Consider the following 42,741-nt stretch of genomic DNA (forward strand, 5'->3'; position numbering starts at 1 on the left):
GAAGGCCGTCTGGCACCGCGGCGCCGTCGATGCCGACGGCAAGACTGGCGACGGGGCGGGCATCCATATCGAGATTCCGCAGGATTTCTTTGCCGAGGTGGTGCAGCGCGGCGGCGACCGGCTGCGCCCGGGGCGCATCGGCGTCGGCATGGCCTTCCTGCCGAAGAGCGACCTGGGCGCGCAGGAGCGCTGCCGCCAGATCGTCGAGACGGAGATCCTTTCGGCCGGCTACGCCATCTATTCCTGGCGCCAGGTGCCGATCCACATCGGCTGCATCGGCGAAAAGGCGAACGCCACCCGGCCCGAAATCGAGCAGATCCTGATCTACGACCCGGAGCTGCGCGACGAGGCGGAGTTCGAGCGCGACCTCTACGTCATCCGTCGGCGGATCGAGAAGCAGGCCATTGCGGCGCAGATCGCCGAGCTGTACCTGTGCTCGCTCTCCTGCCGTTCGCTGATCTACAAGGGGATGTTCCTCGCCGAGCACCTGACGGAGTTCTATCCGGACCTGCTCGATGCGCGCTTCGTCTCGCGCTTCGCCATCTATCACCAGCGCTACAGCACCAACACCTTCCCGACCTGGAAGCTGGCCCAGCCCTTCCGCATGCTCGCCCATAACGGCGAGATCAACACGCTGCACGGCAATGCCAACTGGATGAAGAGCCACGAGACGCGGCTCTCCCACCCGTTGCTGGACGCCTATCTCGAGGACATCAAGCCGATCGTCCAGGCCGGCGGCTCCGACACGGCGACGCTCGACAATGTCTTCGAGTTGCTGGTGCGCGGCGGCCGCGATGCACCGATGGCGAAGTCGATGCTGATCCCGGAGAGCATCACCAACAATGCGACGATGCCGCAGGCGCATCGCGAGTTCTTCCTCTACTGCAACGCGGTGATGGAACCCTGGGACGGCCCCGCCGCCATCGCCGCGACGGATGGCCGTTGGGTCATCGCCGGGCTCGACCGCAACGGGCTTCGCCCGCTGCGCTACACCCAGACGTCGGACGGGCTGCTGATCGTCGGCTCCGAGACCGGGATGGTGAAGGTCTCCGAGGATGCCATCGTCGCTAAGGGCCGTGTCGGCCCCGGCCAGTGCATCGGCGTCGATCTTGAGGCCGGCCGCTTCTACCGCGATGCCGAGCTGAAGGACGAGCTCTCGGCCCGCCACCCCTTTGGCAAGTGGACCGAGCGCACCACGCGCATCGACGGCATCGTCCGTACTGGCACCGGCGAACCCGTCGCCTTCCAGGGCGAGGAGCTGCGTCGCCGCCAGCTCGCCGTCGGCTACACGCTGGAGGAGTTGGAGACCATCCTCCACCCGATGGTCGAGGACAGCGCCGAAGCCGTCGGCAGCATGGGCGACGACACGCCGATCGCCGTGCTCTCCGGCCAGTACCGCGGCCTGCACCATTACTTCCGCCAGACCTTCAGCCAAGTCACCAACCCGCCGATCGACAGCCTGCGCGAGACGCGGGTGATGACGCTGAAGACGCGCCTCGGCAATCTCGGGAACATCCTCGACGAGGACCCGACCCAGTGCGACATGCTGATGCTCGACAGCCCGGTGCTGTCGAACGCCGAGTTCGCCGCGATGCGCGGCTATATGGGCAGCACGGCCTGCGAGGTGGACTGCACCTTCGCCGCCGATGAGGGCGAAGCCGGCTTGCGCCGCGCCATCGACCGCATCCGGCGCGAGGCGGAGGAGGGCGTCCGCTCCGGCTGCGCTCATGTCATCCTGACCGATGAGCACCAGTCCGCGGGCCGCGCGCCGATCCCGATGATCCTCGCGGTCGGCGGCGTCCACACGCATCTGGTGAAGCACTCGCTCCGCACCTTCACCAGCCTCAATGTCCGCAGCTCCGAATGCGTGGACGTCCACTACTTCGCCGTGCTGATCGGCGCCGGCGCCACGACGGTGAACGCCTACTTGGCGCAGGAAAGCGTCGCCGACCGCTACCGCCGCGGCCTCTTCGGCAACAGTTCGCTCGAGGATTGCGTCGCCCATTACAAGAAGGCGGTGGACAAAGGCCTGCTGAAGATCATGTCCAAGATGGGTATCTCGGTCATCAGCAGCTACCGGGGCGGCATGAATTTCGAGGCGATCGGCCTCTCCCGCGCCCTCGTCGCGGACTTCTTCCCGGGCGTGCCGAGCCGCATCTCCGGCATCGGCCTCCAGGGCATCGCCCGCCGCGTGCTGGCGCTGCACCGCAAGGCCTGGGATGCGGACGTCATCACGCTGCCCGTCGGTGGTCTTTACAAGCGGCGCCTGCGCGGCGAGAGCCATGCCTTCGACGGCGGCCTGATCCACACCCTGCAGGAGGCGGTGGAGACCGACAGCTACACCAAGTTCAAGCGCTATTCGGAGGCGGTGCGTCGCCAGCCCCCGGTCGCGCTCCGCGACCTGCTCGATTTCCGCAGCGAGGGCCACACGGCCATCCCGCTCGAGGAGATCGAGAGCATCACCGAGATCCGCAAGCGCCTGGTCGCGCCCGGCATCTCGCTCGGTGCCCTCAGCCCGGAGGCGCATGAGACGCTCTCCATCGCCATGAACCGCATCGGTGCCAAGTCCGACAGCGGCGAAGGCGGCGAGGATCCGGAGCGCGCCCGGCCGCGCGCCAATGGCGACAATGCCAACAGTGCCATCAAGCAGATCGCCTCCGGCCGCTTCGGCGTGACGGCGGAATATCTCAACAACTGCCGCGAGATCGAGATCAAGGTCGCCCAGGGTGCCAAGCCCGGCGAGGGCGGCCAGTTGCCCGGCTTCAAGGTCAGCGGCATCATCGCCCGGCTACGCCACGCGACGCCGGGCGTCACGCTGATCTCGCCGCCGCCGCATCACGACATCTACTCGATCGAGGATCTGGCGCAGCTCATCTATGATCTCAAGCAGATCAATCCGGAAGCGACGGTCTGCGTGAAGCTGGTCAGCCGCTCCGGCATCGGCACCATCGCGGCGGGCGTGGCCAAGGCGAAGGCGGATGCGATCCTGGTCTCCGGCCATTCCGGCGGCACCGGGGCCTCGCCCGTCTCCTCGATCAAGTATGCCGGCCTGCCCTGGGAGATGGGGCTGTCCGAGACGCATCAGGTGCTGCAGCTCAACCGGCTGCGCCACCGGGTGAAGCTCCGGACCGATGGCGGCATCAAGACCGGGCGCGACGTCGTCATCGCCGCCATGCTCGGGGCGGAGGAATTCGGCATCGGCACCGCCTCGCTGGTGGCGATGGGCTGCATCATGGTCCGGCAGTGCCACAGCAACACCTGCCCGGTCGGCGTCTGCACCCAGGACGAGACGCTGCGGAAGAAGTTCACCGGCTCGCCGGAGAAGGTCATCAACCTCTTCTCCTTCGTGGCGGAGGAGGTGCGGGAGATCCTCGCCTCGCTCGGCGTCCGCAAGCTGACCGACGTCATCGGCCGGACCGACCTGCTGAAGCAGGTCAGCCGTGGTTCCGAGGATCTTGACGACCTCGACCTGAACCCGCTGCTGGTTCAGGCTGATGCCGGCGGGCTGCCGAGCTACTGCACCCTGAACGGCCGCAACGAGGTGCCGGAGACGCTGGACGCGGACATGATCCGCGACGCCGCCTCGCTCTTCGAGCGCGGCGAGAAGATGCAGCTGCAGTACAACATCCGGAACACGCACCGCGCGATCGGCACCAAGATCAGCAGCAAGATCGTGCGGAAGTTCGGAATGACCGGCCTGCAGCCCGGCCACCTGACGGTGCGGCTGCGCGGCACCGCCGGCCAGTCCCTCGGCGCCTTCGCCGTGCGCGGGCTGAAGCTGGAAGTCCTCGGCGACGCCAACGACTATGTCGGCAAGGGCCTCTCCGGCGCCGCCATCGTCGTCCGCCCGGCGCCCTCCTCCAGCCTCGTCTGGAACGAGAACACCATCATCGGCAATACCTGCCTCTACGGGGCGACGGCGGGCGAGCTTTTCGCCGCGGGCCAGGCGGGCGAGCGCTTCGCCGTCCGCAACAGCGGGGCAACGACGGTGGTCGAGGGCTGCGGCGCCAATGGCTGCGAGTACATGACCGGCGGCACGGTCGTGATCCTCGGCGCCGTGGGCGATAATTTTGGTGCCGGCTTCACCGGCGGCATGGCCTTCATCTACGATCCGGAGGAAAGCTTCGAGCGGCGCGTGAACCCGGATACGCTGTTCTGGTCCCGCCTCGCCTCCAACCATTGGGAGGCGCATCTCCAGGTGCTCATCGGCCGGCATGTGGCGGAGACGGGCAGCCGCCTCGCCGCCCGGCTGCTGAACGACTGGGAGACGGAGCGCGGCCGCTTCTGGCACGTCGTACCGAAGGAGTATGCGAAGTACCTGCCCGTGCCGATGCGGGACGAGGCGGCGGTGGCGGCCGAATAGGCTGCCCCGCCCTAGGGACGCATCGCCTTGGTGAACTGGCCCTCGCCGTTATAGGGCCAGTAAAGCCCCCATTGGCCGTAATAGGCCTTGCAGGCCGCCATGTCGGCTAGATAGCGCGCTTCGCCCTCGCGGAAGGCAGCGAAGCGCGTGTCCGGCTTAACCCCCGGGTGCTGATGGCCGTGCGGCGGGGTGAAGTCGTCCTGAGCGCCGTGCTGCAGCCGGCTTTGCAGCCCGGCATTCAGCAGCCGCACCGCCTCCATCGCCTCCCTGTCCCACTTGCCACGCTCGGCGCCCGAGATCAGGGCGGAGGCGAAGAGCTTGCGGTAGCCGCCCGCCGGCTTCCGCGCCCAGAGGCTCATCATGTCGTAGTCCGAGACGAAGATGTTGCCGCGCTCGGGATGCACGCCGAGGCCGTTCTCGCCCGACTTCACCGTATTCCCGGCGCTGTCGTGCCCATCCGCCCATCGCTTCGGCGGCACCGCCCCCTGGAAGGCGACGGCGCCCCGCTTCGGGCAGCGCATGACGATCAACAGCCCGAGCCGTCGTGTCGCCTCCCGGAAGGTCGCCACATCCTCCGGACCGATATCGCTCTGCCCTGCGAAGCGGATGTCCTCCGGCCCGACTTGGCCGCCGGCCCGGCTCAGGCGCTGGAACACCGCCAGTTCGCCGATCGACACCGTGAGCGTCATCTGGATTGTCCTCCCGACCGGGCCTCCTGACCGGGGATATTGCTACACCGAATCCACACCGCTTCCCAGCGGATGGTGGGGAACGCCTTCCGCTGCCGTGGCGCGGGTGCCATAAGGCGCTGCCGTGCGAACCCTGTATCACATCCCGCTCTCGCCCTACTCCCGTAAGGTCCGCCTCGCTTTGGCCGAGAAGCGGATTCCTTTCGAGCTGCGCATCGAGCGTTTCTGGGAGAGGCGGCCGGATTTCCTGGCGATGAACCCCGCCTGCACCGTGCCCGTGTTGCAGGAAGAGAACGGCTTCACCATCGCCGACAGCTACGCCATCTGCGAGTATCTGGACGAAGCCTATCCCGACATGCCGCTCTTCGGCCGCACCCTCGGTGAGCGGGCGGAGGTGCGCCGACTGATCGCCTGGTTCGACCACAAATTCCATGCGGAGGTCACCCGCAACCTGCTCTACGAGAAGCAGCTGAAGCGCCTTCTCGGCCGCGGCAACCCGGATGCCGCCGCCATGCGCGCCGGCTACCAGAACATGAAGATGCACATGGAGTATATCGGCGATCTGGCCGAGAACCGCGCCTGGCTGGCCGGGTCCCAGATCAGCCTCGCCGATTTCGCGGCCGCGGCGCAGCTCTCCTCGCTCGACTACATCGGCGACGTGAAATGGGAGCTGAGCGAGCCGGCGCGGGACTGGTATGCGCGGATGAAGTCCCGTCCCTGCTTCCGCGGCCTGCTTGCCGACCGGATCAGCGGCCTTGCCCCCCCCGACCACTATTCCGACCCGGATTTCTGACCGACCGGCCGCGGCTCAGCCGCCATTGTCGTTGCTTGCGTCCTGGCGGCCAATCGGCAACGGCTGAAACAGCCCGGCCACCAGCATCCGGCGCAAGCTGAGCAGGCGTTGCGGGGCGACGAAGAAACGGAGGTCACGGACCTCCGCTCCGCTCATTCGGGCGAAGCCGGGCAGGGCGCAGGAGGTGCCCCGCACCTGGCCAGGGCCGCTCCGTTGCTGATGGTCGTCCATCACGCACTGCTCCGGACTTTCGGGTGTCGGATCGAGACGGATGCGATTTTGGTGCGGAATCGAGAGGACCGCGAAAGCTTTCAGGAGAGGGTGGTGGAGCTGGCGTGAATCTCTGCATCGAGGGACCGGCCATTGCTGCGCGAAGGGCATCGGCAGCCCGCTGCTTTCCAGCAATGCTGCCGATCGCGCTACCGGTGAGGTTGGGCGCTCAGGTCAGCGCCTCCGCTGCATCCACCTCCCGCCCACGCCCCGCCTTCCGCATCACCTCCGCCAAATGCGGCCGGATTGCGAGTTGATGGCGGTAGATCGCCGCCGCCGCCCGTGGCAGCGTCCCGCCGCGCCCGAGCATCGCATCGCCTAGCTCCAGCATCCGGAGGTTCGGCCAGGTCTTCTCGCGGATGGCGAGGATGCCTTGCAGGACCTCCTCCGCCGGCAGCTCCGGCCGCGCCTGGGCGAGGATCAGGCTCATCGCCGCCGTCGAGCGGGAGATGCCGACATGGCAATGCACCAGGAGCCGTGCCGTCCGCTCCGCCGCCAGCCCGCGGCCGAAATCGAGGATCGCCGCGACATGCTCCCCTTCCGGCACCACATGATCCGCCTGAGACTGGATGATGTCGTGGAAGCGCAGCTCCAGCCGGGCATGCTCGCCGAAGCTGCCGAAGGCTTCCGGTTCCGCCCGATCCGGGTCGAGGATCGAGAGCACGTGGCTGACGCCGGTGGCGCAATGACCCTCCAGCTCCTCGATGCCGCAGACATGGATGGGGAAGGGCAGGGGGCTCGCGCTCATGGACGCAGCCTGCGCCGGCCCGGCGTCGCGGTCCAGGCTTGCAACGCGGGCGACGCTGCCTCATGTTCCTGTTTCGTGCCGATCAGGGGAGGCCGCTTGGCCAAGGACCGCGCCCGTTATGTCTGCCAGGCCTGTGGCGCCGTCCACCCGAAATGGCAGGGCCGCTGCGACGCCTGCGGCGAGTGGAACACCCTGCAGGAGGAAGCCCCGGCCTCCGCCCGCGGTCCTGGCCCAGCAGCCAAGGTCGCAGGCGGGCGGCGCGTCGAATTCGTCGGCCTCCAGGGTAGCTCCGCCCCGCCGCCGCGCATCCCGACCGGCCTGCCGGAGCTCGATCGCGTGCTCGGCGGCGGCATCGTGCCCGCCTCCGCCGTGCTGGTCGGCGGCGACCCCGGCATCGGCAAGTCCACCATCCTGCTCCAGGCTGCGGCCCGCATCGCCGCCGCGGGCCATCGCGCCCTCTACGTCAGCGGGGAGGAAGCGGTGGAGCAGGTCCGGCTCCGTGCGCTCCGCCTCGGGCTTGAGAAGGCGCCGCTGGCGCTCGCCGCCGCGACCGCGCTGCGGGACATCGTCGCCAGCCTAGAGCAGGAGCAGGAAGCCGCGCTCGTCGTCATCGACTCAATCCAGACCCTTTGGCTCGACGCGCTCGATTCCGCCCCCGGCACCGTCGCCCAGGTCCGCGCCTGCGCCGCGGAGCTGATCCGCCTCGCCAAGACCCGCGGCTTCGCCCTGATCCTTGTTGGGCATGTGACCAAGGAGGGCACGCTGGCCGGCCCGCGCGTGCTGGAGCACATGGTCGATGCCACCCTCTATTTCGAAGGCGATCGCGGCCACCAGTTCCGCATCCTGCGGGCGGTCAAGAACCGCTTCGGCGCCACCGACGAGATCGGCGTGTTCGAGATGACCGAGCGCGGCCTGGTCGAGGTGCCGAACCCCTCCGCCCTCTTTCTCGCCGAGCGCCGCGGCAATGTCTCTGGCTCGGCGGTCTTCGCCGGGATCGAGGGGACGCGGCCGGTGCTGGTCGAGGTGCAGGCGCTGCTCGCCCCCTCGGCCGGCGGCAGCCCGCGGCGGCAGGTGGTGGGCTGGGATTCCGGGCGGCTCGCCATGCTGATGGCGGTGCTGGAGGCCCGCTGCGGCCTTACCCTCGGCATGAACGATGTCTATCTCAACATCGCCGGTGGCTTGCGCATTGCCGAGCCCGCTGCCGACCTTGCCGTGGCCGCCGCCCTGGTATCGGCCGCGACCGACCGGCCGACCGACCCGGAGACCGTCTATTTCGGCGAGGTCGGCCTTTCCGGCGAGGTGCGGCAGGTGGCGCAGGCCGAGGCGCGGCTGCGCGAGGCGCAGAAGCTCGGCTTCGCCGCCTCCGTCCTGCCCCGCCGGGTCGCTCGGGGCGGGCGGACGCCGAGCGCGCCGGACGGCCTTCGCCTCACCGAGGTCGGCCACCTCGCCGACCTGGTCGCCCCCTTCGCCGGGCGGACGGTGCGGAAGGAGCCGGCGAAGGCTGGGTAATTCCGCCACACCTGTGCCCTGCGCTGCCCAGCCCTACTGCTGGCGCGCGTGGACACCCCCAACCCCCATCGCTATACCCCGCGCACGATGACCTGGGTCGATGCTGTGGTCCTGGCGGTGCTGGCCGTCTCGGCGGTGCTCGCTTTCCTGCGCGGACTGGTGCAGGAGGTGCTGGGGGTGGGGGCCTGGATCGGCGCCGCCGCCCTTGCCCTCGTCCTGCGCCCCTCCGTTGCGCCCCTGCTCCAGGGTACGGTTGATCCGCCCTGGCTCGCCGATGCGCTGGCCGCCGGCGGCGTCTTCCTCCTGGTGCTGATCGTGCTGAAAGTCATCATCGCGCAGATCGCCCGGCTGGTGCAGAACTCCATGCTCGGTGGCACCGACCGGGCGCTTGGGATGCTTTTCGGCATCGCCCGGGGTGCCTTCCTCGTGGTGCTTGCCTATATCCTCGGCGGCATGGTGCTGCCGGCGACCGAGCGCTGGCCGGAACCGGTGCGGGAGGCGCGCTCCCTGCCGTTAGTGATCGAAGGCGCGCAACGGCTCGTCGCGCAGCTCCCCGCTGAATACCGCCCCCGCGTGGCCTCTCCCCCGGCCCGCCCCATTCCGACGCAGGAAGACTTCGAGCGGCCGCCTGCCCGCAACCGGACGTGAGGACCATCCCATGACCGAAGAGGCCCTGCGGCTCGCCGCCCCCGACGATGACAAATTCCATGAGGAATGCGGCGTCTTCGGCATCTGGAACACCAATGACGCGGCGGCGCTGACGGCGCTCGGCCTGCATGCCCTGCAGCATCGCGGGCAGGAGGCGGCCGGCATCGTCAGCCTCGACGAGGGCGGCATCTTCCACGCTCATCGCGGCCGCGGCCTGGTTGGCGACACCTTCTCGGACGCCAAGATCATGGCCTCGCTCCGCGGCCGCGCCTCCCTTGGCCACAACCGCTACGCCACCACCGGCGAAACGGCGCTGCGCAACGTCCAGCCGCTCTATGCCGATTTCGCCTTCGGCGGCTTCGCCGTGGCGCATAACGGCAACCTCACCAATGCGATGGCGCTGCGCCGCAGCCTCGTCAACCGCGGCTGCCTGTTCCAGAGCACGACGGACAGCGAGGTCTTCATCCACCTCATCGCCATCAGCCTCTACTCGACGGTGGTGGACCGGCTGATCGACGCGCTGCGCCAGGTCCAGGGCGCCTACAGCCTGGTCGCGCTGCATGACGGCGCGCTGATCGGCGCACGCGACCCGCTCGGCGTCCGCCCCCTCGTCCTCGGCCGCTTGGGCGGCACCAACGGCGTGCCGACCTCCTGGGTGCTGTGCAGCGAGACCTGCGCGCTCGACATCGTCGGCGCGGAATTCGTCCGCGACATCGATGCCGGCGAGATCATCATCATCGACGACAAGGGCGTGCACAGCATCAAGCCCTTCGGCAAGCAGCCGGACCGCTTCTGCATCTTCGAGTACATCTACTTCGCCCGCCCGGATTCGGTGGTCGAGGGCACGCCGGTCTACGAGACCCGCAAGCGCATCGGCGCCGAGCTGGCCCGCGAGAGCGGCGTCTCTGCCGACGTCGTCGTTCCGGTGCCTGACAGCGGCGTGCCGGCAGCGATGGGCTATGCGCTCGAGAGCGGCATCCCCTTTGAGCTCGGCATTATCCGCAACCACTATGTCGGCCGCACCTTCATCGAGCCGACCGACCAGATCCGCAATCTCGGGGTGAAGCTGAAGCACAGCGCCAATCGCCCGATGCTGGAGGGCAAGCGCGTCATCCTGGTCGATGACAGCATTGTCCGCGGCACGACCAGCAAGAAGATCGTCGAGATGGTCCGCGCCGCCGGGGCGAGCGAGGTGCATATGCGCATCTCCTCCCCGCCGACGACCCATAGCTGCTACTACGGCATCGACACGCCGGAGCGCGGCAAGCTGCTCGCCGCGACGCATGACCTCGAGGAGATGGCGAAGATCATCGGCGTCGACAGCCTAGCCTATATCTCGCTCGACGGGCTGTACCGCGCCCTCGGCAAGCCCGGTCGCGATACCGCGCAGCCGGCCTATTGCGACGCTTGCTTTACCGGCGACTACGCCATCCCGCTAAGCGACGCCCAGGCGAACAGCGACCGCCAACTCTCCCTGTTGCAGGTTGGCTGATGGCGATGCCGCTGGAAGGCTCCGTTGCCCTGATTACAGGCGCCTCCCGCGGCATCGGCGCGGCGGTGGCGCTGGAACTCGCGCGGATGGGCGCCCATTGCGTGCTTACCGCCCGTACCCAGGGCGCGCTGGAGGAGTTGGACGACGCCATCCGCACCGCGGGCGGGCAAGCGACGCTCTTCCCGCTCGACCTCGCCAAGGATGCCGAGAAGATGGACATGCTCGGCCCCTCGATCGTGCATCGCTTCGGCCGGCTCGACATCCTGGTCCATGCCGCGGGCCTGCTGCCCAAGCTGACGCCGGTCGCCCACATCATGCCGCCCGACTGGCAGGCGAGCATCGCCGTCAACCTCACCGCCACCTGGCGCCTGATCCGCACCTGCGACCCGCCGCTGCGCGCGGCGCCGGCCGGCCGCGCTGTCTTCCTCACCGATTCGCTGGCCGAGGCGCCGCGTGCCTATTGGGGCCTCTACGGCTTCGGCAAGGCTGGGCAGGCGCATCTTGCCCGCTCCTGGGCGGCCGAGGTCGAGAGCACCCCGCTTCGCGTGAACCTCGTCGATCCAGGCCCCGTCGCCACCCGCCTCCGCGCCGTCGCCATGCCCGGCGAGAATCCGGCCAGCCTCCGCCAGCCGGCCGATGTGGCGCCCGCCATCGCTGGCCTCTGCCGACCGGAGGAAACTCGGCACGGGGCGAGTGTCGCGCTCGGCGCGTGAACTATCGCCACGCCTTCCATGCCGGCAATTTCGCCGATTGTATGAAGCACGCCTTGCTGGTCGCGCTGCTGCGGGCGCTCGCCGTCAAGGCGACGCCCTTCCGCGTGCTCGACACCCATGCCGGGCTTGGCGCCTATGATCTCGCCGCGCCCGAGACCGGCCGCACCGGCGAGGCCGAGCGCGGCATTCTCCGCCTGCTCGACATTGAGGATGGCCCGCTCGCCGACTACCTCGCCCTGGTCCGCGCCGCCGGCGCCCCGGCCTGGTATCCCGGCTCCCCCGTCCTGGTCCGCGCGCTGCTGCGCCCGCAGGACCATCTGTTGGCCTGCGAGCTGCATCCGGAGGACCACGCCATCCTCCGTGCCCGGTTCCGCCGCGACCCGCAGGTCGCCGTCCATCTCCGCGACGGCTGGGAAGCCCTCCGCGCCCTGACACCCTTCCCGGAGCGCCGCGGCCTCGTGCTCGTCGACCCGCCTTTCGAGCAGGAGGGCGAGTTTGAGCGCATGGCCGCCGGCATCGCCCTCGTCGCCCATCGCTTCCGCGCCGCCGTCCAGGCCTGCTGGTACCCGATCAAGCACCGCGCCCCGGTCCGCGCTTTCCACACCGCCTTGCAGGAGTCGGGCGTCCGCGACCTCCTCGCCGCCGAGCTTTGGCTGCGCGAGCCGACCGACCCGCAGCGGCTCAACGGCTGCGGCCTGCTCATCTCCAACCCGCCCTGGCATTTCGAGGAGCAGGCGGCCAGCATCCTCCGAGCCCTCCTCGACCGCCTCGGCAGCCGCGAGCCGGGCGAGGGCTGGACCGTCACCCGCATCGCTGCGGAGTAGGGAAGGGGAGAAGCGATGCCCCGCATTGCCGTCATCGGCGCCGGCGCCTGGGGCACGGCGCTCGCGGTGCAGGCCGACCGCGCCGGGCATGAGGTAGTGCTCTGGGCGCGTGACCCGGGCCGTGCCGCCATCATGCAGGCGACGCGCGGGAACAGTCTCCACCTTCCCGGCACGCCGCTCCCGCCTGCCATCACCGTCACCGCCGAGCCGACCATGCTCGATGGCGTCGCCTTCGCCCTGCTCGCCGTCCCCACCCAGCACATCCGCCCGCTGCTCGGTCGCCTGCCGGAGCGCCTGCCGCCCCTCGTCATCGCCGCGAAGGGCGTCGAGCAGGGCAGCCTTCTCCTCCCCCTCGAGCTCCTCGACGCACTCCGCCCCAGACACCCCGCCGCCGTTCTGTCGGGGCCGAATTTCGCCCATGAGGTCGCCGCCGGCCTCCCGACCGCCGCCGTGCTCGCCAGCCAGGACGCGGCCCTCCGCGCGATGGCCGCTGACCACCTCGCCACCCCCGGCTTCCGCCTCTATGGCAGCGACGACCCGCTCGGCGTGCAGGTCGGCGGAGCGGCGAAGAACGTCATCGCCATCGCCGCCGGCGCGGTGATCGGCGCCGGGCTTGGCGAGAATGCCCGCGCCGCCCTCATCACCCGCGGCCTTGCCGAACTCTCCCGCCTGGTCGTCGCGCTCGGTGGCCGCGCCGAGACCGCCGCCGGCCTCTCCGGCCTCGGGGACCTGCTCCTGACCGCAACCGGCCCCTCCAGCCGCAACACCGCGCTCGGCCTCGCCCTCGGCCGCGGCCTCTCCCTGGCGGAGGCGCTGGCCGGCAAGTCGAGCGTCGCCGAAGGCGCCGCCACCGCCCCCGCCCTGCTTGCGCGCGCCACGGCCGCCGGTGTCGAGCTGCCGGTCTGCGCTGCCGTCACGGCATTGCTGGCCGGCGAGGCGACCGTCGCCGAGGCGATGGCGCAGCTCCTGGCCCGTCCGCGCCGGGACGAGTAGGCGCAATGCCCACCTGCCGGCATTGCTGGATCAGGAGGCAGCCGCCGCAGCGCGGCCGCTCGCCGGTGCAGATCGCCTTGCCGAAGGGCACCAGCCGCTCGTTGATCTCGATCCAGTAGCGCTCCGGCAGGACCGCAACCAACGCCTGCATCGTCCGCTCCGGCGTCGTCGCCGCCACATAGCCCCAGCGGTTGACGATGCGGTGAACATGGATGTCGACCGAGATCGCTGGCCTCCCGAAGCCGACGCCGAGGGTCAGCGCTGCGATCTTCGGCCCGACGCCGCGCAGTGCCATCAGCCCCTCGAGCGTGTCAGGCACCGCCCCGGCCGCCGCGATCTGCCGCGAGAGCGCCAGGATGTCCCGTGCCTTCGGCTCCGGAAAGGTCGCGCCGTGCAGCAGCCCGATCAGCCGCGCCTCATCCAGCCCGGCCATCGTCTCCGGCGTCCGCGCCACGGCGAAGAGCCGCTCGGAGACGGGCAGGCTCACCTCGTCCCGCGTCCGCGCCGAGATCAGCGCCGCGACAAGCTGTTCGAAGGGCGAGCCGAAGCCTCGGTCCCGCAACTCGAACATCGCCGCCTTGGGCAGCCGCGCCACGGACTCCCGCAACAGGCGGAAGACGAGGTCGATATCGAAGGGGTCCTTGGCCGGTGCATCATCCATCCCGCCGCAACGCAGCAGGGCAGGCTTGGTCACGGCCGGCCGAGCGCCATCCGCGTCGCCGCCGCCAGCTCCTCCAGCCGGTAGGGCTTGGGCAGCACCGCGATGCCCTCCGCCTCGGCGTCGCGCTTCGCCGCCTCGGCATAGGCGGTGGTCAGCATCACGGGCAGGCCGGGCCGCCGCCGCTTCACCTCGCGCGCGAGATCCACACCGTTCATGCCGCCCGGCATCATCACGTCGGAGAAAACGAGGTCGACCGGCCGTCCGTCCGCCAGTGCGCCGAGCGCAGCCGCGGCGCTCGCCGCCCGCGTCGCTTCGAAGCCGAGCGTCGTCAGCATCTCGCCGACCAGCGCCGCCACCTCATCGTCGTCCTCGACCAGCAGCACATGGGCGAGCGGCGCATCGGCCCGCCGCTCGACCCGCAGATCGATCAGGTGCCGCTCCGCGACAGCCGGGGTGCGATGGGAGCGCGGCAGCAGCAGCGAGATCGTCGTGCCCCCCCCGAGCTCCGTGTCGATCCGCACCGTGCCGCCCGATTGCTGCGCGAAGCCATAGACCTGCGCCAGGCCAAGGCCGGAGCCCTTGCCGATGTCCTTGGTCGTGAAGAAAGGCTCGAAGACCCGCTCCAGCACCTCGGGCGGTATGCCGGTCCCGGTATCGACGACGGAGAAGGCGACGAAATCCCCGTGCAGCCCGTCCATATCGAGGCCCGGCCGGTTCTCGCCACGGATGACGATGGTGCCGCCCTCCGGCATCGCGTCCCGCGCATTCACCGCAAGGTTCAGCACCACCAGCTCCAGCTCGCCGGGATCGACCTCCACCGGCCACAGCCCCTCGGCGAAGTCGAGCGCCACATGCACGTCGCCGCGAAGGCTGCGGTCCAGCAGCTCCCGCATGCCGCCGATCTGGCGGGCGAGATCGACCGCCTCCGAGGTCAGGGCCTGGCGCCGCGAAAAGGCGAGCAACTGGCGGGTCAGGGCCGCGCCGCGCCCGGCCGCCTGGCGCATGCCGTCCATCAACAGCTTCTGCCGCGCCTGGTCCCGCTGCCGGCCGAGCATGTCGAGCCCGCCCGAGATCACCATCAGCAGATTGTTGAAATCGTGGGCGACGCCGCCGGTGAGCTGGCCGATCGCCTCCATCTTCTGCGCATGGCGGAGCGTCTCCTCCACCCGCTCGCGCTCGGTGATCTGCGCGCGGAGAGCCTCGTTCGCCGCTTCCAGCTCCTGCGTCCGTGCGGTGACCAGCGCCTCCAGCCCGCGCTCGGCCCGCTCCCGCTCGGCCAGATGCGCCCGCACCTCGTATTGCCGCCGCCGCGCCCGCACCGCCGCCTGCAGGCTGCTGGTGAGGGTGATGGCCTGCACCGGCCGCTCCAGCAGGGAGACGTTGCGCAGCGCCGCCACCAGCCGCGCCCGCCCGGCCACGGCTTGCGAGGTCTGGCGGTGGCTGGTGAGGATGACGAAGGGCATGTCGGACCAGGGCGGCTGCCGCTCCACCCAATCGAGCAGCGGCTCTATCGGCCGGCCCATCAGCGCTTCCTCGGCGACGAAGGCCGCATCCGCCCCCGCCTCCAGCCCTGCCACCAGCGCGCCCAGATCGGCACAGACCTCGGTAGTGAGCGCCGCCCGCCACAGCAGCTCGGCCGAAGCCGTGCCGTCCCGCCCGGTGGGGGCGAGGACCAGCACGCGCGGGCTGGCGAGGTCAGAGCTGGCCTGGTTCATCGTCGGTCAGCAGGAGGGCGCTGGTGCCGCTGTACTGCGGCGTGCCGGTGAAGATGCCGCTGAACTCGCGCAGCGGCGGCCCGATGGCGATGCCGCCGCGCCCGAGCCTGAACTCGCGGATGGAGCGCTCATGCGCCCCGCTCCGCTTCTTCACCACGGACAGCGCCCGGCGCACCACGCCCTCGAACTCGAAATAGCGCAGCATCAGCACCGCATCGCTGAGATAGCTGATATCCACCGGCGTCTGCATCGGGCCGACCAGCCCATGCTGCGCCAGCACCAGGAGGGTGAGCACGCCGGTCTGGTTCAGGTAGCTGAGCAACTCATGCATCTGCAGGATGAGGAAGCGCTCGTCCGGCATGGCGCTGAGATAGCCGTTGAGGCTGTCGATGACGATGACGCGCGCCCCGTCCTGCTCTACGGCGTTGCGAACGAGATGTGCGAACTCGCCCGGCGAGAGTTCCGCCGGATCGATCTGCTGGATGCGCACCAGCCCGGCTTCGACCGCCGGCTGCAAGGAGATGCCAAGCGCTGCGGCACGGGTGAGGATGGTGGAGACGCCCTCGTCAAAGGCATAGACCACCGCACGCTCGCCACGCTCCGCCGCGGCGAGCGCATAGGTCAGCGACAGGGCGGACTTGCCGACCCCGGCCGGGCCCAGCAGCAGCATGCTGGTTCCGCGCTCCAGCCCGCCGCCGAGCATGGCATCGAGCCCTGGCCTCCCGCTGCCGACCAACCCCGTCGCGGGCGCCCCACGATGCTCCGCCGCCACCAGCCGCGGGTAGATCTCGAGCCCGCCGCGCCGGATGGTGAAGTCGTGGTAGCCGCCACGGAAGGGCATGCCGCGCATCTTGACCACGCGCAGGCGCCGCCGCTCGGAGCCGTAGTCGAGCGCCATCTGCTCGAGGAAGACCACGCCATGGGCGATGGAGTGGAGTTGCAGGTCGTCCGCCTTTGAGGACATGTCGTCCAGCATCAGCACCGTGCAGTCGCGGTTGGTAAAGAAATGCTTCAGCGCCAGGATCTGCCGGCGGTAACGAAGCGAGTTCTGCGCCAGCAGCCGCAGCTCGGAGAGGCTGTCGAAGACGATGCGCAACGGGTTCAGCGCCTGCACCCGGTCGAAGACCAGCTGCGTCGTCTCGTTCAGCTCGATCTCGGCAGGATGGAAGACGGTCAGCTCCCGGCTCGGGTCGAGGCTCGCCTCCGCCGGCACCAACTCGAAGACCGTGATGCCGTCCAGCGTCCAGCCATGCCGCTTGGCAACCAGCCGCAGCTCGCGCTCCGTCTCGGAGAGGGAGATGTAGAGCACCCGCTCGCCCCGCCTTACACCTTCCAGCAGGAATTGCAGGGCGAGGGTGGTCTTGCCGGTGCCGGGCCGGCCTTCGCAGAGATAGAGGCGATTGGCATCGAAGCCGCCACCGAGAATGTGGTCGAGGCCGGCGCTGCCGGTCGAAACGCGAGGCGGGTCGCCATCGGTGGTGTCAGGCTGGGCGGTCATCCTGTCTTCCATGCGGCCGGCGGGTCGCCCGAGCGGGAGGCTGCCGAGACGGCCCAGCCCGCAACCGACGGGCCTGGCGCGAGGTTATGCGATCTGGAACGTATCGTAGACGGCCTGGGTTCCCAGGTTCAACCTTGGGGCTCCGGCGCGTCGAGTCCAGGCAGCCACTCATCCGCCGTCTGGCCGCTGCGGCGCGTGGCGCTGCGGCGCGATGCCTCCGCCCGCCGGCGGATCAGCTCGTCCACCAGCCGGTCCATGGTCTGCCACAAAGGCTCCTCGCCCTGCCGCTCGCTCAAGACGAAGCGATGCGCGGCGAGCGTCACGTTGAGCGTCCCGCGCGTCGTCTCCGGCCGCGGGTTGCGCATCTGGAGGAGAGCCTTCTCCACCTCCTCGAGTGGCAGGCCGAGCCTGTCCGCGATCACCGGCGGCGCCTCGCCCTGGCGGCGCAGGGCCCGGGCCCGCCGCGCCTCCGCCTCGGAGAGCGCGATGGCGGGGCGCAGCGCCTGGGTGGTGCGGGACATCTCGCCCGACCCGCTGCCCGGGGGCTTGCCCTTGAACGCCATGGCCCGGCTCCCTCCGCTACTCCGCCGCCTGCTTCTGCTGCGCCCCGGGCCGGCGTACCCGCAGCCGGCGGATGCGCCGCGGGTCGGCCTCCAGCACGCGGAACTCGAGGCCCGAGGAATGCGAGACAAGTTCGCCCTTGGCCGGCACCCTCCCAGCGAGGTTGAAGACGAGCCCGCCCATGGTGTCGATGTCGGAGGCGCGCTCCTCATCGGTCAGCACCGGGCCGAGCTTCGCCTCGAAATCCTCGACCGGCATCCGCGCATCCAGCTCGATCGTGCCGTCCGGCTTTTCCACCAGCTGCGGCGGCCCCGGCTCGTCATGCTCGTCGGCGATGTCGCCGACGATGGTCTCGACCAGGTCCTCGATGGTGACGAGGCCGTCGATGCCGCCATACTCGTCGACGACGAGCGCCATGTGGATCCGCGCCTGGCGCATCTGCAGCAGCAGGTCGAGCACGGGGACGGAGGGCACCACGAAGAGCGGCTTGCGCAGGATCGCCTTCATGTCGAAGGAGGCGTCGTTGCCGACGCTCGCGAACACGTCCTTGATGTGGACCATGCCGACGATGTCGTCGAGCTGCTTGCGGAAGACCGGGTAGCGGCTGTGCCCGTCGCGCTGGATCAGGCGGATGGCCTGCTCCAGCGTGTAGTCCTCCGGCATCGCCATGATGTCGGCGCGCGGCAGCATGACGTCGCCCGCGGTCTTGTCCCGCAGTTTCAGCACGTTGCCGAGCAGGGCGCGTTCCTGCGCGTCGAGGTCGTCGGCATCCGCCGCGCCGCGCTCGCCCGGCTCGTGCGGCTCCCGCTGTTCCTCGATCAGCTCCTCCATGCGGTCGCGGACGCTTTCCGCCTCCCGCCGCCGGAGCAGCCCCTGCAGGCGCCAGAGCAGCCCGTCGCGGCCATTCCCGTTCGAGGCGCTCATGCCGCATGCCTCCAGGGGTTGGGCAGCCGCAGCCGGTGCATGGCCCGCGCCTCGGCCCGCTCCATCCGCCGCGCCTCGCCGGCCGCCAGATGGTCATGGCCGATCAGGTGCAGCGCGCCATGCGCCACGAGATGGGCGAAATGCGCCGGCAGTGCCTTGCCGCCCGCCTCCGCCTCACGCCGCACCACGCCGAGGGCGAGGGCGATGTCGCCGAGATGGCCTGGTGCGCCGGCCGGAAAGCTCAGCACATTGGTCGGCTTTTCCTTGCCACGATGCTCGCCGTTCAGCCGCTTGAGCGCCCGGTCATCGGCCAGCAGCACGGTGACGAGGCCCTCCGCCCCGCTTCCCGCCAGCGCCGCGGCGACGGCGCGGCGCGCCAAGACTTCGGCCCGCGGCAGGATGCGCCGCCAGGCAGGGTCGTCCACCATCACATCGACCTGCACTGCGGGGAGCACCGGTTGGAGGGGATCCTCCAGGGTTTCGTCGTCAGGACGGCAACTGTCCGGTTCCATCGCGTTCCTTCTTCGGCCCCCGGCCAGGCTGTCCCGCCTGCCCATCGGCCCGCCCATAAGCCGCGACAATGCGCGCCACCAGCGGATGGCGCACCACGTCGCGTTCGTCGAAGCGGGCGACGCCGATGCCTTCCACCCCGTTCAGGATGGCCAGCGCATCGCTCAGCCCGCTCCTCTGGCCCGCCGGCAGGTCGACCTGGGTCGGGTCGCCGGTAATCACCATCCGCGTCCCCTCGCCCATGCGGGTGAGGAACATCTTGATCTGCGCCGGCGTGGTGTTCTGCGCCTCGTCGAGGATCGCATAGCAATGCGCCAGCGTGCGGCCGCGCATGAAGGCCAGCGGCGCGATCTCGATCTCCCCGGAGGTGATCCGCCGCGCCACCTGTTCCGCTGGCAGCATGTCGTGCAGCGCGTCATAGAGCGGGCGGAGATAGGGGTCCACCTTCTCCTTCAGGTCGCCGGGGAGGAAGCCCAAGCGCTCTCCCGCTTCCACCGCCGGCCGGCTGAGCACGATGCGGTCCACCCGCCCGGCCTGCAGCAGCGCCACCCCCTGCGCGACCGCAAGGTAGGTCTTGCCGGTGCCGGCCGGGCCGATGCCGAAGACCATCTCCTGCCGTGCCAGCAGGTCGATATAGGCGGCCTGGGCCGGGGTGCGGGGCGCGATCGCCCCCTTCCGGGTACGGATCTCCGGCCGGTCCTGCAAGGGCAGGCGCGGATCGCCCTCGGCGTCCCCTTCGGCCATGCGCAAGGCTGCTTCCACGTCTGCCGTTCCTACCGGCTGGCCCTTCTCGAGCCGCCGCCAAAGCGCCTTTAGCGCCACTTCCGCCACTTCGGTTCGGGCCGTCCCGCCGGCAATGGTCAGCCGGTTGCCGCGCGAGCCGAGCCTGACCCCCAATCGCTGCTCGATGCGCGCCAGATGGCGGTCGTGTTCCCCGTAGAGAAGGGGGAGCAGGGCATTATCGTCGAATTGCAGCGTAACGCTGCGCTGCTCCGGCGATGCGGGGGGAGGGGAGGCAGGCCGCGCTCCGCGGGCCTCCCCGGCGCGGACGACGATGGGGGCGGTGTTCAAGCGGGGGCGGGCTCCTCTGCGGGCAGGCTTGCGGGGGCACCCTCTGCGGCCGCCAGCAGGCCGGAAAGGGAATTCGGATGGGCGGCAAGGATGCGCACCGGCACCTCGCGCCCGACCATGTCGAGCGGTGCCGCCAGATGCACCGGCTGCAACCAGGGGGAACGCCCGGCAACCTGTCCAGGATGCCGCCCCGGTCCGGTCAGCAGCACGGGCGCGACCAGCCCGACGCGAGAGCGGTTGAACTCATCCTGCTGCGCCCGAAGCAGCGTCTGGAGCGCCTGAAGGCGCGCATCCTTCTCCGCCTCCGGCACCTGGAAGGGCGCGCCTGCCGCCGGCGTCCCGGGCCGCGGCGAATACTTGAAGCTGTAGGCGAGGGCGAAGCCAACCCGCTCCACAAGCGCCATGGTCTGGGCAAAATCCTCCGCCGTTTCGCCCGGGTGTCCGGCGATGAAGTCGGAGGAGAGGGCGAGGTCCGGCTGCGCCTCCCGCAGCCGCTCGACGACGGCAAGGAATTCGGCCGCCGTGTGCCCGCGGTTCATCGCTGCCAGTACCCGGTCGCTGCCCGACTGCACCGGCAGGTGCAGATAGGGCATCAGCGCCGGGATGTCGCGGTGGGCGGCGACGAGGTCGTCGTCCATGTCGCGCGGATGGCTGGTGGTGTAGCGCAGCCGGAGCAGGCCCGGAATTTCGGCCAGCTCGCGGATCAGCCGCCCAAGCCCCCAAGCGCGGCCGCCCGGGCCCTCGCCGTGATAGGCGTTGACGTTCTGCCCAAGCAGCGTGATCTCCCGCGCTCCGCCCGCCACCAGCCGCCGCGCTTCGGCCACCACCGCTGCCGCCGGGCGCGAATACTCGGCCCCGCGCGTATAGGGCACCACGCAGAAAGAGCAGAAGTTGTCGCAGCCCTCCTGCACGGTGAGGAAGGCGGTGATGCCCTGGCTGGCCGCCTGCTCCGGCAGGTGGTCGAATTTCTGCTCGACCGGCATCTCCGTCTCGATGACGGCACCGGCGGCACGGCTTGCCCGCGCCACCATTTCGGGCAGGCGGTGGTAAGTCTGCGGCCCGAGGACGATATCGACCCAAGGGGCACGGCGGGTGATCTCCGCGCCCTCCGCCTGCGCCACGCAGCCGGCGACGGCAAGCACCATGCCCCCGCCCGCGGCCTCGCGCTCCCGCTTCATCTCGCGCAGCCGGCCGAGTTCGGAGAACAGCTTCTCGCTTGCCTTCTCGCGGATATGGCAGGTGTTGAGGATGACCATGTCGGCCCCCTCCGGCGCCTCGACCGGCGCATAGCCGAGCGGGGCCAGCACATCCGCCATGCGGGTGCTGTCATAGACATTCATCTGGCAGCCCCAGGTGCGGAGGAAGAGCCGCTTCCGTGTCGCTGCGTCCGGTACCGTCATGCCAAAGGCCCACTCCACCCCATCGGCGCGGCGGCGCCGAGGCTGCTTGCGCAAATGCGCAGGCGGGAGGCCGCGGTCAAGCGGCGAGGGGCCGGGGCATCGCCCCGGAGGAGGGCGAGAATCGCATGGTGGGGCGAGCCTCGGGCTTGCGGGCCGGTCCGGTCAAGCCTGCTCTGGTCACACCGTCGCCAGGGGCATGGCCGGGCGGTTCTGCCGCAGCAGTGCTGCGCTGGCGGAGACCGTCGTCCAGCTCGCCGCCGCCATCGCCTTGCGGTCGGGCAGCGCCGAGGGGCTGAAAGGCTCGTGCAGCACCACCGTCGCCCGTGCCCCGCTGCGCCGCGCCAGCCGCCAGAAATGGCTGGCGATCGACATGTCGCCATACCAGGCGAAGAGCGGCCGGTCGCGCCGGCAGGCCGGCAGACCGCCCAGCCGGTCATAGACCAGCGAGACCGGCTGCACCTGCCGTGCCGCGCCCGCCGTCGCCAGGAAGGCGCTGCGGAAGGGCAGCACGCGCGTGCCGTCGCTGCTGGTGCCCTCGGGGAAGAGGATCAGGCTGTCGCCGGCAGCGAGCCGCGACTTCATCGCCTCCGCCTCACTCCCCGTCCGGCCGCGGCTGCGGCTGACGAAGACGGTGCGGCCGAGCCGCGCCACGGTGCGGATCAGCGGCCAAGTGCCGACCTCGGCCTTGGAGACGAAGCAGCCCTCCAGCGTCCCGCCCAGCACCAGGATGTCGAGCCAGGAGCAGTGGTTGGCGAGGAAGAGCACCGGCCGCTCGGCCGAGGCCCTGCCGATCACCTGCACCCTGAGCCCGATCAGCCGGCAGAGCACGGCATGGTAGACCCGGGCGAATACCACCTTCGGCCGCCCTGGCAGCAGCAGCAGTACGGCCTGGATGGGGATCGAGACCAGCGTCCAGAGCAGTACCGAGGCGATCCGCCGCACCGCCCGGACCCTGCCGCCGAGCGGCCGGTCCTCAAAGACGTCGAACAGCCGCCCGCCGGGCAGGCTGCTCTTGAACCGCAGGGGCTTCTTCCGCCGCAGGCGGCGGGGACGAAGGGCTTCGATTGGGTCGCGGGCCACGGCTTCCATAAGGGGCAGCGGATAGCCCGCGTTCCGTGACGCTGCAATGTCGCCGGTGCGACGCCTGGGTGATATCCGCTCAGCCTGCTTCGCGTGCCAGCCAATCGATCTCGGGCGGCGTGCGGAAGGCGAAGCGCAGCAGGTGCCGCGCCACCACCTCCTGCAGGCGCTCCAGCGCCTCGGCCCCTTCGGCCTCGGCGCGAAGCACCAGCAGCCCGTCGGCCGCCTCCAGCCGGCAGGTGCCCATGGGAAAGGCGATGGAGCCCCGCGCCTCCTCCAGCGTCACCGGCAGCTTGTGGGCGAAATGCTTGCAGATCTGGCCGAGGTAGCGGCCGGGGCTCTCCAGCACGACGCGCGCTTCCGAATGCGGCATCGCCGTCAGACCTGCTCGATGGCGACGGCCGCGGCGTCGATCGCCGCAGCGATGGCCGTCACCTGCGCCGGCTCCAGCCGCCCGCGGCCGAGCCTGAGGCGCAGCGCCAACTTCAGGTTGTGCATTGCCCGCATGATCTGCGGCGAGGGTCCGCCCTCCGCCCCAAGCTCGGCGAGCCGGGCGAGGATGGCCGAGGCCGCCGCCTGGTTGGCTACCAGCCAGGCCTCGCCCTCGCGGGTGATGGCGTAGAGCTTGCGTGGCCCCTCCACTTGGCCGCCGGCGATATGGCCGAGCTCCTCCAGCATGGTCAGCGTCGGATAGACGACGCCGGGGCTCGGCGAGTAGGCGCCGCCCGCGCGCTCCTCGATGGCCTTGATGATGTCATAGCCATGCCGCGGCGCCTCGGCGATCAGCGCCAGGACCAGCAGGCGGAGGTCGCCATGTTCCAGCAGCCGGCCGGACCGGCCGCCATGGCGATGACGCTCGCCATGGTGCCGCTCGCCGCGTGGGCCGAACTCGCCACGGGCATGGCGGTGGCCGAAGGGGTCGTGCCGCTCGTCGCGGTGGAAGAAGCGGCATCGCATCTCTGTTCTCCGATAGTGTTTCGACATATCGAAATTACAGATATATCGAAACTCGGTTGGGTTCAAGGCCCCGGCGGGTGAACCCCGCCGGGAGCCGCAGATCAGACGGCGCTCGACCAGTCCGCCGGGATGAAGCGGTAGCCGCCGCCGTCCTTGGCGAGGTAGCCATTCGCCGGGAAGGGGAAGTGGTAGCCGGTGATGCGTATCCGGTCGGCCACCACCTGATCGTAGATCCTGCGCCGTGCCGCCTCGGCCATCTGCGCGTCGAAGTCGAAGACGGCGTGGAATTCCGGTCGCCGCGCCAGCAGCTCCGGCCGATTGCTGGTATCGGCGACGAACATCGCCTGGGCGTTGCCATCGGCGATGAGGTAGCAGGTATGGCCCGGCGTATGGCCATGGGCGGCAACCGCCTGGATGCCCGGGATCACCTCCACCCCCGCCGCCACCTGGCGGATCTTGCCCTGATAGGGCGCGAAGCGGCGGGCGCTGTTGGCGAAATTGCCGCGCTGGCCCTCCGGGCTGCGGGTCTCGTTGCCGGTGTCGCTCCACCAAGCCCATTCGGCGGCGGGGACGACGACCTCGGCATTGGGGAAGGCGGCAGCGCCGGCGCCGTTCAGCAACCCGTTCACATGGTCGCCGTGGAAATGGCTCATCACCACCAGATCGACCTTGGCCGGGTCGATGCCGGCCGCGGCCATGTTCTGGATCATCTTCCCCTGGGTCGCGGTCGCAGGCAGCACGCCGTTGCCGCTGTCGAAGACCACCAGCCGGCTGCCGGTGTCGAGGAAGGTGACGGTGAAGGGGATGCGGAAGCTGTCGGTCGGCAGGAAGCTCTCCGCCAGCACCTTCTGCACCTCGGCAAGCGGTGCGTTGCGGATGAAGCCTTCCAGCGGCCGCACGAAGAAGCCGTCATGCACCGTGGTGATGGTGAAGCCGCCGACCTTGAAGCGGTAGAAGCCGGGCGCCTGCGACACCGGGGCAGCGGCTGGGGCCGGGGCAGCCGGTGCGGTCTGCGCCGCGGCACCCCGCAGCAGCGCCGGGGCGGCCAGCCCGGCAGCAAGGCCGCCGAGCGCAAGGCGGCGGCTGGTGGTGTCGGTCATGGCTCTCTCCTGCGAATGTCGCGCCCCTATTGGTGGGAAGGGACTACCAGGGATCAAGCCATTCCGCCTTTCGATCAGCGCGTGAAGGCGACCACCGCCTCAAGGTGCGGCGACCAGAGGAATTGGTCCACCGGCACCGCCGTGGTGACGCGGTAGCCGGCCGCCTGCAGCGGCTTCGCATCCCGCGCCAGGGCGACAGGGTTGCAGGAGACGTAGAGGATGGTCGGCACCCCGGCACGGGCCAGCAGCGCCGTCTGTTCGGCGGCGCCGGCATAGGGCGGGTCGAGCACCACCGCGGCAAACTCGCGCAGCTCCGGCCCTGCCAGCGGCTGCCGGTCGAGGTCGCGCCGCACCGCCTTCACCCGCAGCCCGGCCTTGCCTGCCGCCGTGCCGAGGGCCGCGACCGCCTCCGGCACCGCCTCGAAGGCGGTGACCCGGGCGCGCGCGGAGAGCGGGAGGCTCAGCGTACCCAGCCCGGCATAGAGATCGGCGATGGCCGCGCGCCCGGGCAGCTTGCGCGGCAGCCCTTCCAGCAGCGCAGCGATGATGGCTGCCTCGCCCTCGGAGCTCGCCTGGAGGAAGGCGCCCGGCGCCGGTACCACCTCCGCACCGGAGAGCAAATGCCGCACCGGCCCGAGCTGGGCCGCCACTTCCGCCGGCCCGCCCTTACCGCCCCAGGCAATGCGCGGGATGCGCTGCGCCGTGGCGAAAGCGGCCAGCAGGCGGCGATCCGGCATGGAAAGCGGCGCATCGGTCCGGAGCAGGATGTCCGGCCCGCTGGTCAGCATGTTGATCACGGCCGAGCCGAGTCGGCGCAGGCCTTCGATATGGCGGAGCGCCTCGGCCAGCGGCCCGAGCAGCGCGACCAGCCCGGGTTGGAGCACGTGGCATTCCTGCATCGGCACCAGTGCCGTGGTGCCGCGCTGGTGGAAGCCGATTTGCACTTTGCCGTCAGGCAGCCGCTCCAGGCCGAGATCGGCGCGCTGGCGGGAATTCCGCGGCGTCGTCACCATCGGGGCGACCGGTGCATCGGGGAAGCCAGCGCGGGAGAGCGCCTCGGCCAGCCTTCCGCGCTTCCACTCCGCATAGGGCTCGGGGGCCCAGTGCTGCAGCACGCAGCCGCCGCAGGCCGGGAAATGGCGGCAGGGCGGCGCGACGCGTTCCGGGCTTTCCGCGAGCCAGGCATCCACCTCGGCCCGCTTGCCGGAGAGGCGGGCCCGTACCCGCTCCCCAGGCAGGGCCTGGGAGAGGAAGACAGGGCCGCCCGCAGCCTGGGCCACCCCGTCGCCGGCGGCGCCCACGGACTCGATCAGCAATTCCACGGTGTCAGCCCTCGTCGCCGGTCAGCGGCAGATGGTGGGGAGCAACCCGCACCTCGGTCAGAAAGAAGGCAAGGGCTACGGCCAGCAGCAGCATCGCGCCGATCAGCAGCCCGGCCAGGACCCAGGCGACGGCCAGCCCCAGGAAGACGCCGCCGAAGGAGCGGACGATGAGCGTGCAGAGCGCCATCGCCGCCAGCACGCCGCAGGCGATGGCGCGGTGGACATGGCAGGTCGGTTCCGCCAGGCGGCGCCGTTCGCCTGGCGGGGCAGGGGAAAGGCCGTTGCGGATGGCCCTTTCCTGGTCGATCAGCCGGGCAAGGCGCCCGGCCAGTACGTTCAGCGCCGAGAAGATGCCAATCAGCAGGAAGGCCGGCGCGATGGCGAGCTGGATCGTCCGTTCCAGCTCGGCCACGTCATGGGCACCGAACACCGCAGGGCCATCAGCCCCCGAAGGCGTTCAGCCCGGTGATGGCCCGCCCCAGGATCAGCGCATGCACGTCATGCGTGCCCTCGTAGGTGTTCACCGTCTCGAGGTTCATGACGTGGCGGATGACGTGGTACTCGTCCACGATCCCGTTGCCGCCATGCATGTCCCGCGCGACGCGGGCGATGTCGAGCGACTTGCCGCAGTTGTTGCGCTTGACCAGGGAGATCATCTCCGGCGCCACCTTGCCCTCGTCGAAGAGCCGGCCGACCCGCAGCACGGCCTGCAGGCCGAGGGTGATCTCGGTCTCCATGTCGGCGAGCTTCTTCTGCACCAGCTGGGTCTGCGCCAGCGGGCGGCCGAACATGGTGCGGTTCAGCGTGTAGTCGCGCGCCGCATGGAAGCAGAATTCCGCGGCGCCGAGCGCGCCCCAGGCGATTCCGTAGCGCGCGCGGTTAAGGCAGGAGAAGGGGCCGGCGAGGGACTTCACGCCCGGCAGCCGATTCTCCTCCGGGACGAAGACCTCGTCCATCATGATCATGCCGGTGGTCGAGGCCCGGAGCGAGAACTTGCCCTCGATCTTCGGGAAAGTAAGGCCTTTCATCCCCTTCTCGAGGACGAAGCCGCGCAGGATACCCTCATCGTCCTTCGCCCAGACCACAGCGAGGTCGGCGATCGGCGCGTTGGTGATCCAAGTCTTGGAGCCGGAGATCAGGTAGCCACCATCGACCTTCTTCGCCCGCGTCCGCATGGAGGAGGGGTCGGAGCCGGCATCCGGCTCGGTCAGGCCGAAGCAGCCGACCCATTCGCCGGTGCGCAGCTTCGGCAGGTACTTTTCCCGCTGAGCCTCCGAGCCGAAGGCATGGATCGGGTACATCACCAGCGAGGACTGCACCGAGAAGGCCGAGCGGTAGCCGCTGTCGACCCGCTCCACCTCGCGCGCCATCAGCCCGTAGGCGACATAGGAGACACCGGCGCAGCCATAGCCCTCGAGCGTGGCGCCGAGGAAGCCCATCTCGCCGAACTCGTTCATGATCTCCCGGTCGAATTTCTCGTGCCGGTTGGCCATGAGGACGCGGGGGAACAGCTTTTCCTGGCAGAACTGATGCGCAGACTCGCGGATCATCCGCTCGTCCTCGGTGAGCTGGTCCTCGAGGAGCAGGGCGTCCTCCCAGGCGAAGCTGGCCAGACGCTTGGGGGGCTGGGTGACGACGTTCATGGCTGGCTCCTCGGGCTCTTCTGCCGCGGGTATTTGGCGCCTGGGGGGCGGTCGGACAACGGGTAGCGAGGCGCCCGCAGGACTTTGCCCGCGGGCCGGGGGTCACGCCGCCTCGGCTTCCTGCTCCGGCTGCTGGTCGCGGCGCGGGCGGGGGATGGGAATCAGCATGAAGGCGGGTACAGCATCACCGAAACCGACAACGGCCGGGCCGAGATCGTCGCGGTCCCGGTCGCGCCGGCGCGGCGCCTCGCGGTCCCAGCGGCGCTCCTCGCGTGGGGCGCGCTCCTCACGGGCAGGGCGCTCGTCTCGGACGGGGCGCTCCTCACGGGCGGGCCGCTCGTCGCGCGCGACGGCCGGTGTACGGTCCCGGTCGCGGTTGCGCTCGGGCCGATCGCGCTCGCCACGGCTCCGCTCGGGGCGGTCGCGGTCACGCCCGCCACGCTCCGGCCGGTCGGCCTGCTGAGCAGGGCGCCGGTCGCGGCTGCCGCGATCCCGCTCGCGCCCACCGCCACGGCCGGCGCTGCCGCCGCGCCCGCGCTTGGGGCGGGAGGCCGCCTCGGCGATCTCCTCGTTGCTGATCGGATCGAGCCCCTCGACCTCGATGCGCGGGATCGGCTTGCCGGTCAGGCTCTCGATGGCTGCGACGTTGCGCGCATCGTCCGGTGTGGCGATGGTGAAGGCCGCGCCTTCCTTCCCCGCCCGGCCGGTGCGGCCGATGCGGTGGACATAGTCCTCGGCGTGGAAGGGCACGTCGAAGTTGAAGACGTGGCTGAGCCCGCCGATATCGATGCCGCGGGCCGCGACATCCGAGCAGACCAGCAACTGCAGCTCGTTCGCCTTGAACTTGTTCAGCGTGGCGAAGCGGCTCGGCTGGTCCATGTCGCCATGCAGAGCGCCGACCGAGAAACCATGCCGCTTGAGCGACTTGTAGAGGACATCGACCTCGATCTTCCGGTTGCAGAAGATCAGCGCATTCTGCACCTCCTCGCGGCGAATGAGCCGGCGCAGCGCCTCGCGCTTGTCGAGCTCGCGCGTCCAGAGCAGGCCGGCGGTGATGGTCGTCGCCACGCTCGCCGGGGCGGAGACCGATATCTCCTTCGGGTTCTGCAGGAAGGCGTCGGCGAGCTTGCGGATCTCCGGCGCCATGGTGGCGGAGAAGAACAGCGTCTGCCGCATCGGCGGCAGCATGGAGACAATCCGCTCGACATCCGGAATGAAGCCCATGTCGAGCATGCGGTCGGCTTCGTCAATGACGAGGACCTTGCAGTCGGCGAGCAGAATGCGGCCGCGCTCGAATAGGTCGAGCAGCCGGCCCGGCGTCGCGATCAGCACGTCGACGCCCTTCTCGAGCACGGCGCGCTGGTCGTTCATGCTCTCGCCGCCAATCAGCAGGGCATGCACCAAGTTGAGGTGCTTGCCGTACTTCACGAAATTCTCGGCAACCTGGAGCGCCAGCTCCCGCGTCGGCTCCAGGATCAGGCTGCGCGGCATGCGCGCCTTGGCCCGGCCGGAGGCGAGGATGTCGAGCATCGGCAAGGTGAAGCCGGCGGTCTTGCCAGTGCCGGTCTGGGCGCATCCGAGCACGTCGCGGCCCATCAGCACGGTGGGGATGGCGGCTTCCTGGATCGGCGTCGGCGAGACGTAGCCGGCTTCGGCGACGGCCTGCAGGATCGGCGCGGAGAGGCCGAGATCGGCGAAGGTGGTGCGCGGCGCCTCGTCCTCGGAATCGTCCTCCTCGCCGTCCTCATCCTCATCCTCGTCGTCCTGCTCGGCCTCGGGCTCTGCGGCGGCGTCGATCGCGGGCGGCGGCAGCTCGGCCGTGTCGGATACGGGATCAGGGGCGTCGGCGGCGGGCTCGATGACTGTCGGCGCGCTCTCGGCCATCAATGATTCGGGCTCATCCTCGGGCGCCGGGGCGGGCGCGGGTTCAGCCACCATGGCCGCGGCGGGCATGGTTTCGGCCTGGCGGTCCCGGGCCTCGTGGTCGTTATGCGCAGTCTCGGCCGCGTCGGAGGCGAGCCGGTCGGGGGTATCGGTCAAGTGCGGTCGGTTCCTTCGCCGGGACAGCGGCGGCATGGCGGCCCACATGGCCGAAAACCGACGCCCGGCTCGCCCTTTTCCAAGGCTGCCGTTCCAGGTCCGCCGCGCATATGCGCCAATGAGGCCCGAAAATCAAGGCGCGGCAGGGCTTGCTGCAGCATTTGCCGCCTCGTAGAGGCATGGCTACCATGCCAGATCCCGTCGACCTCCTCCTGCTGCCCGGCCTGCTCTGCGATGCGGCGCTATGGGAGGCGCAGGTCGCTGGCCTCCGGGGTCGGGCCCGCTGCCAGGTGGCGGATGTGGTGCAGGATAGCAGCCTCGACGCCATGGCGGCCCGGGCGCTGGCCGCGGCGCCACCGCGCTTCGCCCTGGCCGGGCTTTCTATGGGCGGCTACCTCGCCTTCGAGGTGCTGCGCCAGGCGCCGGAGCGGGTGACGCGGCTCGCCCTTCTTGACACCTCGGCCCGGCCGGACACGGCGGAGCAGGCGCGCCGCCGCCGCGGGCTGATCTCGCTCGCCCGCAGCGGGTTGTTCAAGGGCGTCACTCCGCGGCTGCTGCCGCAGCTCATCCACCCGGACCGGCTGGCGGGCCCGGTTGGCCAGGCGGTGATTGCGATGGCGGAGCGCGTCGGGCGGGATGCCTTCCTGCGCCAGCAGGCGGCCATCCTCACCCGTCCCGATTCGCGCCCCGGCCTGTCCGGGATCCGCCTGCCCACTCTGGTTGCGGTGGGCGAGGCCGACCTGCTGACCCCGCCCGAGCTGGCCGAGGAGATCGCCGCTGGTATTCCTGGCGCCCGGCTGCACCGCATTCGCGGCTGCGGGCACCTGCCGCCGATGGAGGCGCCGGAGCTGGTGACCGGCCTGCTGCGCGACTGGCTGCTGGCCTGACCGTCGTCAGGCCGCCACTGCCTTTTCCACCGCAACTGCCTCGGCAACCTCCTGCCGCGCGAGCGGGATGGCGATCTCGCAGGCCAGCCCACCCGGCAGCCAACGCCGGGTCACCCGGCCGCCGAGCTGCACCTGCACCGTCTGCTCGATTACGCGGGAGCCGAAACCGCGCCGCACCGGGTTCGCCGCCTCCTCCGGCCCGCCGCGCTCGCGCCAGAGCAGGGTCAGCACCCGCTGCAAGGGGTCCAGCCGCCAACTCACCTGCAACAGCCCGCCGCGGCGGGAGAGGGCGCCGTACTTCATCGCATTGGTCGCCAGCTCATGCACCGCCATGCTGAGCGGCTGGGCAGCATGGGCGGCGATGGTCACCGGCGGCCCATGCAGCTCGGCCCGCGGCGCGTCGAGCCGGATGCCGGTGAGGAAGGCGGCCAGCTCGCCCTCCAGCAAGGCATGCAGCTCCGCCCCCTCCCATCGGCGACGGGCGAGGATGGTCTGCGCCCGGGCGAGCGCGGAGACGCGCCCCTCGATGATCCGCACCAGCTCCGCCGGCGTCTCCGCCCGGCTCAGCCGCAGCGCCGCCTGCACCACGGCGAGCGCGTTTTTGGCGCGGTGATCGACCTCCCGCATCAGCAGCTCGTTGCGCTGCTCGCTCCGCTTGCGCTCGGTGATGTCGAGGGCGAGGCCGGTCAGCCGCACCGGACGGTCCCGCTCGAAATGCACCTGGCCGATGGTGAAGATCCAACGCTCGTCCTGCGCGGGGCCGGCGACCACGCGGAACTCCGCCTGATAGGTGCCAGTCCCATGGGGGTCCTTGGCGCGGCGCATGGCGTCCCGGCGCAGCGGCCGGTCCCCCGGGTGCAGGCCGGCGAGGAAGTGGCGACTGGTGACCGGCTCATCCTCCGGCAGGTCCCAGAATGCGCGCATGCGGCTGTCCCAGGTCACCGCCCCGGTGCGGAAGTCATGGTCGTAGATGCCGAAGCCCGCTGCCTCCTGGGCGAGGCGCAGCCGCTCCCCGCTCGCCGCAAGCGCCGCCTCGGCATGGTGGCGCTCGGTGACGTCGAGGATGATGCCGGCGGCCAGGCGCGGGGCGAAGCGGCCGGGCTGCCGCGGTTGCGCCTCGCCGCGCGCCAGCAGCCAGCGCACCGAGCCATCCGGCCGGCGGATGCGGAATTCCAGGTTGAAGGCGCCGCCATGACGGGCCAACCCGCGATAGGTCCCGGCCAGTAGCCGGCAATCCTCCGCATGCAGGCGGGAGGCGAGGCGCGCCAGGGTCAGCGGCCCGGTCGGCGCCAGGCCGAACAGCCCGGGCATCGCGGCATCCGCCAGCACCGAGCCATCCTCGGCGAGCTCGAAGGCGACCGCGCCGCTCGCCTCCTGTGCCCGTTGCAGCCTTGCCTCGCTGCGGCGGAGCGCATGCTCCGCCTGGTGCAGGGCGCTGAGGTCGGCCCGGGTGCTGACGATGGAATGCGGCGCGCCGGTCCGCGGTTCGCGGCGCAGCGTCCATTGCGTGCCAGTGACGATCAGGCTGCCGTCCCGCCGGTACTGCCGCACCTCGCCCTGCCACTGGCCTTCCCGGAGCAGGTTGGCCAGCAGCCCCTCGCGACCGCCCGCCTGGAACTCGGTGCGCAGCAGCGCCGCCACCATCCGGCCCAGCGCCTCCTCCCGGCCGTATCCATAGAGCCTTACGCAGCCCTCCGACCAATGGATGATCCGCCCATCGAGATCGGTGATGACGCAGGGCGTCAGGTCGAGGGCCTCCGAAACCTCGGCGAGCGCCGCGGTGCGCTCGGCAACCCGCGTCTCCAGCCGGTCATGGGCGGCGATCAGCCGGCGCTGGCCACGCCAGACCAGCGCGGCGAGGCCGAGCAGCGCCAGCATCGCCGGCAGGGCGATGGCGAGTTGCGGCAGCATCGCCTCGCGCCACGCGGCGATGATCGCGGCGCGGGTCCGGATGGCGGCGGCATAGGCGGGAAAGCCATCCAGCCGGCGAAGGCCGATCAGCGCAGGCTTGCGATCGAGCATGGCGTCGTCGGCGATGAGCGCCCGCTCGGCCCCGGCCGCGGCGACCGCATGGAAAGGCGTCCTCGTCGGCAGGGGCGGCAGCGGGGCGGTGAAGCCATCGGTGCGCGCGAGAACCCGGCCGTCGCTGCGCAGCAGGCCGATCAGGTCGCTCGGCGTCGCGCGCAGCCGGCGCAGCCCTTCGGCGACTACCTCCGGCTCCACCGCCAGCTTGACCAGGCCATCGAACCCATCGGTTGGGGATGGGTTGCCGGTCCGGGTCCGCTGCCGACCGACGGTGAAGATCAGCTTGCCGTCCTGCGGGCTGGCGAAGACCTCGCCGAGATGCAGCGGCGGTGCGCCGGGCGCCCGCATCGCGGCGAGGAAGCCGTCGTCGAACCCCGCCCCGCCCGGGGGCAGGGGATGGCCATTCGTCACCAGCAGCACGGTGCCCTGCCGGTCGAAGACGGCCGCATGGCCGAATTGGGGAAGCTCGGTGGTCAGCGCCCGCGCCGCCGGCCGTAGGCTCTCGGCCTGCGCCGTGATCTCGGCATCGCTCAGCCCTTGCAGCAGGTCGTCGAGGCGGCTGGCGGCGATGCCGTAGTTGAGCAGCAGACGAGACGCATAGTCGGCGCCGGCATCCGCCTCCCGGGCCACCTCGTTCCGTGCCTCCCGCCACGCGCCCTTCCAGGCAAGCCAGCCGCCGGCACCGAGCAGCACGGCCGGCAGGCCGATCGCCGCGGCCAGCAGGCAGGCGAACAGCCAGGCCGAAGCCCGGAACCCGTTCTCCCCTCCGGGCCCGGACAGCGTGGAGCGGGACATGGCATCTCCAAACCAGTGCCGATCTGTATCGGTTGTCAGCGGTTATGTCGAAATAGCGTGAACAGGCGCCTTGTAGGGAAATCTCCCAGTAAAGTGATTCAAATCGTATACCGCAGGTGGTGCTCGCAGGGATTTCTCCCACTCAAGGGAAGCTTGCAAAACAGGCAAGAAACCCGATCACCGGACCAGCCGAAGGCGCCTATGATGGCATCATTGCCAGGAAGCCTCGATGCGCCATCGCTCCGCCCCCACCCCATTGCCCGGGAGTTTGCCGGTTTGGGCCTGAACGCCCTGTCCAAGGCAGCCGGTGCCGCTGGCCTGTTCCAGGCTCTCGGCGACAATACCTGTGCCTTGGACCATGATTTCCGGTTTCTGGCCTGCGACGAGGCAGCCGCCGCCTATCTTGGCCAGCCTGCCGACCGCCTGCTCGGCCAGTCCATCTGGGACGCATTTCCCGCCACGGCCAGGCCGCCGCTCGGCCCCGTACTCCGCCGGGCCATGGCGGACCGACGCCCGGTGCGGTTTGAGATGGCGGGCACCATCCGGCCCGATCGGTGGGTCGAGTTCACGCTCTTCCCGATCGCCGAGGGGCTTGGCATCGCCTTCCGCGACCGCACCGCGGTTCACCGCGCGACCGAAAGCCTCCAGGCCAGCGAGGAGCGGCTGCGCGACCTGTTGTCGACGCTCGACCTCGGCAATTCCATGGCGCGCGACATGGACGGCACCATCACCTTCTGGTCCGAAGGCTGCGCCCGACTCTATGGCTGGACAACGGCAGAGGCGCTCGGCCGCTCCGCCCACCACCTGCTCGGCACGGAATTCCCGCGGCCGGTGGCGGAAGTGGCGGCAGCGCTCGAGCGCAACGGCGAATGGACCGGCGATCTTCACCAAGTGGCACGCGACGGGCGGAAGCTGGTCGTTGCCGCCCGCAAGGTGCTGCGACGCGACAGCGCAGGGCGGCCGGTCGCGGTGCTGGAGGCGCTTGCCGACGTCACCGCGCAGCGCGCGGCGGAGGCGGCGCTGGCCGAAAGCGAGGCGCGCCTCGCCCTGGCGATCGCCGCGGCCGAGATCGGCATCTGGGACTGGACCTCGTCCGCCGCCCGACTGGTTTGCACCGCGGAGGTGCTGGCCATCTGCGGCCTCGATTCCTCGACCGAGGTGACGTTCGCCCTGGCACGGCAAATGGTCCATCCCGGCGACCGGCGGCGGGTAGTCCGGGCGCTCCGCGAGGCCCGCGATCCGGCGCGGCGGGCCCAGTTGGACCTGGCCTGCCGCATCCGCCGGCCCGACGGCACGGTCCGCCAGGTGGCGATCCAGGGCGAGCCGCTTTTCAGCGAGCGGCCGGCGGGCGCCTTCGCCATCCGCGTCGTCGGCACGCTGCGCGATGTGACCGAGCGCTGGCAATGGCAGGAGGAGCGCTTCGACAGTGAAGCGAGACTGCGCCTTGCCCTCGGGGCCGGGCGGATGGCGGTCTGGGATGCCGATCTGCGGCAGGGCAAGGTGACGGGCTCCACCGAACTGCCACGCCTGCTCGGCTTCCCGGACGGCCCACTGCCGGACATCGAGACGATCAGAGCTCGATTCGCCCCGGGCGAACGGGAGAGGCTGCGCAAGATGGGACTGGTGGCGCTGGCCGGTGGCGAGCAATTCCTCGAGGCCGAATTCCGCTACCTCCGCCCGCAGAGCGCCGCGTGCTGGCTGATGCTGCGAACCGAGTTCACCCTGGACGCGTCTGGGCGGGCCGTGCGGGCGATCGGCGTGGTACTCGACATCACCGAGCGCAAGCAGGCGGAGGAGCGGCAGACCCTGCTGGCCCGCGAAGTGGACCATCGGGCGAAGAACGCCCTCGCCGTGGTGCAGGCCGCGCTGCGCCTGACGCCGAAGGATGACCCGGCATCCTATATGCGCGCCGTCGAGGGGCGCGTCGCCGCGCTGGCCAGGGCGCAGACCCTGCTGGCCCGCGGCCGCTGGACTGGGGCCGAATTGCGCGCCCTGCTGGAGGATGAGCTGGCCCCCTTCCTCGCCGAGGGCGCCAGTGCCCCGCGCGCCCGGCTGGACGGGCCGCCCGTGATGCTTTGGCCAGCCGCCACCCAGGCCCTCTCCATGGCGATACATGAACTGGCGACCAATGCCGTCAAGCACGGCGCTCTCGGTCGCCCCGGCGGGACGGTGACGGTGCAGTGGCAGGTGGAGCCGGCCGGGCCGCCCATCCTTCGCCTCGAATGGCGCGAGAGCGGCGGGCCGCTGGTACCGGGCAGCCCGAGCCGGCGCGGCTTCGGCACGCGCGTCCTTGACGGCACGGTCCGGGCGCAACTCGGCGGCAAGGTCCGGCAGGGCTGGTCGGCCGAAGGCATCCGGGTGGAGATGGACATTCCCCTCTCCGGCGGCATCACGCCGCCCATGCCGGAGAGTGCCGCGGTGTCCCCGGCTAAACCGTTGCCGCCGAAGCATATGCCGGACTTTCCGCGGACAGCATGAAAAGCAATACTCGCCGCTAAGGCGAATTTGCGATAGATGGCCTGTGAACCCGCCGGTTCGTTCCTCCCCTTGCAGTCTCCGGAGACGCCATGCTGGCCGGTCCCCTCCGGGGGTCTTGCGACCTTGCCGATGGGGCTGCACATCCCCCGGCTCAGGCGGCGTCCCGGATTGGCATCCGCTCCCGGGTTCTCGCCCTGGCGCTGATGGCCATGGCGGTGCCGGCGGTGTTGGCCAGCGCCTATTTCGAGAGCCGCGCCCGCGAGCGCCTGCGTCTTGCCGAGATCCGCGCCGTGGACGAGGCAAAGGCCGGAGCGCGCGATCTCGATGCACTGGTCGCCCAGACCCGCATGATGGTGACGACGCTGTCCGCGATCCCGGAGGTTCGCCGCGGCGAGGGAGCCGCCTGCGCCGACACGCTGCGCCGCCTGCTGCCGACCGCCGGCTGGCTGGCCAGCCTCTCCGTCGTCCGCACCGACGGCTATGTGCTGTGCAGCACCAACCCGATGGCGCCCGGCCTCAACATCGGCACCCAGCTGCATCTTCGCCAGGCGCTGGCAAGCCGGCGCTTCGTCTTCTCCGACCTGGCCATCTCGCGGGTCAGCGGTGCGACCGGCCTCTATGCGGTGGAGCCGGTGCTGCGGGAGGGGGGCTCGGTCGAGGTGCTGCTGGTGGTGGCGCTCGATTCGGACTGGCTGCTGCACAGCCTGCTCGCCCGCTTTGAGGATGAACGGCGCATCGGCATCGTCGACGGCCAAGGCGTGCTCGTGGCGCGCTACCCGCCGGTCCCCGCGGCGATCGGCAGAAACTATGAGGACAGCCCGGGGGTGGTGGCCGCCCGCGCGAATCGGACCGGCCATGTCCTCGTCTCCGGCCTTGAGGGACGCCCCATCATCTTCGGCTTCGCCCCGGTCGAGGCCTCGGGCGCCTGGGCGTTCATCAGGCGGGAGGCCGCAGCGATCCTCGGCCCGATCGAGGCGGAGAGCCGCAGCTCCTACCTGATCCTCGCATTGTCGGGCGTGCTGGTCCTGCTGGTCGGGCTGGCCGGCGGTGAATGTCTGCTGATCCGCCCGATCGCCGCCCTCCGCCGCACCATCGACCGACCGGCCGAGGGCGACCTCGCCGCCCGGCCCCGGCTCGGCCAGCTCTCGGCGCCCGAACTCGCCGCGCTTGCCGCCCAGGTGGCGCGGATGGCCGAGCGCCTGGCGGCGAAGGAAAGCGAGCTGATCCGCGCCCGCGATGCGGCGACGGCGGCGAGCCTGGCCAAGAGCTGGTTCCTCGCCGCCGCCAGCCATGAGCTGCGGACGCCGCTCAACAGCGTGCTCGGTTGGGCCCAGGCGCTGCTGATCGACCCGCGCCTGCCGCTCGCGCTCCGGGACCAGGTGGAGGATATCGGCCGTGCCGGCTGGCGGCTCAATGAGATCGCCTCCCGGCTGCTGGAGGCGACGCGGCTCGAGGCCGAGGCGCCGCAGCTGGGCGAGGTCGATCCCGCCGGGCTCGGCGAGGCCTGCCTCGACCAGGTCCGCCCCGCCGCCGCCGAACTCGGCTTCGGCCTGGTGCTGGAGGCCGCTCCCGCCTTGCCGCCGCGCCTGCGGACGGATGAGCGGCGGCTGCGCCAGATCCTGCGCAGCCTGCTGGAGAATGCGGTGAAGTTCAGCCGCGGCGGCGAGGTGCGGCTGCGGCTGTCCTGGCAGGCCGCGACCGGGCTGTTGCGGGCCGAAGTGCTGGACCACGGCCCTGGCGTGCCGGCCGGGCTGCGCAACCGGCTGTTCCAGGACTTCGCCCATCAGGATCCGGCCGGGCAGGCAGGCCGGGGCCTTGGCCTTGGCCTTTCGGTCTCGGCCCGGCTCGCCGCGCAGCTCGGCGGCGAAGTCGGTCATGCCGATCGGCCGGACGGGCAGCCGGGCAGCCTCTTCTGGCTGCAGGTCCCGGCGGCGCCCGCCGGCTGATCAGGCCTGGCCGTGGGCGAAAAGCGGCCGGTCGGAGACGCCTTCGTCGAGGTCGGAGGCCAGCCGGCCGAGCGGCACCTCCAGCGCACAATCGAGCCCGGCCGCGGTCCAGTCGCGGCGGACCGCGCCGCCCAGCTGGTCGCGGATGGTCGCCTCCATGACGCGGCTGCCGAAGCCACGGCGTTCCGGCGGCGCGGCGACCAGCGGGCCGCCCGTCTCCGACCAGCAGATGCGCAGCAGCCCGGCCGGGTGGTCGAGCGCCCAGGACAGCCGCACTACTCCGCCCGGCATGGAAAGCGCGCCATGCTTCGTCGCATTGGTCGCCAGCTCATGCAGCGCCATGGAGATTGCCTGGGCCGCGCTCGGCCCGAGCAGCACGGAGGGCCCGTCCAGCACCACCCGCGGCGCCCGCTCCTCATGACCGGCGCGGGCGGGCAGGAAGGGCGCCAGCTCCCCTTCGGCCAGTTGGTGCAGCCTGGTACCGGACCAGCGCCCTTCGGCCAGCAGGTTGTGGACCCGGGCAAGGTTGTTGACCCGCCCCTCAACCGCCTGGGCGTAGCGGACGGCATCGTCCTTCGGGGTCAGGCGCAACGCCGCCTGCACCACGGCAAGGGCATTCTTCGCGCGGTGGTCCACCTCGCGGGCCAAGAGGCGCAGCCTGTCCTCCGCCTCTCGCCGCTCGGTCACGTCCATGGCGACGCCGACCACGCGCAGGGGCCTGCCATCCGCCAGGTCGCGCAGGATGCTGCCGCGGCCGTTGATCCAGCGCAGCGCCCGGTCGCCCTGGCGGATGATGCGGAATTCCGTCTCCCAGACGGTGGCGGTGCCGGCGAGCGCGGCATCCAGCATGGCCTCCACCCGCGGGCCGTCCTCCTCGGTCATCAGGGCGCGCCAGTTCGCATCGGTGAGCGGCTGCGCCGGGTCGGTACCGAACAGGTGATGGCAGCTTTCCGACCAGAACAGCACGCCCGTTGCGATCTCCCATTCCCAGGAGCCGATGCCGCCGGCCTCCTGCGCCAGGCGCAGCCGTTCCTCGCTGCGACGCAGCTGCTCCTCCGCCTGGCGCCGCTCGGTCACGTCCTGGACGATGCCGCGATGGCCGACGAGGTGCCCATCGGCGGCATGGCTCCGCTCGCCGATCGAGAGCAGCCGGCGCTCCGCACCGTCCGACGCACGGCGGATGCGGAATTCGACCTCCATCGGATGCGGCCCGTTCGGGTCCAGCGCCATCTGCTGTTGCCGCATGAGGGCCTGGCGGTCGTCGGGATGGACCAGCGACAGGATGAATTGCTCCTGAATCGGCGTGCCGGGCTCGAGGCCCCAAAGCCGGTAATTTTCGTCCGACCAGCGGGTCGTGGCGGTTTCGTAATTCGTGTCCCAGGAGCCAATGCCGCCCGCCTCCTGCGCCAGACGCATCCAGGCCTCGCTGCTGCGGCGTGCCGCTTCCGCCTCGTGTTGCGCGGTCACGTCGAGCACCACCGCCATGGTGCGGATCGGCTGGCCCCGCACATCGCGCACCGGCGAGGAGGCGATGCGCGCCCAGCGTACTGAGCCATCCGGTCGGAGGAAGCGCTTCTCGCCCTCGTAGGAGGGCACCTCGCCACGCGCCATGCGCCAGAACCCGGCGAGATCGACCTCGCGGTCCTCTGGGTGGGTGACCTCGGTGAAGGGGAGGCCGATGAGCTGCTCGGCCGGCCGGCCAAGCAGCTGGCAGAAAGCGTGGTTGACGCGCAGGAAGCAGCCGGTGGCGCAATCGGTCTGCTGCATCGGCACGGAGGACTGTTCGAAGGCTGCACGGAATTCGGCCTCGCCGGCGCGCAGCGCGGCATCGGCCCGCTCCATGGCCAGGCGCAGCTCCTCGAATTCCGCGACGGGGCTGTGCGGCAGGGCAGGTGGTGGCTCCGCGCCCGTGCCGCTCCCCACCCGATCGGCCCGCCGCACCAGGGCGAGGACAGGGCTACGGATGCGCCGCCCGAGCGACAGCGCAAGAGCGAGTCCGACACCGAAAGCGACGACGCCGCCGGTGACAAAGATCAGCAGCGGCCGCAGCCAGCTCGTCCGATGATCGGCCAGCCGCTCGCCGACGACGACGCTCCAGCCGGGCGCGCGGCGCAGGCGGTGGAAGGCATAAAGTGCCGGCCTGGCCTCTCCGGTGTCGCGGAACATGCCGCTCGCCTCGGCACCATTGCCGAGGGGCACCGCAATGGCCGCGCCGCCGGAGGAGGTTCTGCCATCGTCGGAGCGGGCAACGACCCGGTTCTGCGCATCGACGATCGCGGCGACGGCGCCGTAGTTCAACTCCTGGTCGGCCAGCAGCCGGGCGAGCCGCTCGGCTGGGACCGCCATTGTCACCACCGCCTGGGCGTCTGGCGTCGGCGCCGCGGCTGCGGCCTGCGGACGGCCGGAGACCGGGCCCTCGAATAGGTTGGCGACGGCCGCCTGGCGGGTGAGCAGTGCGCGCTGGACCAACTCGGCAGTGGCCGACGCGGTCACCGGGACCTGATCGGGCAGCGCATCCTCGGGCCGCATGGTGTTCAGCCGCTGCGGGTAGCCCGGCACCGCCTCATGCACCACCACGGCGCCGCCAAGCCGCGTCGTCGCCGCCACCGCCCAGATGCGGAAGGCGCGGGTATCCTCGAGCCGGAGCAGCGGTGAACTGGCGAGGGCGAGGACGGCGGTCTGGAAGATTTCGAGCTCGCCATCGACCGCCAATGCCAAGGCACGGGCGGTATCCTTAAGCCGTTCCTCCGAGGCGGCGCGGTAGAGGCCGGCGAGGTGCCAGGCCGTGGCGCCGCCGAGCGCGAGGCTTGGCACGAGCACCGCCAGCACCAGCCCGAGCAGATGCCCGGCAAGGCCGACGCGCCCGTGGCGTTCCATGGGCCCGCCTTGCCTGGCCATGCCGCTCTCCCCAGCCCCCATCGTGAGCGGCAATATTGCCCCTTACCGGCGGAACGACGCCAGTTGCGATTGCGCCGCCCTGGGCAGCAGCATCGGCAGGATGATGCCGACGCCGATGCCCCAGAAGCCGTTGATCAGCACCGAGATCAGCATCCGCATTGGGTTGAAGCCCGCGGCCATCGGCTGGCCCTTCAGAGGCGCGACGACGAACCAGCCGACCAGCGCTGCCAGAAGGCCGAGCAGCAGGCCGCACAGCCAGCCCGGCATCCGCCGCAGGTGCGGCAGCGCCAAGCCGTAGGGAATGCCGTAGAGCCCACCCCAGAAGCAGAGGCTGACGATCAGCGGCACGCCATATGGCGGCAACGGATTCGTCCGATAGGGCGGCAGCGGCATCCAGCCGATCACATGGAGCAGGCCCCACATGCCCTGATGGAAGCTCAGGACGGAAAGCACGGCGGCCAGGAAGCCGAGTGAGGCACGGACCAGTGCGGGCATGGGGATCCTCGTCGGGGAAGGAGGGCAGTCTGCGCGAGGAATGATAGACCGTTGCGCGGCACCCTCAAAGCAGACTGGTCAGTGTCGCTGCCCCTCACAACAAAAACTCCGCAAACCTTAAGCCCTTTTCCGGTGTCCTTGGCCTGACCCCGAACAAATCTCCACAGGTTATGAGAGAGTTTGAGGCGCGCCGGCTGGGCGTGCCGAAGCGCAGCGTAGGTGGGCCCGGCCCGGCAGGGCAAGACGGCTTCCGGCGCAGGCGGGCGGTAGCCCAGTGCATTGTGCGGAAGCGCGGTGTTGTAGTGATGGCGGCACCGCTCAATCAGGATTTCCACCTTCCCGAGCGAGTGGAAGACTGCTGCCGCCGAGGCACCTTCGCCCTTTTACGCCGCCAGATGCGCTGCACCCGGTCGGTATCTACACGCCAGCCCTTGGTGCGCAGCATCGTCGTGATCCGCCGGTGGCCGTAGCGGCCGTACCCGGCTGCCAGAACCAGGATTGCTTCCGTCAGCGCAACCTCATCGTCCCTGACGCGGCGCGTACGGCGCTCCGTAGAATGCGGCTGACCAAGGCTGCGGCATGCCGAGCGTTCGGAGACGTCGAGCGTACTTCGCACATGACGGGCACAGGCCCGGCGACGCTCGGGGCCTGATACTTTCCCTCTGTAGCCTCTTTCAGGATCTGCTCGTCGAGCGTGAGTTCGGCCACAGCCAGCTTCAGCCGAGCGTTTTCTCGCTTCAGTTTCTTCATACGGCGGGTCGGATTGACCCTCAAACCGCCGTACCCGTCCGCCAGCGATAGGAGCTGGTCTCCAATACCCCGCAGCCCGTGACGGACCTCACCCACCGTGCGGCCCTGCGCCGGTTCCACCTCGGCCTGCCGCAGCGCCCCAGCTGTCTGTTCCTGCGTCATACGCTTCCTAGGCATCCCAAACTCCTCAAGGGGGCCCACTCTCTCCAAAAATCCCGATCCAGTTCAGGGGTGCAGGTCACGGTGAACCCTGTGGGCGCCATGGGCATGGAGGGCGCCTCCAAAGCCGGGTCAGTCGCCCCGGCACCGAGATCGGCGAATGCATCCACGACTTCCTCGCCCGCGCCACCGAGGGCGATGAACTCAATCTCTGGCTCGACGCTACCGAGCCGAAGGTCTGCGTGGCGGGGCGTCTCGTCCTCGTCGCAGTTGCTCTCACGGTGGGCCTGAATGTCGACGGCCGATGCGAAGTCCTCGGCATGGTGGTCGGCAGCCCGGAGGCGGAGCCCGTCTGGCTCGACGTCCTTCGCACCCTTGGCCCGCTAGGGACTGCGCGGCGTGAAGCTTGTCCTCTTCAATGTCCAAAACCACCTCAAGGCGGCGGTGACGAAGGTGCTGTGCGCGATTTGGCAAGGTGCCGCGTCCACTTCGCCCGCAATGCGTTCGCCCATGCCGACAAACCCAACGCCGCATCGTCTCGGTCTGGACCGACATCGCCGATGCGGAGCCGGACGCGGAGGGCGCCGAACGGCAGGGCGCACCGTCGCCTCGACTCCGCCCCAAGGTGCCGAGGCTCGCAACGCTCATGAACAGCGTCGGAAAGGACGTGTCGGCCTACATGAACTCCCCGCCGCAAAGCAGGCCAAGGTAACGTCCACGGAGGTGTTGGAAAATCCGGCCTTGGCCGGAGTGTAGGGTTGGGGTGGCCATCGGACCTGGCGGC

36 protein-coding genes and 1 pseudogene (1 of these 37 only partly in view) are annotated in these 42,741 nt (G+C 70.5%); 12 read left to right on the top strand and 25 right to left on the bottom strand.

Annotated features, from left to right (window positions below):
* Positions 1-4,363, top strand: the 3' portion of a protein-coding gene (gene gltB, locus JMJ56_RS19340) for a glutamate synthase large subunit (protein ID WP_202833413.1). The gene continues 170 nt to the left of window position 1, outside the view; the window shows 4,363 of its 4,533 coding nt (coding positions 171-4,533); the start codon falls outside the window, past its left edge; its stop codon occupies positions 4,361-4,363.
* A gap of 11 nt (positions 4,364-4,374) precedes the next feature.
* Here the strand turns inward: gltB and JMJ56_RS19345 are convergent, their stop codons facing one another.
* Positions 4,375-5,052, bottom strand: a complete 678-nt coding sequence (locus JMJ56_RS19345; RefSeq protein WP_202833414.1) for a hypothetical protein — start codon at positions 5,050-5,052, stop codon at positions 4,375-4,377.
* Between the two features lie 124 nt (positions 5,053-5,176).
* On the opposite strand from JMJ56_RS19345, the gene fzlA reads away from it, so the two are divergent.
* Positions 5,177-5,845 carry an FtsZ-binding protein FzlA gene (gene fzlA, locus JMJ56_RS19350; RefSeq protein ID WP_202833415.1) on the top strand — a complete coding sequence of 223 codons (669 nt, stop codon included), beginning with the start codon at positions 5,177-5,179 and terminating at the stop codon, positions 5,843-5,845.
* A gap of 15 nt (positions 5,846-5,860) precedes the next feature.
* Here fzlA and JMJ56_RS19355 read toward each other — a convergent pair whose 3' ends face one another.
* Entirely contained in the window at positions 5,861-6,076 is a 216-nt protein-coding gene (locus JMJ56_RS19355; protein WP_202833416.1) for a hypothetical protein, read from the bottom strand.
* A 208-nt stretch (positions 6,077-6,284) separates the two neighbouring features.
* The gene (locus JMJ56_RS19360; protein WP_202833417.1) at positions 6,285-6,863 is read right to left on the bottom strand and encodes a tyrosine phosphatase family protein; all 579 of its coding nucleotides are present in this window, start codon (positions 6,861-6,863) and stop codon (positions 6,285-6,287) included.
* A gap of 96 nt (positions 6,864-6,959) precedes the next feature.
* On the opposite strand from JMJ56_RS19360, the gene radA reads away from it, so the two are divergent.
* From radA to JMJ56_RS19390, 6 genes are read left to right on the top strand one after another with little or no spacing between them, the layout of a single operon-like run.
* Positions 6,960-8,372, top strand: a complete 1,413-nt coding sequence (gene radA / locus JMJ56_RS19365; protein ID WP_202833418.1) for a DNA repair protein RadA — start codon at positions 6,960-6,962, stop codon at positions 8,370-8,372.
* A 48-nt stretch (positions 8,373-8,420) separates the two neighbouring features.
* Positions 8,421-9,020, top strand: coding sequence for a CvpA family protein (locus JMJ56_RS19370; protein ID WP_328702424.1), 600 nt, complete (start codon positions 8,421-8,423; stop codon positions 9,018-9,020).
* 10 nt (positions 9,021-9,030) lie between these two features.
* Positions 9,031-10,512, top strand: a complete 1,482-nt coding sequence (purF, locus tag JMJ56_RS19375) for an amidophosphoribosyltransferase (protein WP_202833419.1) — start codon at positions 9,031-9,033, stop codon at positions 10,510-10,512.
* The gene (locus JMJ56_RS19380; RefSeq protein ID WP_202833420.1) at positions 10,512-11,225 is read left to right on the top strand and encodes an SDR family NAD(P)-dependent oxidoreductase; all 714 of its coding nucleotides are present in this window, start codon (positions 10,512-10,514) and stop codon (positions 11,223-11,225) included. The genes purF and JMJ56_RS19380 overlap by 1 nt, the downstream gene beginning before the upstream one ends.
* On the top strand, positions 11,222-12,049 hold the full coding sequence (locus tag JMJ56_RS19385; RefSeq protein WP_202833421.1) for a 23S rRNA (adenine(2030)-N(6))-methyltransferase RlmJ: 828 nt from the start codon (positions 11,222-11,224) through the stop codon (positions 12,047-12,049). The genes JMJ56_RS19380 and JMJ56_RS19385 overlap by 4 nt, the downstream gene beginning before the upstream one ends.
* Before the next feature lie 15 nt (positions 12,050-12,064).
* Entirely contained in the window at positions 12,065-13,042 is a 978-nt protein-coding gene (locus JMJ56_RS19390) for an NAD(P)H-dependent glycerol-3-phosphate dehydrogenase (protein WP_202833422.1), read from the top strand.
* On the opposite strand, the gene JMJ56_RS19395 is transcribed toward JMJ56_RS19390, so the two are convergent.
* The 16 genes from JMJ56_RS19395 to JMJ56_RS19470 form a co-directional block, all read right to left on the bottom strand.
* Positions 12,963-13,736 (bottom strand): endonuclease III, encoded by a 774-nt coding sequence (locus JMJ56_RS19395; RefSeq protein WP_328702425.1) that lies wholly within the window; start codon positions 13,734-13,736, stop codon positions 12,963-12,965. The genes JMJ56_RS19390 and JMJ56_RS19395 overlap by 80 nt on opposite strands.
* Positions 13,733-15,418 (bottom strand): ATP-binding protein, encoded by a 1,686-nt coding sequence (locus JMJ56_RS19400; RefSeq protein ID WP_202833423.1) that lies wholly within the window; start codon positions 15,416-15,418, stop codon positions 13,733-13,735. The genes JMJ56_RS19395 and JMJ56_RS19400 overlap by 4 nt, the downstream gene beginning before the upstream one ends.
* Complete coding sequence (locus tag JMJ56_RS19405) at positions 15,399-16,916, bottom strand: ATPase domain-containing protein (protein WP_202833424.1); 1,518 nt, start codon at positions 16,914-16,916, stop codon at positions 15,399-15,401. The genes JMJ56_RS19400 and JMJ56_RS19405 overlap by 20 nt, the downstream gene beginning before the upstream one ends.
* A gap of 128 nt (positions 16,917-17,044) precedes the next feature.
* Entirely contained in the window at positions 17,045-17,479 is a 435-nt protein-coding gene (locus JMJ56_RS19410; protein ID WP_202833425.1) for a hypothetical protein, read from the bottom strand.
* Between the two features lie 16 nt (positions 17,480-17,495).
* The gene (locus tag JMJ56_RS19415) at positions 17,496-18,401 is read right to left on the bottom strand and encodes a hemolysin family protein (protein WP_043362108.1); all 906 of its coding nucleotides are present in this window, start codon (positions 18,399-18,401) and stop codon (positions 17,496-17,498) included.
* Complete coding sequence (ybeY, locus tag JMJ56_RS19420; RefSeq protein WP_328702426.1) at positions 18,398-18,856, bottom strand: rRNA maturation RNase YbeY; 459 nt, start codon at positions 18,854-18,856, stop codon at positions 18,398-18,400. Before ybeY ends, JMJ56_RS19415 begins: the two co-directional genes overlap by 4 nt.
* Before the next feature lie 31 nt (positions 18,857-18,887).
* Positions 18,888-19,982 carry a PhoH family protein gene (locus tag JMJ56_RS19425; RefSeq protein ID WP_407927930.1) on the bottom strand — a complete coding sequence of 365 codons (1,095 nt, stop codon included), beginning with the start codon at positions 19,980-19,982 and terminating at the stop codon, positions 18,888-18,890.
* Positions 19,979-21,382: a tRNA (N6-isopentenyl adenosine(37)-C2)-methylthiotransferase MiaB gene (miaB, locus tag JMJ56_RS19430; protein ID WP_202833427.1), complete on the bottom strand. Its 1,404-nt coding sequence runs from the start codon at positions 21,380-21,382 to the stop codon at positions 19,979-19,981. The genes JMJ56_RS19425 and miaB overlap by 4 nt, the downstream gene beginning before the upstream one ends.
* A 177-nt stretch (positions 21,383-21,559) precedes the next feature.
* Entirely contained in the window at positions 21,560-22,471 is a 912-nt protein-coding gene (locus JMJ56_RS19435; RefSeq protein ID WP_202833428.1) for a lysophospholipid acyltransferase family protein, read from the bottom strand.
* Between the two features lie 70 nt (positions 22,472-22,541).
* Entirely contained in the window at positions 22,542-22,835 is a 294-nt protein-coding gene (locus JMJ56_RS19440) for a DUF2218 domain-containing protein (RefSeq protein ID WP_202833429.1), read from the bottom strand.
* A 5-nt stretch (positions 22,836-22,840) separates the two neighbouring features.
* A complete protein-coding gene (locus JMJ56_RS19445) occupies positions 22,841-23,419 on the bottom strand; it encodes a PadR family transcriptional regulator (protein ID WP_202833430.1) in 579 nt (192 codons plus the stop codon).
* Between the two features lie 101 nt (positions 23,420-23,520).
* Positions 23,521-24,519, bottom strand: coding sequence for an MBL fold metallo-hydrolase (locus JMJ56_RS19450; RefSeq protein WP_202833431.1), 999 nt, complete (start codon positions 24,517-24,519; stop codon positions 23,521-23,523).
* 74 nt (positions 24,520-24,593) lie between these two features.
* Entirely contained in the window at positions 24,594-25,841 is a 1,248-nt protein-coding gene (locus tag JMJ56_RS19455; protein ID WP_202833432.1) for a class I SAM-dependent RNA methyltransferase, read from the bottom strand.
* A gap of 4 nt (positions 25,842-25,845) precedes the next feature.
* On the bottom strand, positions 25,846-26,271 hold the full coding sequence (locus JMJ56_RS19460) for a DUF2721 domain-containing protein (protein ID WP_202833433.1): 426 nt from the start codon (positions 26,269-26,271) through the stop codon (positions 25,846-25,848).
* A 10-nt stretch (positions 26,272-26,281) separates the two neighbouring features.
* A complete protein-coding gene (locus JMJ56_RS19465; protein ID WP_202833434.1) occupies positions 26,282-27,484 on the bottom strand; it encodes an acyl-CoA dehydrogenase in 1,203 nt (400 codons plus the stop codon).
* Between the two features lie 102 nt (positions 27,485-27,586).
* On the bottom strand, positions 27,587-29,572 hold the full coding sequence (locus tag JMJ56_RS19470; protein WP_202833435.1) for a DEAD/DEAH box helicase: 1,986 nt from the start codon (positions 29,570-29,572) through the stop codon (positions 27,587-27,589).
* Between the two features lie 140 nt (positions 29,573-29,712).
* Here JMJ56_RS19470 and JMJ56_RS19475 point away from each other — a divergent pair, with 140 nt between their 5' ends.
* Positions 29,713-30,411 (top strand): alpha/beta fold hydrolase, encoded by a 699-nt coding sequence (locus JMJ56_RS19475; RefSeq protein WP_202833436.1) that lies wholly within the window; start codon positions 29,713-29,715, stop codon positions 30,409-30,411.
* 6 nt (positions 30,412-30,417) lie between these two features.
* On the opposite strand, the gene JMJ56_RS19480 is transcribed toward JMJ56_RS19475, so the two are convergent.
* A complete protein-coding gene (locus JMJ56_RS19480; protein WP_202833437.1) occupies positions 30,418-33,231 on the bottom strand; it encodes a PAS domain-containing protein in 2,814 nt (937 codons plus the stop codon).
* Positions 33,232-33,435: 204 nt separating this feature from the next.
* Here JMJ56_RS19480 and JMJ56_RS19485 point away from each other — a divergent pair, with 204 nt between their 5' ends.
* Positions 33,436-35,709 (top strand): PAS domain-containing sensor histidine kinase, encoded by a 2,274-nt coding sequence (locus JMJ56_RS19485; RefSeq protein ID WP_268885045.1) that lies wholly within the window; start codon positions 33,436-33,438, stop codon positions 35,707-35,709.
* A gap of 209 nt (positions 35,710-35,918) precedes the next feature.
* On the top strand, positions 35,919-37,655 hold the full coding sequence (locus JMJ56_RS19490) for a sensor histidine kinase (protein ID WP_202833439.1): 1,737 nt from the start codon (positions 35,919-35,921) through the stop codon (positions 37,653-37,655).
* Here the strand turns inward: JMJ56_RS19490 and JMJ56_RS19495 are convergent, their stop codons facing one another.
* The 5 genes and pseudogenes from JMJ56_RS19495 to JMJ56_RS19515 all read right to left on the bottom strand — a co-directional run bounded on the left by JMJ56_RS19495 (position 37,656) and on the right by JMJ56_RS19515 (position 41,960).
* A complete protein-coding gene (locus tag JMJ56_RS19495) occupies positions 37,656-40,532 on the bottom strand; it encodes a PAS domain S-box protein (RefSeq protein ID WP_202833440.1) in 2,877 nt (958 codons plus the stop codon).
* 63 nt (positions 40,533-40,595) lie between these two features.
* On the bottom strand, positions 40,596-41,048 hold the full coding sequence (locus JMJ56_RS19500) for a hypothetical protein (protein WP_202833441.1): 453 nt from the start codon (positions 41,046-41,048) through the stop codon (positions 40,596-40,598).
* Positions 40,991-41,392, bottom strand: a pseudogene (locus tag JMJ56_RS35535) (hypothetical protein); the annotation flags it as partial. The gene JMJ56_RS19500 and the pseudogene JMJ56_RS35535, both read right to left, overlap by 58 nt.
* Positions 41,371-41,664, bottom strand: coding sequence for an IS3 family transposase (locus JMJ56_RS35540; protein ID WP_202833443.1), 294 nt, complete (start codon positions 41,662-41,664; stop codon positions 41,371-41,373). The pseudogene JMJ56_RS35535 and the gene JMJ56_RS35540, both read right to left, overlap by 22 nt.
* Positions 41,556-41,960, bottom strand: a complete 405-nt coding sequence (locus JMJ56_RS19515) for a hypothetical protein (RefSeq protein ID WP_202833451.1) — start codon at positions 41,958-41,960, stop codon at positions 41,556-41,558. Before JMJ56_RS19515 ends, JMJ56_RS35540 begins: the two co-directional genes overlap by 109 nt.
* Before the next feature lie 56 nt (positions 41,961-42,016).
* On the opposite strand from JMJ56_RS19515, the gene JMJ56_RS35545 reads away from it, so the two are divergent.
* Entirely contained in the window at positions 42,017-42,607 is a 591-nt protein-coding gene (locus JMJ56_RS35545; protein ID WP_407927931.1) for a transposase, read from the top strand.
* The last annotated feature ends 134 nt before the right edge of the window (positions 42,608-42,741 follow it).

Source organism: Belnapia arida, assembly GCF_016773205.1.
GTDB classification, from domain to species: domain Bacteria; phylum Pseudomonadota; class Alphaproteobacteria; order Acetobacterales; family Acetobacteraceae; genus Belnapia; species Belnapia arida.

Bases quoted from the DNA above. Each gene is read 5' to 3' on its own strand.
- JMJ56_RS19345 (WP_202833414.1), bottom strand. From the start codon at position 5,052: ATGACGCTCACGGTGTCGATCGGCGAACTGGCGGTGTTCCAGCGCCTG.
- JMJ56_RS19355 (WP_202833416.1), bottom strand. From the start codon at position 6,076: ATGGACGACCATCAGCAACGGAGCGGCCCTGGCCAGGTGCGGGGCACC.
- JMJ56_RS19360 (WP_202833417.1), bottom strand. From the start codon at position 6,863: ATGAGCGCGAGCCCCCTGCCCTTCCCCATCCATGTCTGCGGCATCGAG.
- purF (WP_202833419.1), top strand. From the start codon at position 9,031: ATGACCGAAGAGGCCCTGCGGCTCGCCGCCCCCGACGATGACAAATTC.
- JMJ56_RS19380 (WP_202833420.1), top strand. From the start codon at position 10,512: ATGGCGATGCCGCTGGAAGGCTCCGTTGCCCTGATTACAGGCGCCTCC.
- JMJ56_RS19390 (WP_202833422.1), top strand. From the start codon at position 12,065: ATGCCCCGCATTGCCGTCATCGGCGCCGGCGCCTGGGGCACGGCGCTC.
- JMJ56_RS19400 (WP_202833423.1), bottom strand. From the start codon at position 15,418: ATGAACCAGGCCAGCTCTGACCTCGCCAGCCCGCGCGTGCTGGTCCTC.
- JMJ56_RS19405 (WP_202833424.1), bottom strand. From the start codon at position 16,916: ATGACCGCCCAGCCTGACACCACCGATGGCGACCCGCCTCGCGTTTCG.
- JMJ56_RS19410 (WP_202833425.1), bottom strand. From the start codon at position 17,479: ATGGCGTTCAAGGGCAAGCCCCCGGGCAGCGGGTCGGGCGAGATGTCC.
- JMJ56_RS19415 (WP_043362108.1), bottom strand. From the start codon at position 18,401: ATGAGCGCCTCGAACGGGAATGGCCGCGACGGGCTGCTCTGGCGCCTG.
- miaB (WP_202833427.1), bottom strand. From the start codon at position 21,382: ATGACGGTACCGGACGCAGCGACACGGAAGCGGCTCTTCCTCCGCACC.
- JMJ56_RS19435 (WP_202833428.1), bottom strand. From the start codon at position 22,471: ATGGAAGCCGTGGCCCGCGACCCAATCGAAGCCCTTCGTCCCCGCCGC.
- JMJ56_RS19440 (WP_202833429.1), bottom strand. From the start codon at position 22,835: ATGCCGCATTCGGAAGCGCGCGTCGTGCTGGAGAGCCCCGGCCGCTAC.
- JMJ56_RS19445 (WP_202833430.1), bottom strand. From the start codon at position 23,419: ATGCGATGCCGCTTCTTCCACCGCGACGAGCGGCACGACCCCTTCGGC.
- JMJ56_RS19450 (WP_202833431.1), bottom strand. From the start codon at position 24,519: ATGACCGACACCACCAGCCGCCGCCTTGCGCTCGGCGGCCTTGCTGCC.
- JMJ56_RS19465 (WP_202833434.1), bottom strand. From the start codon at position 27,484: ATGAACGTCGTCACCCAGCCCCCCAAGCGTCTGGCCAGCTTCGCCTGG.
- JMJ56_RS19470 (WP_202833435.1), bottom strand. From the start codon at position 29,572: ATGTGGGCCGCCATGCCGCCGCTGTCCCGGCGAAGGAACCGACCGCAC.
- JMJ56_RS19475 (WP_202833436.1), top strand. From the start codon at position 29,713: ATGCCAGATCCCGTCGACCTCCTCCTGCTGCCCGGCCTGCTCTGCGAT.
- JMJ56_RS19480 (WP_202833437.1), bottom strand. From the start codon at position 33,231: ATGTCCCGCTCCACGCTGTCCGGGCCCGGAGGGGAGAACGGGTTCCGG.
- JMJ56_RS19485 (WP_268885045.1), top strand. From the start codon at position 33,436: ATGGCATCATTGCCAGGAAGCCTCGATGCGCCATCGCTCCGCCCCCAC.
- JMJ56_RS19490 (WP_202833439.1), top strand. From the start codon at position 35,919: ATGGCGGTGCCGGCGGTGTTGGCCAGCGCCTATTTCGAGAGCCGCGCC.
- JMJ56_RS19495 (WP_202833440.1), bottom strand. From the start codon at position 40,532: ATGGAACGCCACGGGCGCGTCGGCCTTGCCGGGCATCTGCTCGGGCTG.
- JMJ56_RS19500 (WP_202833441.1), bottom strand. From the start codon at position 41,048: ATGCCCGCACTGGTCCGTGCCTCACTCGGCTTCCTGGCCGCCGTGCTT.
- JMJ56_RS19515 (WP_202833451.1), bottom strand. From the start codon at position 41,960: ATGACGCAGGAACAGACAGCTGGGGCGCTGCGGCAGGCCGAGGTGGAA.